General features: G+C 40.5%; 47 protein-coding genes (1 of these 47 running past the window's edge). 21 read left to right on the top strand and 26 right to left on the bottom strand.

Going from position 1 to position 57,671, the window contains the following annotated elements:
* From TOL9009_RS0118970 to TOL9009_RS0118950, 5 genes are all read right to left on the bottom strand, one after another.
* Positions 1-1,539, bottom strand: the 5' portion of a protein-coding gene (locus TOL9009_RS0118970; protein WP_029634186.1) for a hypothetical protein. Its footprint begins 975 nt before the window's first position; only the first 1,539 of its 2,514 coding nucleotides appear in the window; the start codon lies at positions 1,537-1,539; its stop codon lies beyond the left edge, outside the window.
* Positions 1,540-1,726: 187 nt separating this feature from the next.
* A complete protein-coding gene (locus TOL9009_RS0118965; protein ID WP_029634185.1) occupies positions 1,727-2,383 on the bottom strand; it encodes a hypothetical protein in 657 nt (218 codons plus the stop codon).
* 20 nt (positions 2,384-2,403) lie between these two features.
* On the bottom strand, positions 2,404-4,077 hold the full coding sequence (locus tag TOL9009_RS0118960) for a MotA/TolQ/ExbB proton channel family protein (protein WP_029634184.1): 1,674 nt from the start codon (positions 4,075-4,077) through the stop codon (positions 2,404-2,406).
* Between the two features lie 92 nt (positions 4,078-4,169).
* Positions 4,170-7,418 carry a tubulin-like doman-containing protein gene (locus TOL9009_RS0118955; protein WP_029634183.1) on the bottom strand — a complete coding sequence of 1,083 codons (3,249 nt, stop codon included), beginning with the start codon at positions 7,416-7,418 and terminating at the stop codon, positions 4,170-4,172.
* Positions 7,419-7,436: 18 nt separating this feature from the next.
* Positions 7,437-8,579, bottom strand: coding sequence for a vWA domain-containing protein (locus tag TOL9009_RS0118950; protein WP_038296436.1), 1,143 nt, complete (start codon positions 8,577-8,579; stop codon positions 7,437-7,439).
* Positions 8,580-9,150: 571 nt separating this feature from the next.
* Here TOL9009_RS0118950 and TOL9009_RS0118945 point away from each other — a divergent pair.
* Both TOL9009_RS0118945 and TOL9009_RS0118940 read left to right on the top strand, forming a co-directional pair.
* A complete protein-coding gene (locus TOL9009_RS0118945) occupies positions 9,151-11,844 on the top strand; it encodes a PAS domain S-box protein (protein WP_038296433.1) in 2,694 nt (897 codons plus the stop codon).
* 738 nt (positions 11,845-12,582) lie between these two features.
* Positions 12,583-13,194 (top strand): hypothetical protein, encoded by a 612-nt coding sequence (locus TOL9009_RS0118940; protein ID WP_029634180.1) that lies wholly within the window; start codon positions 12,583-12,585, stop codon positions 13,192-13,194.
* Positions 13,195-13,287: 93 nt separating this feature from the next.
* Here TOL9009_RS0118940 and TOL9009_RS0118935 read toward each other — a convergent pair whose 3' ends face one another.
* Entirely contained in the window at positions 13,288-13,635 is a 348-nt protein-coding gene (locus tag TOL9009_RS0118935) for a hypothetical protein (protein ID WP_029634179.1), read from the bottom strand.
* Between the two features lie 318 nt (positions 13,636-13,953).
* Here TOL9009_RS0118935 and TOL9009_RS47455 point away from each other — a divergent pair, with 318 nt between their 5' ends.
* On the top strand, positions 13,954-14,106 hold the full coding sequence (locus TOL9009_RS47455; protein WP_186227596.1) for a hypothetical protein: 153 nt from the start codon (positions 13,954-13,956) through the stop codon (positions 14,104-14,106).
* A 189-nt stretch (positions 14,107-14,295) separates the two neighbouring features.
* Complete coding sequence (locus TOL9009_RS0118930; RefSeq protein ID WP_029634178.1) at positions 14,296-14,517, top strand: hypothetical protein; 222 nt, start codon at positions 14,296-14,298, stop codon at positions 14,515-14,517.
* Positions 14,518-14,620: 103 nt separating this feature from the next.
* On the opposite strand, the gene ribD is transcribed toward TOL9009_RS0118930, so the two are convergent.
* The 4 genes from ribD to TOL9009_RS0118905 all read right to left on the bottom strand — a co-directional run bounded on the left by ribD (position 14,621) and on the right by TOL9009_RS0118905 (position 18,667).
* Positions 14,621-15,823 (bottom strand): bifunctional diaminohydroxyphosphoribosylaminopyrimidine deaminase/5-amino-6-(5-phosphoribosylamino)uracil reductase RibD, encoded by a 1,203-nt coding sequence (ribD, locus tag TOL9009_RS0118925; RefSeq protein ID WP_029634177.1) that lies wholly within the window; start codon positions 15,821-15,823, stop codon positions 14,621-14,623.
* 97 nt (positions 15,824-15,920) lie between these two features.
* On the bottom strand, positions 15,921-16,550 hold the full coding sequence (gene mreD / locus TOL9009_RS0118920) for a rod shape-determining protein MreD (protein WP_029634176.1): 630 nt from the start codon (positions 16,548-16,550) through the stop codon (positions 15,921-15,923).
* A gap of 205 nt (positions 16,551-16,755) precedes the next feature.
* Positions 16,756-17,571 carry a rod shape-determining protein MreC gene (gene mreC / locus TOL9009_RS0118910; RefSeq protein ID WP_029634175.1) on the bottom strand — a complete coding sequence of 272 codons (816 nt, stop codon included), beginning with the start codon at positions 17,569-17,571 and terminating at the stop codon, positions 16,756-16,758.
* Positions 17,572-17,659: 88 nt separating this feature from the next.
* The gene (locus TOL9009_RS0118905) at positions 17,660-18,667 is read right to left on the bottom strand and encodes a rod shape-determining protein (RefSeq protein ID WP_029634174.1); all 1,008 of its coding nucleotides are present in this window, start codon (positions 18,665-18,667) and stop codon (positions 17,660-17,662) included.
* A 369-nt stretch (positions 18,668-19,036) separates the two neighbouring features.
* On the opposite strand from TOL9009_RS0118905, the gene TOL9009_RS0118900 reads away from it, so the two are divergent.
* Positions 19,037-19,393 (top strand): single-stranded DNA-binding protein, encoded by a 357-nt coding sequence (locus tag TOL9009_RS0118900; RefSeq protein WP_029634173.1) that lies wholly within the window; start codon positions 19,037-19,039, stop codon positions 19,391-19,393.
* Positions 19,394-19,486: 93 nt separating this feature from the next.
* On the opposite strand, the gene TOL9009_RS0118895 is transcribed toward TOL9009_RS0118900, so the two are convergent.
* The 3 genes from TOL9009_RS0118895 to TOL9009_RS0118885 form a co-directional block, all read right to left on the bottom strand.
* Positions 19,487-20,230, bottom strand: a complete 744-nt coding sequence (locus TOL9009_RS0118895) for an SIMPL domain-containing protein (RefSeq protein ID WP_029634172.1) — start codon at positions 20,228-20,230, stop codon at positions 19,487-19,489.
* Positions 20,231-20,811: 581 nt separating this feature from the next.
* Entirely contained in the window at positions 20,812-21,855 is a 1,044-nt protein-coding gene (locus TOL9009_RS0118890) for a response regulator (protein ID WP_029634171.1), read from the bottom strand.
* A gap of 141 nt (positions 21,856-21,996) precedes the next feature.
* Entirely contained in the window at positions 21,997-25,275 is a 3,279-nt protein-coding gene (locus TOL9009_RS0118885) for a GAF domain-containing protein (protein ID WP_029634170.1), read from the bottom strand.
* A 1,380-nt stretch (positions 25,276-26,655) separates the two neighbouring features.
* Between TOL9009_RS0118885 and TOL9009_RS0118880 the strand changes: the two genes are divergently transcribed.
* From TOL9009_RS0118880 to TOL9009_RS0118865, 3 genes are all read left to right on the top strand, one after another.
* A complete protein-coding gene (locus TOL9009_RS0118880; protein WP_029634169.1) occupies positions 26,656-27,060 on the top strand; it encodes an EVE domain-containing protein in 405 nt (134 codons plus the stop codon).
* Between the two features lie 147 nt (positions 27,061-27,207).
* Positions 27,208-28,674, top strand: coding sequence for a cation:proton antiporter (locus TOL9009_RS0118875; protein WP_029634168.1), 1,467 nt, complete (start codon positions 27,208-27,210; stop codon positions 28,672-28,674).
* Positions 28,675-29,339: 665 nt separating this feature from the next.
* Entirely contained in the window at positions 29,340-31,235 is a 1,896-nt protein-coding gene (locus TOL9009_RS0118865) for an N-acetylmuramoyl-L-alanine amidase (protein ID WP_029634167.1), read from the top strand.
* A gap of 305 nt (positions 31,236-31,540) precedes the next feature.
* Here the strand turns inward: TOL9009_RS0118865 and TOL9009_RS0118855 are convergent, their stop codons facing one another.
* Positions 31,541-31,732 carry a hypothetical protein gene (locus tag TOL9009_RS0118855; protein WP_029634166.1) on the bottom strand — a complete coding sequence of 64 codons (192 nt, stop codon included), beginning with the start codon at positions 31,730-31,732 and terminating at the stop codon, positions 31,541-31,543.
* Between the two features lie 307 nt (positions 31,733-32,039).
* On the opposite strand from TOL9009_RS0118855, the gene TOL9009_RS0118850 reads away from it, so the two are divergent.
* Together TOL9009_RS0118850 and murI are read left to right on the top strand one after the other, a co-directional pair.
* A complete protein-coding gene (locus tag TOL9009_RS0118850; protein WP_029634165.1) occupies positions 32,040-33,971 on the top strand; it encodes an N-acetylmuramoyl-L-alanine amidase in 1,932 nt (643 codons plus the stop codon).
* 127 nt (positions 33,972-34,098) lie between these two features.
* The gene (gene murI, locus TOL9009_RS0118845; protein ID WP_029634164.1) at positions 34,099-34,971 is read left to right on the top strand and encodes a glutamate racemase; all 873 of its coding nucleotides are present in this window, start codon (positions 34,099-34,101) and stop codon (positions 34,969-34,971) included.
* Positions 34,972-35,087: 116 nt separating this feature from the next.
* Here murI and TOL9009_RS43640 read toward each other — a convergent pair whose 3' ends face one another.
* Positions 35,088-35,261, bottom strand: a complete 174-nt coding sequence (locus tag TOL9009_RS43640) for a hypothetical protein (RefSeq protein ID WP_313770066.1) — start codon at positions 35,259-35,261, stop codon at positions 35,088-35,090.
* A gap of 1,080 nt (positions 35,262-36,341) precedes the next feature.
* On the opposite strand from TOL9009_RS43640, the gene sds reads away from it, so the two are divergent.
* On the top strand, positions 36,342-37,313 hold the full coding sequence (gene sds, locus TOL9009_RS0118835; RefSeq protein ID WP_029634162.1) for a solanesyl diphosphate synthase: 972 nt from the start codon (positions 36,342-36,344) through the stop codon (positions 37,311-37,313).
* 85 nt (positions 37,314-37,398) lie between these two features.
* Here the strand turns inward: sds and TOL9009_RS0118830 are convergent, their stop codons facing one another.
* The gene (locus tag TOL9009_RS0118830; RefSeq protein WP_029634161.1) at positions 37,399-37,872 is read right to left on the bottom strand and encodes a hypothetical protein; all 474 of its coding nucleotides are present in this window, start codon (positions 37,870-37,872) and stop codon (positions 37,399-37,401) included.
* A gap of 204 nt (positions 37,873-38,076) precedes the next feature.
* On the opposite strand from TOL9009_RS0118830, the gene hetZ reads away from it, so the two are divergent.
* From hetZ to TOL9009_RS0118800, 5 genes are all read left to right on the top strand, one after another.
* Complete coding sequence (gene hetZ / locus TOL9009_RS0118825; RefSeq protein WP_029634160.1) at positions 38,077-39,267, top strand: heterocyst differentiation protein HetZ; 1,191 nt, start codon at positions 38,077-38,079, stop codon at positions 39,265-39,267.
* Positions 39,260-40,240, top strand: a complete 981-nt coding sequence (locus TOL9009_RS0118820; RefSeq protein ID WP_029634159.1) for a hypothetical protein — start codon at positions 39,260-39,262, stop codon at positions 40,238-40,240. The genes hetZ and TOL9009_RS0118820 overlap by 8 nt, the downstream gene beginning before the upstream one ends.
* 343 nt (positions 40,241-40,583) lie before the next feature.
* Positions 40,584-42,896, top strand: coding sequence for a transglutaminase TgpA family protein (locus TOL9009_RS0118815; protein ID WP_029634158.1), 2,313 nt, complete (start codon positions 40,584-40,586; stop codon positions 42,894-42,896).
* Between the two features lie 224 nt (positions 42,897-43,120).
* Positions 43,121-44,527 carry an MATE family efflux transporter gene (locus tag TOL9009_RS0118805; RefSeq protein ID WP_029634156.1) on the top strand — a complete coding sequence of 469 codons (1,407 nt, stop codon included), beginning with the start codon at positions 43,121-43,123 and terminating at the stop codon, positions 44,525-44,527.
* Between the two features lie 107 nt (positions 44,528-44,634).
* On the top strand, positions 44,635-45,168 hold the full coding sequence (locus TOL9009_RS0118800) for a hypothetical protein (protein WP_029634155.1): 534 nt from the start codon (positions 44,635-44,637) through the stop codon (positions 45,166-45,168).
* Between the two features lie 137 nt (positions 45,169-45,305).
* On the opposite strand, the gene TOL9009_RS0118795 is transcribed toward TOL9009_RS0118800, so the two are convergent.
* The 5 genes from TOL9009_RS0118795 to TOL9009_RS0118775 all read right to left on the bottom strand — a co-directional run bounded on the left by TOL9009_RS0118795 (position 45,306) and on the right by TOL9009_RS0118775 (position 50,540).
* The gene (locus TOL9009_RS0118795) at positions 45,306-46,193 is read right to left on the bottom strand and encodes a fatty acid desaturase (RefSeq protein ID WP_051502950.1); all 888 of its coding nucleotides are present in this window, start codon (positions 46,191-46,193) and stop codon (positions 45,306-45,308) included.
* 49 nt (positions 46,194-46,242) lie between these two features.
* Positions 46,243-46,974, bottom strand: a complete 732-nt coding sequence (locus TOL9009_RS0118790) for an SDR family oxidoreductase (RefSeq protein WP_029634153.1) — start codon at positions 46,972-46,974, stop codon at positions 46,243-46,245.
* A 28-nt stretch (positions 46,975-47,002) separates the two neighbouring features.
* Positions 47,003-47,533, bottom strand: a complete 531-nt coding sequence (locus tag TOL9009_RS42235) for an SET domain-containing protein-lysine N-methyltransferase (protein ID WP_051502949.1) — start codon at positions 47,531-47,533, stop codon at positions 47,003-47,005.
* 25 nt (positions 47,534-47,558) lie between these two features.
* Positions 47,559-48,905, bottom strand: a complete 1,347-nt coding sequence (locus TOL9009_RS0118780) for an aminotransferase class I/II-fold pyridoxal phosphate-dependent enzyme (RefSeq protein WP_029634152.1) — start codon at positions 48,903-48,905, stop codon at positions 47,559-47,561.
* 318 nt (positions 48,906-49,223) lie between these two features.
* On the bottom strand, positions 49,224-50,540 hold the full coding sequence (locus TOL9009_RS0118775) for a DUF3326 domain-containing protein (RefSeq protein ID WP_029634151.1): 1,317 nt from the start codon (positions 50,538-50,540) through the stop codon (positions 49,224-49,226).
* A 955-nt stretch (positions 50,541-51,495) separates the two neighbouring features.
* On the opposite strand from TOL9009_RS0118775, the gene TOL9009_RS47450 reads away from it, so the two are divergent.
* The 3 genes from TOL9009_RS47450 to gmk all read left to right on the top strand — a co-directional run bounded on the left by TOL9009_RS47450 (position 51,496) and on the right by gmk (position 52,820).
* Positions 51,496-51,660, top strand: a complete 165-nt coding sequence (locus tag TOL9009_RS47450; protein ID WP_186227595.1) for a hypothetical protein — start codon at positions 51,496-51,498, stop codon at positions 51,658-51,660.
* A gap of 132 nt (positions 51,661-51,792) precedes the next feature.
* Entirely contained in the window at positions 51,793-52,059 is a 267-nt protein-coding gene (remA, locus tag TOL9009_RS0118770; RefSeq protein ID WP_029634150.1) for an extracellular matrix/biofilm regulator RemA, read from the top strand.
* 161 nt (positions 52,060-52,220) lie between these two features.
* A complete protein-coding gene (gene gmk, locus TOL9009_RS0118765) occupies positions 52,221-52,820 on the top strand; it encodes a guanylate kinase (protein ID WP_029634149.1) in 600 nt (199 codons plus the stop codon).
* Between the two features lie 104 nt (positions 52,821-52,924).
* Here the strand turns inward: gmk and TOL9009_RS0118760 are convergent, their stop codons facing one another.
* The 3 genes from TOL9009_RS0118760 to TOL9009_RS0118755 all read right to left on the bottom strand — a co-directional run bounded on the left by TOL9009_RS0118760 (position 52,925) and on the right by TOL9009_RS0118755 (position 54,313).
* Entirely contained in the window at positions 52,925-53,446 is a 522-nt protein-coding gene (locus tag TOL9009_RS0118760) for a photosystem I reaction center subunit XI (protein WP_029634148.1), read from the bottom strand.
* A 196-nt stretch (positions 53,447-53,642) separates the two neighbouring features.
* Positions 53,643-53,777, bottom strand: coding sequence for a Photosystem I reaction center subunit IX (locus TOL9009_RS43635; protein ID WP_072022151.1), 135 nt, complete (start codon positions 53,775-53,777; stop codon positions 53,643-53,645).
* Between the two features lie 38 nt (positions 53,778-53,815).
* The gene (locus TOL9009_RS0118755; RefSeq protein ID WP_029634147.1) at positions 53,816-54,313 is read right to left on the bottom strand and encodes a photosystem I reaction center subunit III; all 498 of its coding nucleotides are present in this window, start codon (positions 54,311-54,313) and stop codon (positions 53,816-53,818) included.
* Positions 54,314-54,489: 176 nt separating this feature from the next.
* Here TOL9009_RS0118755 and tsaD point away from each other — a divergent pair, with 176 nt between their 5' ends.
* Positions 54,490-55,542: a tRNA (adenosine(37)-N6)-threonylcarbamoyltransferase complex transferase subunit TsaD gene (tsaD, locus tag TOL9009_RS0118750; protein WP_029634146.1), complete on the top strand. Its 1,053-nt coding sequence runs from the start codon at positions 54,490-54,492 to the stop codon at positions 55,540-55,542.
* A 130-nt stretch (positions 55,543-55,672) separates the two neighbouring features.
* On the opposite strand, the gene TOL9009_RS0118745 is transcribed toward tsaD, so the two are convergent.
* A complete protein-coding gene (locus TOL9009_RS0118745; protein WP_029634145.1) occupies positions 55,673-56,587 on the bottom strand; it encodes an alpha/beta fold hydrolase in 915 nt (304 codons plus the stop codon).
* A 114-nt stretch (positions 56,588-56,701) separates the two neighbouring features.
* Between TOL9009_RS0118745 and TOL9009_RS45840 the strand changes: the two genes are divergently transcribed.
* Positions 56,702-56,851 (top strand): hypothetical protein, encoded by a 150-nt coding sequence (locus tag TOL9009_RS45840; protein ID WP_186227594.1) that lies wholly within the window; start codon positions 56,702-56,704, stop codon positions 56,849-56,851.
* A gap of 21 nt (positions 56,852-56,872) precedes the next feature.
* Here TOL9009_RS45840 and TOL9009_RS0118740 read toward each other — a convergent pair whose 3' ends face one another.
* Positions 56,873-57,592 carry a hypothetical protein gene (locus TOL9009_RS0118740; RefSeq protein WP_029634144.1) on the bottom strand — a complete coding sequence of 240 codons (720 nt, stop codon included), beginning with the start codon at positions 57,590-57,592 and terminating at the stop codon, positions 56,873-56,875.
* Positions 57,593-57,671 lie beyond the last annotated feature (79 nt).

Raw genomic sequence — 57,671 nt, 5'->3', positions numbered from 1 at the left:
AAATTCCTCTGGAGTTTGATAATCCAAAGTATCTTGCCCGTTGCTTTGAACTTCTTCAAAGTCGGTAGACAAGGATTTAACCGGTGTCAAATATCTAAAAGTGGAGCCTGCACTCAGAGAAAGTCTTGCCTGTTCCTCAAATATTGGCTCTTGACCCTCGGCAATTATAGTATCTGTGTTTTCTAAATACTGCGATTTGGACGCGGCTAACATTTTAGTTTGCCCGTGAGAAAAAGTTGGTAATTGAGGCGATGTTTGGCTACAAGAAGCAGAGCTTGTACGCACTGCGACTGATTTCCTTAGCTTTTGCAGATCAATTCGCGGTGGTAAAGCTTTTTTCGTTGATGCATGAAAAACTAGATTTTGACCTGTTTTTACGCTTTTTACTAGATTAAACAGTTCTAAATCAAGGGATGATGGTAACGGTTCTTTAGAAATAGGCGGCGCTAGCTGGTAATCTAGTTCTGATGTACTATGTTTCATAGCTGTACTAATTGCCAGTAATTCTGTCACATCTGCTGTAATTGTGAAGGACTGGCTGGCTAACAGTGTTACCTCACCAATTCCAGCGAGTGCGCCATATAAACTTATATCTGCTAAAATCAGCTTGGATTCGCAATTAGCGGGAATTTCAATCTGGCTAGTGATAGTACAGGGTAAAATCTTTTCAGGTATTGGTTGCCTTAGTTGAGTTAATATTTCCGATTTTTGGGGCGATCGCATTTCAATTTGCAGGAATGCCGCACAGACGCTTTCTAAATCTGATGTTTCACTCAGCAGTTCTTGCTTTAATTCTACACGCCCATTGAGACAAAGAGTTTCTCCCCAACGAGCAACATAAGTTTCCTGCTCTAAAGTTAGCAGTAATGGTGGCGGTGCTTGCTCTGCTGGAGTCACATCAATCGCTTCATTATCAAGCAAAGATTCAGAAACGGGTAAAGCTAACTCTAATAAGTTTTGTAATATTTGCTCTGCTGTATCACCTTTAACCCAGACTGGGGTAATAGGTGCATCAATAATTGCATCTTCTTCTTTACTTGGCAAAGGCTTACTTTGTGTAATAATTACTGGCTCTGCCTTAACGGTAATAGCGTTATCTATGGTGGTAGAAGTTTGGGCTGCGGCTGTTGATAAGCTGTTGGGATGATGTTCAGAGTCGTCCAATCTCTTGACATCCGATAAAACTGCCGATTGAGGCAGAACTTGGATTTTGATGCTATATTGCCAGGATTTACCCAGGATATCAGACATCAAATCGCCAGAGCATCGTAACTCCCAAATTCCTGGCTTCAGGTGGGTAAAGGGAATTACTGCCATTAAGCCTTCATTGTTAGTGCGACGCGATCGCTTTTGAACTCGTCGCTGTATGGGAACTTCCTGAGTGGAAGAGTGAATTACGCGCACTTCTACATCTATATGAGGACGGTTAGAACGAGCCAAAACTCGATACCGACCTTCCAATATTTCTAAATTTGGCGATTCCAAGGTATGCCAAGAGCGATCGCCTTGTTTCTGTAATAGAAATTGCCAGTGTTCCATTGTGGGTGATGCCGAAACCGAAGGGAAGCACAGTAATATTTTGCATTACTTTGCTTGCCAGTGTACATCTGTTTATACAAAACAACAATTAGAGCGATCGGCAAGTACTCCACGGTTATAGCGCGATCGCCTCTACAACCATCATTTTTATCTTGACAGACTACTAGTTTAGTGCAACGCGATCGCTTTATTTTACTTCTGTCACTTCACCCAAGCGGGTAAAGCGAATTTCAATGCGTCGTCGTGTGACATCTTCCTGGTGAGCTAACGATGGTTGTGCAAACTCGCCTGATGGTAATATAAGCTGTGCCGCAGAATAGGCGCGAAATTTCAGTCCTTGTAGCCTATGTTCTTTGGTCTGGATGTAACGCAGCACTCTGACTAATGCTAGCGATCGCATTAGTCCTAAGTCAGCATTAGAACCAGCTTTCAAATTTTGTATTGGTACATCACCATTAGCTACGTTTTCTAAATTCTGGTCTAGATTACTGATTACACTGCCATTAGCCTGACCATCAGTATGACCGATAATTTCTACTGTATTTATGTTATATTCTTTTGTCTTGCGTTCAATTTCTGGAACTATTTTCGTCCAAATATAATTGTACATTGGCTGTGGTAGTTCAGCACTGCCGGAAGCAAAACGGTAAGCACCTTCATCTTTAATTAAAATAATTGGTGGTGTGCGTGTATTTTTATTAGATATTTGCGACACTGTATATTTGACGCTAACTATTAATAGTAAAAAAAGAAGTATCATGAAGGCATTAGACATTAAGTCTGTGAAAGCAGACCAAATATTCAGGTCTTCATTATAATCAGTATGTCGAGAACGCCGATTCATATTTAAATAATTATAAATGTTTAGTTAGAAAGCCGATTGTTGGCATCACCACTTCTCAGTTGAGAAATTTCCTGCTTAATCTCAGCAACTTTTTGGCTACATTCTTGAATTTTATTACCTAAAAACTGAGTACCTTTGATACTAGTTTCAACTTCTTGTGTCATAGCTGAAATCAAGCGATCGCCTACATTTTTGTATTCGGAAGTTGCTTTCACATTGTTGTCTTTGAGTAACTCCATCAAATCAAAGTTTAATGTGTCAACTTTGACGTTTAATTGATTTGCATAACCTTCTAGATTGGAGACAATAGTGTGAAATTGTTGGTTGTTAGCGTTGAGTTGCTCAGATAAGTTTAAAACAAAGCGATCGCTTAAAGACTCAATTCCCAATTTTACCCCTTCCGTATAGCTTCTGACCATACCTACCAACTCTTTCAGGGTAACTTCTACCCCATTGAAACTATCAGCTTTATTTGCAATTTTATCCTCTAAATTATCAAGTTTTTTAGTTACTTTTCCTAAATTAGTAGCACCTTGATTAAGTTGAGGAATAATTTCGCTCAGAGAGTTTTGATTAGTTTGATGCAACTCTAATACTTTGACTGAAGTTTGATTAACACTTCTTATTTCTTCTCCCAAACGCTGAATTTCACTCACTACTGTTGCAATAGATATCACAGTCTCAGCCAAACTTGCCGCAGACTGAGAAAATCTTGTTTGTGTGTTAGCCAAATCTGCTGTAGCATCTGATAATTTCTGGGCAAACTGGCTTTTTTCAAATGTTTCAGCAGCTTGTTTAAATATCTCAGATTTTGCCTTCAGTTCTTCACCAGCAATCTTAAAATTAGTAGCAGCAGCAGATATAGTTCCAGAAGAGTCTTTAAAACCCTCATAAACTTGTCTTGCTAGTTGATTGGCTTTTTTATTTTCTTCCGCAATTTCTTTAGCTACTTTTCCTAAAGATTGCTCAACGACATCGCGAACATTCTTACCAAAGTTAGTTAAAAATTCATTTTGCAGATTAGCCATTCTGTCAACAGCTTTATCAAGACGAGTATGACCATCTATTGTTGGTTGATAAATATTGTCTAAGTAATCTTCTAAAGAACTAATAAGTCGATACTTGGCTTGGCTAGTATTTTTTAACCAGTTAAATACCGTCAAGACAACACTAAATAATAGTCCTGTTAAACTAGTAATAAAGGCAATGCTCATGCCTTGTAGTGGTTTTTCTAGTTCAGCCACTAAACTAGTTACATCACTAGCAGTGGTTTGATTGATTGTTTGACTAAGTGCTAACAAACTAATTGTAATACCTAAAAAAGTACCGAATAAGCCAAATGCTAATAATAAATTAGGTAGAATGCGGCAGAAATAATCGATTTGGTCACAACCAACTTCTTTATTAAAAACTAATAAATTTACTCTAATCTTTTCTTGGCTATAAAGTTGGTCAATTAAAGCTGCCGTATTAACATTATCTAATTGAATACTAGCTTGTCTAAATCTGCTTTTTAGATTTATTACAGTCTGAGGTTCTGCTACACTTTTGTTTCCACTAATCAGCATTTTTACTTTATCAGCTTCCTGAACCAGATGTTGATAGAGAGACCAGCGTGAAAGAATAGCAGCTAGAGATGGCAAAATTACGAGTACAACAGTGAAAAGAATTAAGTTAGATGGTATCAATGGCATAAAAATACTCTTAAGATAGTGAGAGGATATTAAAAACTAATAGCTAGTTTATAATTGCGATGCACTCGCATCACAACTACAAACTAGCTATATTAGACTGGGTATTTATTGAATATTTCTTTACGCTTGCGATCGTATTCTTCTAGACTTAGAATACCATCATCTAAATCTTCTTTTAACTGCTTTATTTCTAAACGTCGTTTTGTCATATTATCGCCATCCACAGGATAATCAACAATAACTATCTCTCCAGGAATAGCTTTCTGATTTAATATATTTGTTGGCGGATTTTGTTGTTGTGCAGTTTTAAGTCGCTGCTCTAGCTTTCTACGGAAACGATTAATAATTCCTTCTTTAACTGTGGGGTCATTGTTTGCAGAAGTTCCTAATACTGTAGCTTTGTAGGGGTAATTAGGACTATCTTCAGGTAATTTATCAAGGAAGTTGATAAACTGCCGCAGTTTAGGAAAATATTCATTGTCCCAAAGTTCAGGTTGTCTTTCTATTTGGGCAATTTCATCATCTAAAAGCTTCTGCAAAGCTTCACTCATATTCTTGCGGTTAGCAAGTTCCTCTAAAGCTTGACTCCACTCAGAATTCAGAGATGCAGTATTATAACTATAACGAGATTCATCATAATATTGAAATTCTAATTTATGATTTTCCTGGTTTTTCTCTAATAACCCAAACGCTAGACAAGGATAAAAAATATCCTCCAATTCCTCGATTCTTCTCGCATCAGGAGGAATGATATCAGGAAATGTTGCACGAGAGTCATTATGTAGAAAAGATGTAGGAGAATTCTGTTCCCTGATGTAGGGGTTTCTCATCCTTTCTAGATTGCCAATTAATCTCAGAGGAAAACCAGCGTACTCATTCACAATTAAAATTTCGTCGTCAGCTTGAGTCGCTTTGAAGACACTTGTAGCAATTCCCAAATCCTGTTCTAGCAAATCTTTAAACTGTTTTACTTCTAACTCATCTCTGTCCTTAAACCCGATTAATTTACTACTTTTAGCAAGGTCATCATGGAAGTAAGGATCAGTCAAATTCAAGCGTAGGAGAGGTTCAGCTTCTTGCATAATTTGTGCGAAACGAGTTGAACGCGCTGCAAGTGAGTACTTTTCCATAAAGCGTTTAATTACATTAACTATATTGTCACCGCGATTCGTGAATATGTTGTCAACTTTGAGATTAACTTCTTTTTGCAGTTGGTATGGAGTCGTGCGATCTCGATCTATAAAACTTGCTAAAGATTGTCCCCGTCCTGTTGGTTCTGTAATTGCTGAACTGACAAATACTAACAGCTGGCGAACATCATCTTCTGGTAACATATTTTGGTAACAGCAATCAATATCTTCACTATCAAATATTGCTTCACCGCTCATTTCATCAAAGTTCAGTTGTTTCAATTCTCGCTCTTGTTTCTCATAAGCGCTTTGCAAATTTTCTACGCTTGCATTAAAAGCAGCTAGTTGAGTTGCTCTTTCTTGAACATGTCTTTGCAACTCACTCACAATTCGTAGCGCTTCCTGAAAGACTTCCAATTCAAAGTTATGCTTAATCAGTTCATAGACTTCCCGTACCACCCTTTTAGCTTCAGCTTGTACTTGGCTATTTTTATTATTGAGTAAACGAATCCCACCTTTTTGTTCAATGTCTTCAATTATTTGTTCAGTATCACGCCATTTTATATCTACATCTTCCAAGCGTTTCATACTACCAATGTTGGTGATTTCTTCCTGAATATTATGTTGATAGTTATGCAATTCATGTTGTAAAGCATCTAGCCAGTTGCGCGTGCTTTTAATCGAAAATTTAGGTTCTCCGGGAGTAAGTAATTGATTGATAAAGTCGTCAATATTTGTTTTCAATTCTTTACTGATTGTCGGACGAATTTGTTGCACTTTTGTTAGCCAAATTCCCCTACTACTTTCAGTTTCACCTGGTTGAATTTTCCTAAATTGTTCGCGAAACTCTCTTGACAACTGTTGGCGAATACCATTCCGGTCATCTTTATTTTGGCAATCAGAGATTGACCGTTCTAATTTATTTCTCCAAGCGTTGATTATATTAGTAAAATTTTTATTAGATTCTTGGACAGATTCAGTTAGTCTGGTAGTTATACCATCCTTTTTCCCTTCGTCGCTGTGCCAACGATACTGAATTAAAAATTGTTCCAGTAAACTTGAGGTATCTGGACTTTGACCTTCGCCATTTAACCAGAATTTTACTAGCTCTAAACGGACACTATTTAAAGCGACTTGAACAATGGTATCGCGAGGGAAATAAATAGCCGCTAGCCCAAATGTTAAAAAGCGCTGGACATTCTGACGCGGGTGTTTATCCCCCTGAATCATGTGTTGCAGAAAGTTGTCTCTGTTGCCTTTAACTACTGGTGCTAATTCACCAGAAAAGTCTAAAGCAATCTTATGAGCAATGACGTTGCACAACTTACCCTGTCCTAAGATTTGATACTCGCCACTTGTTTGACTGGAAACTAAATAAGTGTAGTCAAAAGGTGGTCGTTGCTCCTGCACATACACCAAATTTTGAATATCATAATAAGCTTCAAACTTTGTGCCGGGAGTGCTGTAATAATTTAATTCTTTGAGAGCAGCATAAGTATTGGCACTCATATTAGGAGTGTTACCATACAATTCTGGACTAATCACTAAATAGCCGACAATTTGACCTCCTTGACCGCCATAAAGATGCCTAAGACTATAAGCAACATCTAAAAACATCCCGCTTCCTGTACCCCCACAAAGAGAACCCACGACAAAAATATTGAGTCCTGGTTCCACTCTTAAACCTTCTCTTAGTAATAGAGAATCATGTCCTCTTGTACGTTTTTCTGCTGTTTCAATTGCTGTTTTAATCTTTTGATAATTGTGGAAAAAAGCCAGTCTTCCAACAGGTCTAATACCTTTTGCACCTTCTTCCACTGCTTTAATATTTCGCAGTAATTGCGGGGGAAACCAGATACCAATATGGTCATAGGGACCGTGACGAGTGTATTCTGAACGCCGCTCCAATCCTTCCACAAACATAGTAACCTCGGCAGAGGACATAGTAGCACTGACTTTTTCCGCTTCCCGAAAGCTGAGATCAACACCATGATAAGTACTTCCTGTACGAATACCAGTTACTTGGGTTGCGGCTTTATCTGTATCGATGTGGACAAAACTAACAATTGGTAAGTTGCTTAAATCGTCATAGCGGTCTACAATTAATCGCCGAATTCGCATCAAAACATCCCGTCCAGTACCGCCTAATCCGATACAAATTGTGCGATTAATTCCGCGATATTGAAGTTGATTTCCAGTGTTGTTAATCATGTTTTCATTCCTCAGTTACTATTTTTTAACTTTAATTACTATTTTGTAATCACGTCTGTTATATGGACAATTTATCCTGAACGTAGAACTAGAGATGAAAGTGCGCGACGTAATTTCTTTATTGTTGTAATAAATTGGTGTTGAATTAGTTGGTACTAAATATAAACTCTCGCCTTTCCTCTCTAAATATGCTCTAACTTCTGAACCTGGACAATCAATAGAATCTATACAAGAAGCATCATATTCACCAATTGCAATGCGTTTGTTGTTTGGTAATCTGCATTTTTGGTCTTCGGGGTTTTCTGTTGCTTCAAAATCAACTTTCAATTCCCACTTCTTTTGTAGACGCAAGAATCTAATTAACCCAAAAACCAAACCCGCAAATATTAATAGAGAAATTAAACTTGGTAGCCACAACTGCTTAATTAAATAAGGAGTGACTAAACAAGTTTCTTCACCCCCTGGTGCTGGTGTACAAATTTCCTGGACAGTAGGTGCAATATCAACGACAGTGAGTTTATACTCTTTATTATTATTGGTTGTAATTGAGCGCGATCGCTCTTTTATTGGCAAAGCTTTAATCCAACTTTGTCGCTGTTGACTTTCTGGGGAATTTGCTATCCTAAAAGGACTAATAGCTGGTGTTTCCACCCACACTTGTGAGTTAATTCCTGGTTGGGTAAATAAAGGTGCGTCTGTAACCCAAACAACTGACTGTGGCTTGATTGGTTGACTTTTATGGAGACGATTTTGATTGATTTGAGCGAGACCTTGATAAATACTTAATTCAGCTCGCTGAATATCTGTGCCGTAGCGGTTTGGATCAGGGACAAAAGGTATTTTTGCTAATACTTTTTCAATGTTTTCTTTACTTTTAATTTTAAATTGTATGGGTGTTACGAATGAATTTACACCCGGTGTAACTTCTTTTAAAGCTACATTTTTATCAAAAGGAACAACGTAAACTGAATCTCCCGGTTTTAGGCTATCTTCAACAATCTGACGTAAGCGAATACGACCCTCATCATTCAATCCGACGCTTTCCGTCAAATCAATAGCCAAGACAACATCCCGTCCACTATGCAAAACTGAGACTAAATTTAAACCGATTTTTTGTACAGAACTAAGTGGCTGTCCAGGGATAACTTGTGTAAATATCACAAATAATATATTTACTAATCAGTATATTAGACTTATTACATAAAATACTCGGCAAATGCAACTCGCGGCACTCTCTTTTATCTGGGTTAGTTAAACAAGAGAATTTTACTTATGTGCTTACTTGCTGTGCATTACTCCTCACTAAGATAACTCACGCGAACTTCAATCCATAGTGATTTTGGTCACAGTGGAATGTCGAAAAATGGTGAGATAAGGGGTGATACCCCACCAATCGCAATAGCTGTATCCTTGGAGAAGTCGGGGAGCTTGTTTCGTTTACTTAACATTTCTTATCTTAAATCAAAAATATAAATGTTTACTTCACAGCTTTTTTAGGGAAACCTTTATTTAAGTCCAGAATTAAGTTAATAAGTAGTTAGTTTACTCAGTACATTATTATTTTACTTATGAAGAAAAATAATCACGTGTTTTTACATAAATAGAATAGTCTCATTGTAACTGATATTATGCAGTTTTTAGCTCAACAATATCCCATTGAGATGGTTATTGAATTTACGAAAAACGGACTTATTTAACCTATACTAAAAAAAGCTTTATACCTAAATAACTGATGAACCTATTGAAATCTGAGTACAAAGAATCTGAAGAAAAATACTCTCTATTTTTCTCGCTTTCCATAGATTTATTGTGTATTGCTAATTTTGATGGTTATTTTAAGTATTTAAATCCAGTATGGACAAAAACCCTAGGTTGGTCAACTCAGGAACTCATTGCTAAACCCTTTATCGAATTTGTTCACCTCGAAGACCGTGAATCTACTATTTTAGCAGCCCAAAAACTTACAGAATCTGTAGATTCAATCTGCTTTGAAAACCGCTATCTTTGTCGAGACGGTTCCTACAAATGGCTGTCATGGAATGCAACTGGTTTGAGTGAAGAAAAGTTGATTTATGCAGTAGCTCGTGACATCACTCTTAATAAAGAGAGTGAGATAGTACTACAACAGTCTATCCGAGAACTAGAAGCTTTTAAATTTGCCTTAAACGCCCATTCACTGGTAGCTATTACTGATAAAACGGGCAGAATAACCTATGTTAATGACCAATTTTGTGAAATTTCTAAATATTCTAGAGAAGAACTTTTAGGGCAAGATCATCGTATTATCAATTCTGGTTATCATACAAAGGAATTTTTTGCAAATTTATGGAAAACTATTGCCCAAGGAGAAATATGGAAAGGAGAAATTAAAAATAAAGCCAAGGATGGTACTTTTTATTGGGTGGATACTTTGATCGCCCCAATATTGAACTCAGATGGAAAATACTATCAATATGTAGCAATTCGTACAGATATTACACAGCGCAAGCTTTCAGAGTTAGCTTTATTGGAGCGATCGCGCTTGTCACTTTTGAGCGCAGAAGTCAGCTTAGGCTTATCTCAAAGTGGCACACTTACAGAAATTTTGCAAAACTGTACAAATACTATTTCCCAATACCTTGATATCGGCTTTATTTGTATCTGGACTTTTGAACAACAGACAAACCACCTGCAATTGCAAGCTGGCGTTCATTGTACAGACGTTACTTGTAGTGCTTTGAGCGATACCAGAGATTACCCAAATCACATGGTTTTAGTTAATAATATTATTGGCTTAATGATTCAAAACCATCAAGCCGTTTTTAACGAAGAACTATCAATTAATAATTCAGATAAACTTTTGGATTCTGCATTCTCAATTTTTCGATTTTCTGCTTATCCCCTGATAGTAGAGCAGCAATTAATCGGTATAATGGCTTTATTTAGCAAGCAATTATTTACCGAACCAACTCATAACCTATTAAATTGGATTGCTAATAATATAGCTGTAGCTATCGACCGAATCTGGGCGCGAGAAGAACTCCTAAGCCGTCGGGAAGCCTTATTACTGCGTCTAGCTAGTCAAATCCGTAGTTCTCTTAACCTAGATATAATCCTAGAAACTGCGGTTAATGAAATTCGGAGCTTATTACAAATTGATCGTTGCTACTTTCTTTGTTACTTACCGCACCCATCCCAGCCAAGCCTGACTGTCACCTATGAAGCACGAAACCCTAACTTACCAACCATGTTAGGTAGTATTCCGGTGCAAAAAAGTACTTTTTTAACAAAAATACTTCTCTCTCAAGAGCTAAGTTGTATCGACGATATTAATAGCAAGTCATATCTCGATTATGATATGCAAGAACTTTTAACTGATTTTGGCATCACATCTCAACTACTGTTACCAGTTAAGAGTAATTCTGGGGAGATTGCAGCAATTGTTTGCAGTCATTGCAGTGGCGATCGCATTTGGAGTAACAGTGAAATTAAGCTCTTACAAGCTGTTTGTGATCAACTAGCGATCGCCATCGATCACGCACAACTTTATACCCAAAGTCGCTCTGATACTTTAGTAGCTCAAACTCAAGCTGAAAAACTCACCGAAACCTTGCACAAATTGCAGCAAACTCAATCTCAATTGATCCAGAATGAAAAAATGTCTAGCTTAGGACAATTAGTGGCTGGAGTTGCCCATGAAATCAACAATCCAGTTAACTTTATTCACGGCAATTTAACCTATGCTAAAGAATACTTTCAAGAAATGTTAACTCTATTGCACCTTTATCAGCAATACTATCCCCAGCCCCAAGCAGAAATTGAAGATTTCGCTGAAAGAATTGATTTAGAATTTATTACTGATGACCTTTATCAACTCCTAAATTCGATGAATATGGGTACTAATCGTATCCGTGAAATTGTTTTGGGATTGCGAAACTTTTCTCGTCATGATGAAGCAGATAAAAAACAAGTAGACATTCATGAAGGAATTGAAAATACACTATTAATTTTGCATCATCGCTGGAAAAATAATGGGATTGGGCTGGATATATCTATTGTTAAAGAATATGGTGATTTGCCCTTAGTTGATTGCTATCCTGGGCAGCTTAATCAAGTGTTTATGAATATTTTGACTAATGCGATCGATGCTTTAGAAGAGTCAATTGTCAATATCAAAACAACTAATCAACCGCAAATTTCAATTAGTACTAAAGTTTTAGATAGTAAATTTGTTGTCATCCGAATTGCCGACAACGGATTAGGAATGACAGAAGACGTTAGAAAGCGGTTATTTGATCCATTTTTCACCACAAAACCGGTAGGCAAGGGAACAGGTCTAGGACTGTCAATTAGCTACCAAATTGTAGTTGAAAGACATGGTGGAATTTTGAATTGTCTATCAGAACCAGGAAAAGGCACAGAATTCTGGATTAAAATTCCAATTTAAGCATCAGATTGTGGTGTAGAAACATTCTGCAGTACTGTCGTGTAAATCATAACTACAAAGGAACCGAGATTGAGATCGCTCCAGATGTATTATTTTATATTGCGACTAAATTTATGAAAGGCGATCGCTTCCAGTACATGGAAGAAGATAAACAACATTCACAGAATCATCCTTGTGCCTCAGAAAAACGCCTATGAAATCAATCGCACAAAGAATTGGTATTTTGGTGAGTGCGCTAACGGCTGAGGAGATTAGGAACCAATTATTATATGCCTGAATCGTTTGCTGGAATGGTAGTACAGTGGTGTCTGGGAATTCTTAATTGGTGCTAAGTTTAACGTGAGTTCATCGCCTGCCCTAATATGAGACTTGACAGACCACTAGTACCGCTTCGCGGAAGTCACTCATTCAAAAGTCAAAAGTCAAAAGTAATATGGAATAAGCTTTTTAGCGATTGAGAATGGTCTGTTGATTTTCGCGCCCGCTGTACTAGTGTATTCCTCCTGTCAACCCCCACAACCACTTTCAGTCCCAGGATTCTTGTCCTGCCTATCTTTCACCAATGTTAAGAAAGATCCCGGTAATGCATAGCCTTGTAGGAGAGAGGAATGGAAGCGAGGTTTCACTGCAAGAGAGGGGATTTCTCTGCTGAAGTCAGCATTAATTTTTGCAAAAAAGGGAAAACTATGATTACACCCTCTATGGAGGGAATCGTAATGTAAATCCCCAAAAGAAAAAATGCTAAAAAAACCTTTACTGAATTTTCTGATTGTACCGTGTTCTGTAGTTTCCTTAATTTGTCTGGGAATGCTTTCTGATTCCAAAGTTAATGCTTTACCAGGACAAAGTACAGAGGAAGTCGGCACCTGGATTAAAGCTAATTCTACACTTCGTCCCACCGGAAATGAGCGCTTTTTGATTCAAAAGACTGATACAGCAGCACAGCGATTTAGTTTTCAAGCATCGGTGTTACCACCTGGTAGAGTCGCTTTTACCAAAGACCGCAGCAGAATACGCACCGAACGGATTGCGATGTATGATGCAATTAACGGGATTACATCTGAACGTTTGCAAGAATCGTTGCGCGTCATTTATGGGTTAGATATTTATCAAGATTTCGATCGCGCTCAGGTAATATATGAGTATCCGAACCAAAGTGCGATAAATAGTGCGCGTTTCGCGAAAACCCCCATTAGAGAAGCTTTGCAGGGAGAATTGCGAGTAGGCGATCGCTATGCATATTGGGTAGAAGTTGCTCAACCCAAAGAAGGTAAAGCCTTTGTCGGTCAGATGACAGTTTTGCTCAAAACCGATTTAGATAAGCTAGAAGCCGAATTGCGAAATCGTTAATAGATATAAGCGTATAAATTAAATATGCGTTATCCAGAACCCTTGTAGAGACGGCGATTTATCGCGTCTCTACATTCTTTTTTACGTTTATATCTAATGTAGAGTTTGCCAATCGCCAGAAAAAATACTTTCAACAGCGATCGTAATTCGCAGCAAGTCTTCTTGTAGCAGCGGGGGCCATTCTATCCCAACTTTACGCCCCGCAGCAAACAACTGTTGACTTTTGATACTTAACTGATACAGCGAGTTAGCTAGTTCCCTATCTATAATTGTAACATCCTTGAGTTCTTCAAAAACTACTTTCAACGCCAATAAAATAGAAGTAACGTGACCAGGGATAGGTGGTTTTCCCTGTTGCATCCGCATTAACAGAGCATCTGGGTTTTCCTCGGTTATCATTGCCTGGTCAATAAGCAATTTGCGAGCAGTTCCGTAATTCATGTTTACAGAGTACCATTGAAGCGCCCATAGAAGGCGATCGCGTTGCAAGCCGCTACAGTCAACTTGATTTTTTTCCCATGTCTCAAATAGGAACGCTTGGAACAGAGCTTTATATGCCTGCAAGCGAAAACGGAATTCATCTCGGCTACTTAATATATTGCCATATTGTAATTAAGTTAAGTTCTTTCATAGCGAAAGCCTTGAAACAAATATTTTTATTCTTTTTTAAGTTTTTAACTTTATGAAAAGAGTGATTATCTAATTAAGTAAGCGATCGTCAAGAAATTTAACTTACTTTTCTTTTCTGCCCCATGCCCCATGACGGCAGATGCTTCTCGATTCGGGGAGACGCTGCGCGAACAAGTCGGCAAAGCCGGACGCCAGGTGCCTCAAGTCGGGAAACCCGCCCACGGCACTGGCTCCCCAACGCACTGCCTCCCCCATGCCCCATGCCCAATGAGTGATGTTTAATTTTTCTTAATCTACCTAGTTACCATTAAGTTGAAGTCAGCGCGTTGCGGATTCTTAATCTTCATCAAGTTATAAATCCGATTATGAAGTTTTTGATAATACTTGTGTCGGCTTGTACGCTCATGCCCAACTTGTTGCTGCAATTGTGTACGCTGAAAATAACTAAGCTAATGATTAGATTGAGGTCTGATGACTCCTACGATTATGCGTCAGCTTTGGACTGTGGTTGAAACAGCCCATTCCAAGACCCTCTTGCAACTAGACGATGCTAGCTTGGTGCAATGGTTAGTCAAACAAACCAAAACACAAGCATTGTTAGATTGTAACGAAACCGATTTTCTCTGTGACTACATTCAAGCCAGGTTAAGCCTGATTCGTGACATCGCCCATGACCGTCAATGTTACGGCTAAGACAATTTTGATTGGTTGGTTGTTAGTGGATAGTGGATAACTCTTAACCATCAACCATCAAGCATCAACTAACAACTAACAACTAACAACTAACAACTAACCACTATTTTTGTGATAAATAACCTTCCACTAAGCAGTCGGAACCTACTACGCGCCAAGTAACACGTTCTAAAGGCAAAGCCTCAGTCATAGTGGTGAAGCCTAAATCACCCACAGGTGTGGGTGCATTGTTACCACCAATGATTTTCGGAGCGATAAAGGCAAGAATTTTTTGTACAGCACCTTGAGCGATCGCACTAGCGGCTAATATCCCGCCACACTCCCATAATACGTTGCAAAAACCCCGCTCATACAAGTAAGCCATTACCCGATCTGGCGTGAGTGGAGTTAGTTCCAGCACCTCTACTCCCTGACGAAGCAACAATTCTTTAACATCAGGGTTAGCATCTACTTCTGTTAACACTAAAGTGGGAGCCTCAGAAGTTTGCCACAAGTGGGCATTTTCTGGCAATCTCAGACTGCGACTCATCACCACCCGCAACGGATTATTTGCCCCTTCTTGATGGCTGGTTAAATAAGGATTATCCTGTCGCACTGTATTCCCACCGACAATTACAGCATCACAAGCAGCCCGCAGTTGATGTACTTCAGTGCGGGCATCTCGGTTTGTTACCCAAGCACTGTGACCGGCACTAGTAGCAATTTTGCCGTCTAAAGTCATGGCATATTTCAAAATGCCCAAAGGTCGTTTGTAGAGAATACGATGAACAAAACCTTCATTAATTTTCTGGCAAGCAACTTCTTCCACCCCTGCCACAACTTCTATCCCAGCGGCGCGTAAACGCGCAATGCCACCCCCCGCAACCAGGGGATTAGGGTCAACCATACCTACTACCACTTTTGCCACTCCAGCGGCGATTAATGCTTCCGAACAAGGCGGAGTGCGTCCGTAGTGATTGCAAGGTTCTAAGCTGACATAAATTGTCGCTCCACGAGCGTCAGCACCAGCCGCTTTGAGGGCAAAAACTTCCGCATGAGGTTCCCCAGCACGAGGATGAAACCCCTCCCCAATAATCTTGCCATCTTTGACAATTACCGCTCCCACTAAAGGATTTGGCGAAGTGCGTCCGCTAGCGCGTTTTGCGAGTTCCAAACACCGCTGCATCATGCTAGAGTCAAAGTCATTTCCCACCATTTTCTGTAAGTGTGAATCCAAACCGACTGCCGACTTTACTAAAAGTGCATTTTCTTCACTGTAATTATTGTTTGATGCATTTGGTTGAGCAATCACTGGGAAATTATCCATAACTTTGGGCAATACAATGATTAAATAGTAGGGAGTAGGGGGGAGTTAAAATTAACAATGCCCAATGCCCCATGCCCCATGCCCAATGCCCATTTCCTCATGACTGTGCCAATTTTATCTGCTGCCACCACTTATTTAAGGGATAATAAATCACAGGTGCCCAGAGACTACTGAGAATAGCAGAGGCAAGGGCGACTTTCTGGTAATACGTCCAGATATCTTGGATATTGCGATCGCCCATCCAAGTTAATAACAACGCAAAAATAGTTTCTTCTAAAACTGTCATTCCGAAGACAATTAAGGCGATAGAAATAAAGTCTTCTTGGATAAAACGCTGTTTCTGCATAAAGCCAGTAATCATTCCCACTATCCCCAAACTAATAGCATGACTGGGGTTGGGCGATGTCATGGCATCTTGAAGCAGCCCCAAAACTATACCTGCTAATGCTCCTTGAAAAACTGTGCGCTTTACGCTCCAAGATACTACCCAAATCAATAACCAGTTAGGTGCAATTCCCAATAATTCCATCCCTGGAAGACGGGTAGGCAACATCATCAAACATAACAGTACAGACCCAGCCGTCACGGTCAAATCCAGCACTTGACGCAAGCGGGGATGCCATTGAGAAAGAGGCTTAATTTTCAGTTTCGCTGGTAGTTTCGATGGCGATTTTGATGGCGATTTTGGCTTTTGCTGCCTGCTGCGACCAAATGCAGGAATCTTCATTATTTTTAATATATTTGCTTGCGAAAATTTAATTTGACTATTACCAAAGAAGGGAAAAGGGTAAGGGGTAATGGGATAAGAGGGGTAAAGGGCAAAGGAAAAAAGGGGAAAGGGAGATGGAGTCATTTAAAATCAGTCGAAGAGAAAAGAAAATAATTCTTCCTTTTCCCTTTTCCCTTTTCCCTTTTCCCTTTCCCCCTCTTCATCATGGTTTTTTATCTGTCGATTCAGGTTTTGCTTCCTGTTGCATTTCCGGCATTTGGTTTTCTGGCTTGGGGTATACAGTTACCCAATCTAAAGACCGAATTGCCGGGAAAAGTTCAATTGTTGCCACTGATGCTGGAAGCTTCTTCAAATTCAGAGATTTCACTCGTCCTACTGCCCAGCCAGAAGGAAACTTCTGACTGTAATTAGATGTAGAAACTACATCTCCGGGTTTGACGCTAGGAACTTTTTCATAAAATTCCAACACCCCATCAGCAGAAGCATCTCCACGCAAAACGCCCTTAGCTCCAGTGCGGCTAATTGTTACACCTACTTGGCTCTTGAGATCGCTAATTAACAACACGCGGCTAGAATTATCAGTAACTTTTTCTACCAAACCTACCAATCCACCCTCAGCCTTGACAATGTAACCTTCTTGAATCCCAGCGCTTGCTCCGCGATTAAGGGTTACTTGTTGCCACCAATGGTCGGCACCGCGTCCTACTACCCGCGCCGGAATTGGGCGGGCTGAGAGCGGTTCTTTTTCAATGTAACCCAGTAAGTCTTTTAGCTTTTGATTTTGCCTTTCCAAATCTTCTATGCGCGCATTCAACGAATCCAACACCCGCGTATCCTTAACACGTTCTTCTTGAGTCGAACCGGTGTGCAACATTTGCAACGGACGGGTCATTTCTTGATACATATCAAGCAGAACACCGCCTTGAGTTTGTCGAAGCATCCAAGCGCTACCAACTACTAAACTTACCAGCCCGATTTGTAATCCTTTCCGCTCCCACCAACGACGCGAAGTAAACATATATACCTGGTTTATTTTATAATAATATTTTTACAGAAGATATTGGATTCTGTGATGTAGAACCCAATATCGAAAATTGTTATCAGTGTTACATATTGCGAGAACGTCCGCTGAACACCCGTTCCAGCTGCTTGAAGTTCTCTAATACACGCCCTGTTCCCAGCACAACACAGCTCAAAGGATCAGCCGCTACGTGGGTAACAATCCCTGTTTCATGACTAATTAGTGTATCCAAACCTCTCAGCAAAGCGCCACCACCGGCTAACATGATCCCCCGGTCAATAATGTCTGACGCCAGTTCTGGAGGTGTCCGTTCTAATGTACGCTTCACAGCCTCAATAATTACTGAAAGCGGTTCCGCCATACTTTCACGAATTTCTGGACCTTTGATGGTGACAGTGCGCGGTAGTCCAGAGAGCAGGTGTAAACCTCTGACTTCCATCATCGCTTCTTCGTCTTCATGAGTGGGATAAGCTGAACCAATCCGAATTTTGATGTCTTCAGCGGTTCGTTCCCCAATTACCAAGTTATGAACTTTTTTCATGTAATGCATGATGGCTTCGGTCAGTTCATCACCAGCGATGCGTACTGATTCGGAGATCACCGTACCTTGAAGACTCAACACAGCAACTTCTGTGGTGCCACCTCCAATATCGATAATCATGTTTCCAGTCGGTTCAGCAACGGGTAGCCCTGCACCAATTGCCGCTGCTACTGGCTCATCGATTAAGAAAACTTCTCTTGCACCTGCTTGGGTGGCTGCATCCATTACGGCTCGTCGTTCTACACCTGTGACTCCACTGGGAATGCCAATGACAATCCGTGGTAAAACCAGAGACCTGCCTTCATTGACACGCTGAATAAAGCTTTTTAGCATTAACTCAGCTGTATCGAAGTCAGCGATTACACCGTCGCGCAAGGGGCGCAGCGCAATCACATTTCCCGGTGTCCGACCAAGCATTTTTTTGGCTTCTTCTCCAACTGCCAGTGCTACCTTTTCGTTTTGATCGATGGCAACTACTGAAGGCTCTTGGAGTACAATGCCTTTTCCAGATACATAAACTAGGGTGTTGGCGGTACCGAGGTCGATACCCATATCCCGCGATAAGGAAAATTTACTGAAAAGACCCACGCCTCTCTACGCCCCCTAATATTTTATACTTTTGACAACTACCATAAGAGCGATTTATGCAGGATTCTATTACGTTTTTTATCCATAGTCTAGTAAAATAGACCATTTTCTCAGTAATATTTGGGAATCTTTACTAATCTAGTGACTATTATTTTTTGATATTCTCCCTCTATATCAACAGATCCGTATAAAATTTTCCCTAAAATAGAAAAAATCTTATCATGTGTTAAGTAATTATAATTGTTAATTATTTAACATACCATCAATTCCTTTACAATTCGCTATTATAAGAGTCACGAGTGATAAGTACGCCTGTACTGAAAGGTGAAAGATATGAGTATCAATGTTGTGACTTTGGTTGGTCGTGTTGGCACTGAGCCAGATATGAAGTATTTTGATTCGGGTAAAGTTAAGTGTCGGTTAACACTGGCGGTAAATCGACGATCGCGCAACAGCGATGAACCCGATTGGTTTACCCTAGAATTATGGGGAAAAACGGCAGAAGTAGCAGGTAACTACGTAAAAAAAGGCAAGCAAATCGCTGTTAAAGGTTCCTTAAAGTTCGACTCATGGAGCGATCGCAATACAGGCATCACTCGCTCATCACCAATTATCCAAGTAGACGAACTGGAATTATTAGGTTCCAAACGGGATGCAGATAGCGATATGGGGGATGAAAATTTCTCATGAGTGAGTGGTTAGTGGATGGTGGTTAGTGGATAGTGGATAATTCTTAAGCATCAACCAACAACCAACAACAACCAACCAACAACTAACAACTAACTAATAACTAATTTGCAACGTTACTGATGCGTCTACTTCTTGTTCACCACCAACAACGGGGGTAGAAGCATCTTGTGCTGTTACCTTGGCGCTACGATAGGCAATAGGCGGTGGGGTGGGCGCATTTGCATTATTAACTTGAATACTGACTATTTCTTTGGATTTAAAACCTAAAGAAGCAAAAACGGCATCAGCTTGTTGTTGAGCTTCTTGAGTAGCTTTTGTGAGTGCTTGTTTTTGGGCGATCGCGATCGCTTCATCACTAGCGACAAAACTAACACCATTAATCTGCGTCGCTCCCACTTTCACAGCTTCGTCTAACAATGTACCAGCTTTCTCGGTAGCAATCCGAAAACTCACAGTATTCGTAGCCGCATATCCTGTAATTCGCTGTACATTATTGTTGTAGCTATAAACTGGGTTAAGTCTAATACCCGTGGTTTCTAATTTATCTACATTCCGGCTCTTGAGCAACGCTACCACGGCTGATGATTTCCGGGCAGCCTCTTGTTGTACATCCTGTGCAGTTTTACCTTGAACTTCTACACCTAAACTTACTAGAGAAAGAGTTGTAGCAATTGATTGCATCCCACGACCAGTAACGGTGAGGGTTCGCAACATTTTTTCTTTTTCTTCTGCCAAACCAGGTTGGATAAAACTTATACAGGCAATCAAGACGAAAGGTAATGTTTTCCACAAACTGCCAGTATTAAACCGAGAACCAGCTAAAACGGTTGTATTCATACTTTGATTCCACTCCTCAAACTATTTTTTGTAGACGCTTCAACTATGGCGTCACCAGTAATATGTTCCTACTTTCGCATTGCAATAGTCAAAGGTGAGAGCGGTTACATTTTTTGCAACTGAAAGCTGGGTAATTGTCAATAGTTAGAAGTCAATACCGTTCAGTTAAGCTTGAAATACGAGTGTAGAGACGCGTTAGCGAAGCGGAACGAAGTTCAATTTCGCGTCTCTACAAGTATAAAATCAGTACCAAAAATCCTTAACACCAAGCGTATTGATACCAATTATTTGTGAAGCTGCATAGAATTTGACCCCACCCCGATCAGTGCCTCGCCGAAGAGTTCTTAGGGGAAAATCCGGTTCCCTCCACGAAGAGCGGGGAGGGTTAGGGTGGGGTTCTTTCTATGCGTCTTCATATTAAATTGGTATGAGTTATAAGTTAGTAGAAGAACATTGTGTATTTTGTTAGCTAATTCTCATAAACAAGAGTGAGCGATCGCTCAAAGCAAGGATTTTAACGGCTAAAGCCGTTACTACCTTAAGGAGCATTTATACTCATCTACTTATTCCAAAATTTAGTGTTAACCAATATTTTGAAATACTATTTTCAATAACTCAGCTTTTGTAAAAGGCTTGGTCAAATAGCCTGAAGACCTAACAATTTTTGCCTTTGCTCTATCTTGAAAACCTGTTCTTCCTGTCACCATAATTATAGGTATCTTTTTGAAAGATGAATGTTTACGTAATAAACGACATAATTCATAACCACCTATATTCGGCATTTCAACATCTAGTAAAATTAAATCTGGTTTGCTGCGGATGATTTGTGTTAAAGCTTTCAATGGATCGTTAATTCCGATAACCGAAAATATTTGATCATCTAAAAAGAATTTCATCACATTCAACACACTTAAACTATCATCGATACAGACGATTGTGTAAATTTTATCGTTTATATATTGTTCCTGTATTTGGGGAACTTTATTATCATCTCTAATAATGCTTTGTTCTGACAATTCTTGTCCAATTTTTGTTTCATTTGGTGGTTCAAATTGGTTTAAAGCTTGAAAATAGGACTGTTTAGAAACTGCTGACTCAATATTTTTCGGATTTCGTGATTTTTTTTGACACTCTTCAAGTAATAAAGGCACATCTAGATAACAGAACTTTGGCATATCGTTCAAGAAGCTTTCAGGAGTAATTTCATAATTCCCCTCGTTTAAAGTCAGAAATGACTTCAAGACTTCTAATGCCAATTCCTTAATGAGGATACTTGCTTGTTCGGAGCTAATATATTTCTGCTCGACTAACCAGCAAATAGCCATATAATCTGGACGTGGTGTTATTTGGTTTTCAACACCAGTTTCAAATATCCCACGCAACTGCTGATTAATTTTACTATTTAAAGTAATAATTTGCTGCAACTTTCTTTCAATAGCATCAAACATATTATTTAAATAGCAGGCATAAACTAGTTTTCCCTTATCTACATAGATTAACCAAGATTCAGAAGTACTAAATACTTGTAAACAACAAGTAGAAGAATTACTGGTTATTTGACTTAATAGAGATAATGGTTCTAGTTTCTGTGAGATTCTGTATCTAATGATCGGAAAGGTATTCATTGTCAACACTCTTTACTCAAATTAATATTTGTCTAAACCTGAGACTAAGAGGGAGTGTTTAAAACATTATTAAAATTGATTACACTCCCTTTTTACAGTGGTAAATTTTTCACCCAAAATATTAATGTATATTTGTGGAATTTAATCGACTTTGAAAGTACCAACACTAGCTTGTAATTTATGAGAAATATCTACTGTTGTTTGCAGAGAAAGGGAAACTTGGTGAGATGAGTTGCTCGTCATTTCCGATGCTTTGACCATTTCTTTCATGAGATTAGTAACTTCTGTAGACGTTTGCACTTGAGATATTGTTGCAGCAGAAATCGACTGCACCAGGTCATCAATTTGTTGACATACATTAAGAATTTGACTCAAACTTTGCTTGGTATGCTCAACAAGATGGGTGCCTTCAACCACCTGTGCGGTTCCTAATTCCATAGCCTTAATTACTTCAGTGGTTTCAAATTGAATATTTGCAACAATTCCTTCAATTTCAGTAGTTGCTGTGGTAGACTGACTTGCTAAATGGGCGACTTCTTGGGCAATTAGACTAAAACCTTGACCTGCTTCACCAGCACGTACCGCTTCAATGCCAGTGTTAATGGCTAATAAGTTGGTTTGCTGGGCAATTTGATGAATCAATGACACCACGCGAGAAATTTGCTGCGAAGATTCTCCAAGACGCTTGACTTTTTTAGAAGTTTCCCCTAAAGTTTGTCGCAGACTCAAGATATTTTCTACTGTGAGATCCATTGTCGTGCCGCCAGTTTTAGCGGTGTGAGAGGCATTACGGGCAACTTCTGCGGCAATATTTGCACTTTTAGCCACTTCTTTAATCGAAAGCCTCATTTGCTCAACGGAATCTAAAGTTTGGCTGATTTCTTCTGATTGTTTAAGTGCTTCAGTTGCAAGTTGATCAATTGCTCCAGAATTTCCGGCGATCGCTTGATTGACCTGAGTCGCGGTAACTTTTACTTGGGTGACAATAAGACGCAAACTTTCCACAATAGAATTGAAAAAGTCAGCGACAGTGCCTATTTCCCCTGAAGTAACTTCAGCACGCACTGTCAAGTCTCCTCTGGATGCTCCTTCAATCTGAACTAATAGTTCTTGTAGTTGCAGTTGCAGTTCTTCTTTTTCTTGATGTTCTTGTTCGGAAAATATTTCTGCGACTTCGCGTCCTCTTTTTGTTTGCTCTAAAAGATCAGCTCGCTCTAAACTTAAACCAACAATTCTGGCAAACTGCTCAAACAAATCGATTTCTGACTGTTGCCACACACGGGGTTGAGAACACTGATGAGCAATTAGCAACCCTAGCACTTTATCACCCAGGAGAATTGGTGCTACCAAATTAGCTTTGACTGCGAATGGTTGAAGCTGTTGAATGTGACATTGAGTTAAATTTGCTTGGTAAATATTGTTGATTGCCACAACACGACCTTGCCGATACTTTTGAATGTATTTTGGAAAACAAGGGTCATGAATTTCTGCCCCTAGAGCTTTAGGAAAACCAGCAACTACTGATTCAGCAATTATTTTTCCGTGTAAATAAGCATCGAATTTATAAATAACTGCTCGGTCTACTTTTAAGGCTTGCCGGATATCTTGAACCGCTAAATTATAAACATCTTCTAAGTTGAGAGTTTCAGACAAATGGATGGCAAGGTCTTTTTGTGCCTGTGTTGTTTCTAGTAAACTCACATTTTCTAAAGTAAGTCCGACTTGAGATGCTAATAGGGTTAAAAAATTAATTTCATAAGGTTGCCAAATTTGAGGTTCCTGACAGTGATGAGCAATTAAAAAGCCAAATAATTGGTTGTTTTTGATAATTGGCGTTACCAAATTTGCTTTGACTTGCAAACGTTCCATTAACGTTAGATGTGCAGGAGCAAAGTTGGCTTCCAAGACATTATTGACAGCCAAAACCCGACCATTTTTGTATGCTTCTATTAGTTCCGGACTAATACAGTCATCTTCAATTGCCTCTCCTAAAGCTTGAGGTAAATCAGGAGCAACGGATTCGGCTATGATTTGTCCACTTCCTTTGTCACTAAAGTGATAGATGACTACTCGATCTGCTTTTAATGCTTGGCGAGCTTGTATTACTGTTATGTTGAATAAGTCTTCAGAATTAAGAGACTGGCGAATTGAGATTAAAGTGTTGGTAAACAACTTTAATTGTTCAGCCTCTGCTGTTTGTTGACTTAGCAAGTTTTGCAATTGCTGTGCCATCTGGTTAATGTTAGAAGCCAAGGTAGCAAATTCGTCTTTGCCTTTGACCCGGATACGGGTATCCAAATCGCCCTCACCCAATTTTATCACTGCTGTAGCAGCAATGCGAATTGGTAATGTTAGACGGTGAGCGCTAATTGTGGCGATCGCACCAGCTAGTAATGTTACGGTGACTGTACTAATCTCCAGTATACGCAATAATATTTTCGATGGCTCAAAGGCGATCGCTGTATTGCTACTCAGAGCTAAGTTCCATTTTAAAGGAGGTAAACCTTCCCTTGTTTGCCAAGGCACGTAAGTTACTAATTCCTCAATTTTCTCTTTTTTGTTCAACAATATGCGAGCATTTGCTTGATTTTTTGCTTGCATTTGTTTCCACTCAAGAATCACCTCTTCAATCTTTTTACCTACATCTAAATTTTCTTTACACAAGAAAATTTTTCCCGAAGCATCTATTAGGTCATAATCATCCTGATTAATTAAACCTGTATTTAATACCTTTTCTAAAGACTTCACAGGTATGACTGTACGGATGATATAGATAGTTTGATTTGTCTCGCTATCTTTCACCGGAGCAGCTGTGTAAATTTGCAGCTTATCTCCACTTTTTGTGCTTGAGGGTTGACTAATATAAGGTGTGTTGGTTTTGATTACCGTTTGAAAATAGTCCTCGTTTTTTTGGTTAAGAATCAATTGTCCTTTTGATTCGGCAATTACATTACCATTAAGATCCAACACAGCAATGCTTTCATAACTATTTTCAATACTTAAATAGTTATTCAGTCGTGCTTGCATCTGTTCAGGAGTTATAGTTTCTCTTAATTTGCGATTTTGTAAAAATGTCAGATGAGAAAGTATTTGAATATCTCCATATCGTCTTTCCATAAAACCGTTGACATTATCTATCAAAAGATTGGCTTTATCTTCTTTAAAAGAGATAATTTGCTTTGTTTGTGATTGGTTAACTAAGTAATAAGCAAGTGTTCCTATTCCTAATACTGGTAGCGTCCCAAAAACTACGGTAAAAATAATTGCTTTTCGATATAAACTTATTTGCTTGAAAGCGGAAATTACAGCATTGATTGGGGAAATAACATAACCGCTTCTGGGATGATCTAAATTTTCTTTTGCGGAATAGGCAACCATTTGAGAATTACCATTTTTAACTAGACCATTTTTGTTGCTCATCGTTTAATTACTGTAATTATTGAATTAGCTTTTAGTAGATGCTATTTAAACGAAATAACCTTTATTTTGCCCAAAATTTCATACAACTTTTGTGCAAGTTAAAAGCGCCAAAGTTTACAATAAATATTGTGAATGCCTTTTTTATGATTTACAGACATTTACAAAGTATTGCTGTACATTGGCAAATAACCCAAATTTTTGCTTCTAAAAAGGTATTCTAAAACTCAGATGATGCTGAGATAAACCTTTTAATGTAAACACACGCAGAAGCTGATGCAATATCTGACTTTTCACGTTATGTGGAAAAACAAACGCGAAACCTAACCCCCCAGTCCCCTTCCCTATAAGGGAAGGGGGAGAATTCAAAGCCTCTCTCCTTGCAGGAGAGAGGTTTTCCAGATCCCGTGAAAAGTCAGATGCAAGATAAGCATATTTTTCAATTTGAACACCCTAAATAGTAGCTGAAAATTAATGATGCGACTTAAGATAAAAGCAAAGTTTGAAAATGTTTAATTCTTAGTCTTTCATGCAGTCGAGAGAGGTATTCGACTATGTTAATTTTTATTCTAGCTAACATATAAACGTACATAGCTGATGCAAAGTTTTTTGAACCCACATATTAGATTGTTGAGAATAAGACTTAGGCTACATTGTTTTCTTCAGATGACAAACAATTGAGCTAAAATAATTAATAATTCTTTCATGTGTTGAGTTAGGTAATAATTTTAGGAGTAATAGTCTGTACTTAAATTCAGCACCATCTGACTGAAAAAAAAAGGTGATGTCTTCATAATTTTTGATAGATAATTTAGTATTTTTTATACTAAATAACTATGAGTGCTGACATCACTACTTATTACAAATAGTAAAGTATTCTAGTATTTAGCTGAATAATCGCAATTTTCAGGTAAATACCAGATATTAAGTATATTACTACAAATTTACGAAAATATTCGCATAAAACAAAAGTATAAGGTATAAAGTTTTAGACATTTAAGTATACAATATTACATGCTAATTTAACATTAATCAATTTTTAGATAATTTACTTGTAAAGGTATATTATCTACTTATGTCTAATGCCCAATGCTCTATAACTTAACCCGAAAGTTAAGATAAAAGCCTTATTACTAGTACAGGGTGGCGGAAATAAAGCGATCATTCAAAAAAACCAAAAATCTTGTATTTCCAGCTTTTTCAATGAGCGAATTCCGCGATCGCAAGTGCGTCTCCAACAATGGACCTGGTTTAAAAACGTCAGAAAACTAATAAAGCAAAAAATTGATTTAAGTAGTAGCTTAATAAGCAGATATTAAATTGATTTATAATCATTAAAAATATTAATTCTTATAACACAACAAATAATTTACTATTTGTCATATGGCGTATTGGCTCTTGAAAACCGAACCGAATAATTATTCCTACTTTAATTTAGAAAAAGACGGCAGTACAGTTTGGGATGGTGTGAACAATCCCCTTGCCCTTAAGCATATGCGAACAATGGAGATTGGGGACTTAGCATTGATTTATCACACAGGCAAAGAACGACAAATCGTCGGTGTAGCGGAAATAATCAGTAAACCTTATGCCGATCCAGCATTGGATGACATTAAACGGGTGGTTGTGGATGTGCAGGCAATCACAAAAGTACCCCAACCCGTAACGCTAGCTAAAATCAAGCAAGATGCTAATTGGGAAAACTTTGACTTGCTACGTCTTCCTCGATTGTCTGTAGTTGCGGTGTCTGAGTCGCATTGGCAGCGTTTGTTAGAATTAGCAAATTGACGTACTCCCCGGCATAAATGACAGAAATACCTAGTTTTTGGCTAAATCCGACAAAAGTTACTAATTAATTTAAAGAAGCTGATTGTAGCGAATCTGTAATTGTTCGTTTAAATAAAAGAGTAAAAAAGAACGATTTTCACAGAATCAATGCAGTTTTTAGGTGCAATTAATTTTCCCTTGCCTCTGCTGGCAAGCGCAACAGAAACAGCAGACAGTTCAATGGTACTAGCAGCCGTGCTGCTAAGTTTAGTAGTGATTTACTTCGCCAGCAAAGTTGGTGGGGAGTTATCCAACCGATTTGGTTTACCACCTGTGTTGGGTGAACTCGTCAGCGGTGTAGTAGTGGGTGTGTCTGTTCTACATCTGTTGGTGTTTGCCAAAGGTGGTGCAGACAGTTCTAATTTGATTATCACCTTTCTCCAAAGCACTGCCGGTTTAAAACCTGAGGCTGCTGCTGGGGTATTTGCAGCGCAGTCTGAGGTGGTTTCGGTTTTGGCAGAACTGGGTGTGATCATTCTGCTGTTTGAAATTGGCTTGGAGTCGAATTTAAAAGACTTGATGGCAGTAGGTATTCAAGCCAGTGTTGTGGCAGTAGTGGGGGTTGTAGTACCCTTTACTGCTGGCACTGTCGGATTGATGACTTTGTTCGGTATCGATGCCTTACCAGCAATTTTTGCTGGGGCGGCTTTAACTGCAACGAGTATTGGTATTACTTCTAAGGTATTGTCAGAATTGGGGCGGCTCAATTCTAGAGAAGGGCAGATTATTCTCGGTGCTGCGGTGATTGACGACGTGCTGGGAATTATCGTTTTAGCGGTAGTTGCTAGTCTGGCGAAAAATGGTGCGGTGGATGTCAGCCAAGTTGTTTATTTAATTATCAGCGCTACTGGTTTTCTGTTGGGCGCGATCGCTTTGGGTAATTTTTTCAATAAATCTTTTGTGGCGATCGCTGATAAACTCAAGACACGCGGCGAATTAGTCATACCTGCTTTTATCTTCGCCTTTCTCATGTCATATCTTGCCGCAGCCATTCAACTAGAAGCGATTTTGGGAGCTTTTGCAGCTGGTTTAGTCTTGGAAGAGACTGATAAACGCAAAGAACTGCAAAAGCTAATCTGTCCCATTGCTGATATGCTAGTACCAATTTTCTTTGTTACTGTTGGCGCAAAAACCGATTTAGGAGTCTTAAACCCAGCAATCCCCAGCAACCGCGAAGGTTTAATTATTGCAACTTTCCTGATTTTAGTCGCTATTTTCGGTAAACTAATTACAGGCTTTGTAGTGTTTGGTCAACCGGGAATCAACCGCTTGGCAATTGGTGTGGGAATGATTCCTAGAGGCGAGGTAGGCTTAGTGTTTCTTGGTATTGGCTCTTCTATTGGTATTCTCTCCAAACCACTGGAAGCAGCAATTATCATGATGGTTATTCTTACCACCTTTTTAGCTCCTCCTCTGTTACGAATTGTATTTCCCGATCCAGAAGCGGTGGGTGTTGCGAACGAAACACTAATTTTAGAGACTTCTGGCACACCGTTGGCAATGGAATCACCAGCTGCTGCCGCTCAAAAGTCAAATGACGCCACAAATGCGGAAGCAACCCCAGATGGTAATTAATCAAACGTCTTGGTTGAAGACGTATTTTTAACACAGTTATAAGTGAGTAGTTCTTAATTAACTACTCGCTCATAACTCAGTACTGCGTGATGGGTAAAAGCGATCGAAGAAAGGAAACTTTCCATCTTTAACATCCGTCGCCTAAAAATGTAAAATATTAGCAGTTTTTTTTGTAATTACTCCTAACATAATGTTACTTGTTTGCAGTCTTTCCCGATTTCAAGCACTCCAATAATCGATGCGATGTTTTACTAAAGAAGTATGAAGTTTGAAAGATAAAGGATGAAAAAATATCGTTACATATCTTGTGTAAGCGTAGGCAAAACAAAAACTTTCACCTTATTCAACCCTCATCCCTGCCTTGAAAAGTTCTCTGAGGGGAGTATCCCCCCGGCAGACTTTTCGCTTTATGGTTGGGGTAATTTCATACTTGACCTTTTATTTCTTTGTTAGTGCAATCGGATACTTGAACGATGCAATGAGCGATATGCTAACAACATGAAAAATTAAAAGCAAAGTGCAAAAAAATGACATCATTAAATGTATTTTGAGCTTCAGCGCAAAATTTACCAAAAGCACGCAATCAGACAGTTTGGGAGCTTGGATTGTGAAGATTTGCCAATATTTTGACAGATGAGAGCAAATGCGAATCAGGAGAAAGAACTGTGAGACTACACTGGTTACTACCTGGGACTTTTGGAACTATCTTCATGCTATCGTCACCGACTTTGGCTGCAAGATTGGAATCCTGGCGTTTTGATGTTAATCAAAATCGGTTGGAAATTAACACTACGGGTGATGTTCAACCCCAAGCGCAATTACTCTTCAACCCCACGCGTTTGGTAATTGACTTGCCAAAAACAACATTTGGGCGATTCTCCGCAGGAGAGGCTACGCCAACGCCAAAGGAACAGCAGTTAACTGGCGGATTTCGCTCTATCAGTGTTAAGCAACTAAATGAAAAATCATCTCGCATAGTCGTTGAACTTAGCCCTGGTTATACCCTAGACCCCAAACAGGTGACATTTGTCGGCATAACTGCCAGTCGCTGGACAGTACAATTACCAAAACCAGTCGCACAGCAAGTCGTTTCCTCCCCCAGAAAACTTTACAATAATGTGGTGATAGGAACTACCAAACCAGATGCCAAAATTGCCAATACCACAAACGCAAAGACGCAAATCGAAAATTTACTTGTTACCGGAGACGGCTTTTTTATCCGCACAAATGGCGTCCGTCCTCAAGTTGAGGTAAATCGCAGCGACGACAGAAAGTCAATTAATATCGATATTGCTGGTGCATCTTTATCGCCTAATTTGCAACGTGAACGCGCAATTAATCGCTATGGTGTCAAGCGCATTAAATTTAGCCAGCGGGAAACAAAATCACCTGTTGTTCGCATAACTATGCAGGTAGATAAAAATAGTTCAGATTGGCAGGTAAATCTGAACAGTCCCCGTGGTTTGGTACTTCTGCCCAGTACTGTTGTCAGATTGCCTGGTAGTAGTAATCTGAATAATACAAATAGCGATCGCTCCTTACCTTCTTCATCACCAAATACTTCCACAGACAATAAACTCTCTACAATTAGGTCTGTAGAACTTGCCGATGGTGGTACCCAATTGCTCCTCAAAGGTGATGACACTTTATCTGCTATTGGAGGCTGGGATAAAGCTTCTGGCTTATTCCGTATCACCATCAATAATGCTAGATTAGCACCTTCACTCAAAGGTCCGGTTTTAAATAGCAATAGCCCAATCGCTAGAATCCGTCTGCAATCGTCAGGCTCAAATACTGTGCTTGTTTTTGTCCAACCAAATCCGGGAGTACAAATTGGGGAACTAAACCAAAGCAATAGCCAGACTATATCTTTAGAATTAAAACGTTCTGTGCAACGCTCTGGGCGAATCATACCCCCGATTAGTGGTTTACCTCCCTTACCACTACCAAGTCAAGTGCCATTCCCAGATCCAAACGCTCGATATCCCGCACCATCACGGAGTCGTCCCCGCATTCCGTCGGGACGAGTGGTGGTTATGATTGATCCTGGACACGGTGGTAAAGACTCTGGTGCGGTTGGCATTGGGGGACTGCAAGAGAAAAATATCATCTTGCCGATTAGTCAAAAGTTGGCGCGGATTTTGCAGCAAAATGGGGTGCAAGTGATACTGACAAGAAATTCTGATTATTTTGTCAGTCTTCAGGGAAGAGTAGATTTAGCAGAGAGAGCTAATGCTGATGTATTTGTCAGTATTCACACTAATTCTGCCGGTTTACAACGTCCGGATGTCAGCGGATTGGAAACGTATTACTACGACAGTGGTTTAAGCTTGGCTCGTATAGTCCATAGCAACATTCTCCGAAGTGTGAATGTTAGAGATCGAGGAGTGCGACGAGCGCGATTTTACGTTTTGAGAAAAAGTTCTATGCCTTCTATTCTCATAGAAGCTGGTTACATGACTGGTCGGGAGGATATTGCCAAACTAAGAAATCCCCAATATCAAGAGCAAATGGCGGAGGCGATCGCTCGCGGTGTCCTCCAGTATCTAAAACAAAGATAACTGATTTGACAAAATCTGAGTAAATACACAATCATGAATTTTCTGTTAATTTTCTCGACTGAGCAATTGTAATGTCTAACTCAGGGATAAGTGATTACGCAAAATTATTTATGTCATTGCGAGCGAAATGAAATGTAGCGTTCAAAGGAGCGTGTCGCAGACAAGCAATCTCCAAACCGCAAGCGAATTGCTTCTCCTGTCGGAGACGCTCCTTTGAACATTCCGCTTCTCTTCTCCTGTTGGAGACGCTCCTTTGAACGCGACCTTCGCTTCGGACAAATATATATTTAATTTTGCACAACTACTTAGCGATCGCGTCTACGCTCACAAAACTCATGATAAAAATAGATTTTCCCTAACCCAAGCGCCCAAGCGCCTTTATTTAGACTCTTGACTGTTAATTTTAGACTGTTGACTATTGACCAGCTTTGCCTCATTAACTGACAGCCGTTGACATTTTTCGGATTTTGTGCATCTAACATCAAAAATCCATTCATACATCAATTATTGGCTGATTCAAGTGTAATTAACCCGAAGATCGCTAAGTATTAATTATCCCGATCAGCTCTTTTTTGGTGTAATCTGATGCTTTAAAGACAGAACTTTTATGCTTTAACATCATGGCAAATTGACTATTACGTGCTAGAATCTTACGCCATTAGCTGTGTCTTTAATACAAACGCACGCGCCATGAGCGGAGCATCAAAGCGTCATATTGGGCGGTGACGGTGTGAGGATTTATCAATATTTAATTTATTTTGACGGATTGACGGCTCCCATGAATGCGAATCAGGAGAAAGGACTGTGAAATTACACTGGTTACTACCCGGTACTTTTGGAAGTATTTTGATGCTATCGTCGCCAACTTTGGCGGCGCAATTGGACTCTTGGCGTTTTGATGCCAACCAAAACCGACTAGAAATTAATACTACAGGCGCTGTTCAACCCCAAGCGCAATTAATATTTAACCCCACTCGTTTAGTAATTGACTTGCCAGGAACAACCTTTGGGCGTCCACAGCTAAGGCAACAGGTAGGTGGGGCAATTACCTCAATTCGTGTCGGGCAGTTTGATCAACAAACAACTCGTATCGTCGTCGAATTGACTCCTGGTTATACCCTAGACCCCAACCAGGTCAAATTTGTCGGCACAACTGCTAGCCGCTGGACTGTACAAATACCAACGCCAGTAGCAGAGGGAGTAGCAACTCAGCCCACAGAAATTGCTGTGAGGCAACCAACAGCTACCAGCGCCTTACCGCCTAGAAATATTTACAATGTGGTGACAACCCAACCGAGCACTTTAGCCCAAGCTACTAAGCCAACGGCTATCAGCGCTACACAAGGGACGACTCAAATTGAAAATTTCCGGATTACAGGGGATGGATTTTTTGTCCGCACCAGTGGGGGTAATCCTCAGATTCAAGTAAATCGCAGCGACGATAGAAGGGCAATTAATATTGATATCGCCGGCGCATCTTTATCACCAAGTTTGTCGCAACGGGATGTGTCGATTAATCGGTATGGTGTTAACCGCATCCAATTTTCCCAACTGCAAACCAGCCCACCTGTTGTTCGCATGACTATGCAGGTGGACAAAAATGGTTCTGACTGGCGAGCAAGTACCAGTAGTGTTGGTGGTTTTATAGTTCTACCGAATACTGGTGTAGTCAGATTACCGGGAAGTAGTAATATTCAACTTCCCGGAAGCAGCAACCCACGTCCCATCCCACCACCAGTTGTCGCCAACTTGCCAGCCACAATTCAATCTGTGGAACTGGCAGCTACTGGCACGCAATTGATCGTTAGAGGCGATCGCAATTTATCTGCAAACGGCTCTTGGGATAGATCCACTGGATTTTACCGCATCACCATTCCCAATGCTCGCTTGGCTCCCTCTGTCAGAGGTCCGGTATTTGGTTCTAATAGCCCCATTCTGAAAGTACGCTTGCAACAGCAAGACTCAAATACTGTTGCCATCTTTGTTCAACCGACACCGGGAGCACAAATTGGCGAACTCAACCAAGTTGGCGATCAGTTTATCGCTTTACAAATACAACCCTCTCGGCGGGTACCAACATCATCCAGCATTTCTGGACTTCCTTTACCTCCCTTACCATCACCAGACAGAGGTCCCTTCCCAGATCCACTTACTAACGACCGACCGACATCACCCCTACCGTCACGTCGAGTTCCTAGAGGACGAACGCTCGTAGTTATTGACCCAGGACATGGTGGTAAAGACTCCGGCGCCCCTGGTTTGGGAGGACTTTTAGAAAAGGATGTAGTCTTGCCTATTAGTAAAAGAGTCGCCGCTATTTTAGAGCAAAATGGCGTACAAACAGTTCTAACGCGAGATTCTGACTATTTTGTCGAACTTCAGGGACGGGTAGATATAGCAGCCAGAGCTAATGCTAGTTTGTTTGTCAGTATTCACGGTAACTCAGTTGATAGGCGCCCAGATGTGAATGGGTTAGAAGTTTATTATTACGACAGCGGTTATAATTTGGCGGAAGTAGTTCGCAAAACTATTTTACAAAACATCAGTACTATCAAAGACCGGGGAACGCGCAAAGCTAGATTTTATGTTCTGAGGAAAAGTTCTATGCCCTCAATTCTTGTAGAAGTAGGCTACATGAGCGGTCGTGAGGATAATCCCAGGCTAGCAACTACAGAATACCAAAATCGCATGGCAGAAGCGATCGCTCGTGGTGTCCTTAGGTATCTACAACGCTAGAAATGGATAGTGGTTAGTGGTTAGTGGTTAGTGGATAAGAGTAATTTTTTTTACAACCAACAACCATCAACCATCAACCATCAACAATCCTGTATCTTAAATCCAAAACCTAACTAAAAATCTGCCTGTGCTTCCATCTTCCATTTTTGAAGGCAATCAAAATCATTTTTCCGATCTTGAACCCCAACGTGCCCCCATTGGCATCTTTGATAGTGGTGTCGGTGGTTTGACAGTATTGCGACAACTCTATCGGCAACTCCCCAATGAATCAATCATTTACTTTGGGGATACAGCTCGACTTCCTTACGGTATTCGTTCCCAAGCAGAAATTTTGCAGTTCGTGCGCGAAATTCTCACCTGGATGCAGCAGCAACAAGTGAAAATGGTAATTATGGCATGTAACACCAGTTCTGCTTTAGCTTTAGAGACGGTGCGTGAAGAATTTGACCTGCCCATTCTCGGAGTCATTCTCCCAGGAGCGAGAGCAGCTGTGCAACAAGGAAAGCGGATTGGGGTAATTGCGACCCCAGCAACTGCCAAAAGTAATGCTTATCGGCAAGCTATTCTCGAAATTGATCCAGATGTTCAAGTTTGGCAAGTCGGTTGTCCGGAGTTTGTGCCACTAATTGAACAAAACCGAATTCAAGACCCTTACACTACTGATGTTGCCCGGTCTTATCTGGAACCTTTAATACAGCAGCAAATTGATACTTTAGTTTACGGCTGTACCCATTATCCTCACCTTGAACCGATACTGCGATCGCTTCTACCTTCTGAGGTCAAGTTAGTTGATCCAGCGGTTCATGTCGTTACCGCTTGTACCCAAGAGTTAGACCTTCTGGGCTTAAAAAATACCCACCCACCACAGCCAACTCGCTTTGCTGTCAGTGGTTGTCCACAACAGTTTGCTCAGTCCTCCCTACCGTGGTTAGGCTGTACCCCAATGGTTGAAGTTGTGCGCTTGGGCGATGCCGCAATTTCTTACATCCAGAAAGACTAGTTAGTCCATAGTCAAAAAGTCAATAGTCAAAAAGTCAATACTCCATAGTATAAAGATACTTTGACCATTGACTCTTAACTATTGACTATTGACTATTGACTCTTGACCCTTGACCCTTAACTATTGACTACTTTGGTCACATTTGGAGTTAGAGATATCTCCCGCTTATGTTTCTCGCTAGAAGCTGAAGTGATACTTTTAGGTACAGGCTTTTGTCCTGTTCGCTTCGCCAAAGCTAATAATAAATAAACGGTGAATAAATAACCCGCAGCTAAAATAAAAATCATCATAGGGATGTTTCTGTAAATCATTCTTCTACCTGCACCTTTCTCAAAGGAATATAAAATTGCATAAAATTAGTAGAACCCCAGCCAACAAAGTAAATCTTTGATGGCTGTAGTTTGCTATAGTAAATTTTTCATAGAGTTTTTATTCTCTACGGTTAACCAATTAATTATTAAATTAGTTTTTTCACAGACAATACCTATCACACCAGTTGTAATTGCTATATAGCAATTACAACTGCTGCATTAGCAGTCTACCCAGTCTGCGTTCTTAAAAAGCGCACATCATGGCACGAGCAACACTTATGCTCAACCTATGCTGAAATCGTGTAAGGGTTTCCCATAAGGGCAACCCTTAGCTCCGAACAGACAATCAGTTGCGGCGAAAACTGCCCTCACCAAATGCCTTCCCGTCTAGCCTTCGACATCGCAGGAAAAATCAAAAGAATAATTTCTTTGATTCAACCTACGATAAGTTATTTATACTCACCAAAATTTTTGAGTAAAATCACCTATTGATGATTTATCTTTATTAGGGTGAATATCCGTAAAATTTTAAATCCCTTAATTTTAGCGTAACACAATAGTCTAGACTTTTAAGCCAACTTTAGTACTCAATTTAAAAATTTCTAGGGCAGTCACAGAAAAGGTGAAAGAATTTAGTCTGAAGTTACAAATAAATAATGGATCTAGCAGAAGATATACTTTCAGGTGTTGTTGCGAACCTTACTTACAGATTATCTTCGCAAAAAGAAATTTCTGACTAAGTTGTATAGTTACATCTATCGTATGGAGGTTATTTTGAAGCTTAATAAAACTTTTTAATAAGTTTACTTAAGTATATGTAAGTCAACGTTTCATCACGCTTGAGCCTCACCTAACTTTAGAGGTCATCATAGCTAATTCAATTATACCATTTTTGACGGCTAATAAATTAGGCTGATCATGCTTTCTCCTTGAGATCAAGCTCAAGGAGGAAGCATTGCGGAAGGATTTTAGACGAAAACTTCGCGACGGCACAGGCTTATCTTAAAATGAGTATAGGATATGTAAACTTTCTTAACTTAAGCCAGAGTCCGCCCATCCATGACCCCAGCTACCTCCTTTTTTTCCCCTGTGGAAGCAGACCTGCGAATACTAGCAGACAATCTGAAACAGCTAGTTGGAAATCGCCACCCCATACTCTATGCAGCGGCAGAGCACTTATTTGGAGCTGGGGGCAAGCGCATAAGACCGGCAATTGTTCTATTAGTATCGCGCTCAACAATGCTAGACCAAGAAATCACGCCGCGACACCGACGCCTAGCTGAAATTACAGAAATGATTCACACTGCAAGCTTAGTGCATGACGACGTGGTGGATGAATCAGATATGCGGCGTTCTGTTCCCACAGTTCATAGTTTGTTTGGCAACCGCATTGCTGTATTAGCCGGAGATTTTCTATTTGCCCAATCTTCCTGGTATTTAGCTAACCTAGACAACTTAGAGGTAGTGAAACTGCTGTCTGAGGTGATTATGGATTTGGCTTCAGGAGAGATCCAGCAGGGACTAAATCGCTTTGATACTAACACCTCCATTGAAACTTACTTAAAAAAGAGCTATTACAAAACTGCATCGTTAATTGCCAACAGTTCTAAAGCAGCTGGGTTATTGAGCGACGTTTCCCAAGAAACCGCCGAAAATTTGTATGGCTACGGTAGTAATCTTGGTTTGGCGTTTCAGATTGTGGATGATATTTTAGATTTCACAAGTTCGACGGATACCTTAGGTAAACCAGCCGGATCGGATCTCATCAGTGGGAATCTGACTGCACCAGTTTTATTTGCTTTGGAAGAAAAACCATACTTAGAAGTGCTGATTTCACGAGAGTTTGCCCATGCTGGTGATTTAGAACAAGCGCTGGCGCTGATTGAAGATAGTCAGGGTATAGTGCGATCGCGCGAGTTAGCAGCCAAACATGCCAAAAGTGCGATCGAACATCTTGCGGTTCTCCCAGCCTCAGAATGCCGGCAAGCCCTGACTAATATGGCTGATTATGTACTGAGTCGGCTCTATTAAAAACTGGAGATTGGGGATTGTGCAAGAAGTGATTTGGAATACTTGCTTAGTCCTCAGTCTAAGCGTCCAAGCGTACCCAGCCACTTTAAGCAATATCAGGTGGAATAACAGTGCGAGAATGTTTTTGTTGAAGCTTTTCTTGAATTAAGTGCTGTAACTCAGTTCGCTTAATTTCCACAGCGTTGGTACTCATGCCAGGAGTATCAAAAAAAACTATACTATCTACGGGTTCTAATGCCACAAGTTGAAACAAAATGTCAGCAATCGGAATGGGTGCAGCTATTACTTGAGGGTCAAGCCCAGCATTGAAGCTGAGTGGAACATCCTGTAAGGTAGGATAAGCGTAGATCGCACGCTTTTCCAAGCCTGGATTTGCACGGTTGCTCAATGTAGTTAAAATCCAGTCTTTTTCCAAATTTTGGAGAATATAATACTGGGGGTGACGTAACCTTTGAGCGATCGCGCTAATAACTGGGGCGATTGCTGTGACAAGTTGTGGTGTTACACCATCGTTGGGTGCATTGTCAATCAGCAATTGAATTTGTTTTTTTAAGTCCATAACGACCTGCAAATAACTTTTGGGTAATGGCTATAAAATATTTACGTGTGAATAATCTCACTATAAGTTGGGAATAATAGATGAGAAGCAAATTATAAACACAGGATCTGCCTGCGTTTAGCTTATACGCAAAACCCAAAAAGCCAATATCTACGTTCATACAGGTTGTAACCAAGTATGTTAGGGTTTTTTTAAACTGAGACTATGAATTTAGCCGCAACCGCAACTATTCAGGGAGAAAATTCTATCGGAGTGGAGGGGATATTTCAACTCCTGTTCAAGGAGTTCAGCCAATTAACCAAAGCTTCGGAGCAGAATTGCCACGACGTGGCTACACGAATTAACGCCGAAGTTTACCGTATTTGCCATGAAAGTAAACGTATCCAAGCTTCCGGTGCAGTGGAAAGCTCGGCGCTCACCTTAGCCAAACATAGGCTACAACAGTGTCTCAGATACTACCAGTTAGGTTCAAATCGGGGTAGGGTCGAATTACATAGCACTTTGAGTGCGATTATCTACCGTTACATTAATCCTCCTCAGAGGCAGTTGAGCTATCAAGGGCGGCTGACGATCATTGAAGATTTCTTACAAAGTTTTTATTTGGAGGCATTAAATGCTTTCCGACGCGAAAATCAACTTACCTCTAGCTATCGCCCCCAGAGTCTTCTGGAATTAGCAGAGTACATGGCATTTACCGAGCGCTATGGCAAGCGCCGGATTCCCCTACCAGGACGACAGCAGCAGCTGATTATTTTGCGGGCGCAAACTTTCTCTCAACAACAGCCCCCCGAAAGCTCTGTAGACATCGAACAAGCCGCAGAAGGTAGCGCTAATGATGGCGATGGTTCTTGGGAAGATCCAGCCGTGCAGCAATTGCGAAGTGCGATGGCGATGCAACCCGAACCCGAACCCGAAGAAGACACGTTGCGTTCTGTTGTGGTTACGGAGTTAATGAACTATCTCGAACAACGCCAACAAACTGACTGCGCTGATTACTTCGCCCTTCGCCTTCAAGATTTATCCGCCCAAGAAATTGAGTCAATTTTAGGTTTAACTCCTCGCCAGCGCGATTACTTGCAGCAACGCTTTAAATATCATCTGATTCGTTTTGCCTTGTTGCATCGCTGGGAATTGGTTCACGAGTGGCTAGAAGCTTCTTTGCCCACTAATTTGGGCTTGACTCCCCAACAGTGGGAAATTTACACCGCACAGCTAGAGGAGAAACAACGGTCTTTATTGGAGTTGAAGCAACAAGGACAACCCGATGAAAAAATCGCCAAAACTTTAGGTTTGTCAATGGCACAACTGCAAAAACGGTGGTTTAAAATTCTGGAGCAAGCTTGGGAAATTCGTAACTCGTTAGTATCCGGATCAGGTGCATCTACTCATGAATAGTGACTCAGAATCCTTACAACACCAGTTACTCGCTTGGCTTTTGTCATCAGATGTCGAACCAAGCTTGCATCCCTCGGCTGAGTGTGAGGAAATTGACGGGGTAGAAAATCCGCTCTTTGAAACCACCACTTCCACAAGTGGTGATTTTGAGTCGGAAGGCATACCCCAAACCTTTCAACTGGGAGAAATTCCTACTGTGCAAGAACGTTTCCAAGCCGTCATTAAACGTCGGCTACAAGTCCAAATTCAAAGCCACCCGCCTTTATTCCCTTGGGAATCCCAATTAAGAGATTACCCCGACTACGTAGACAGTCCTTCGATTGCATTAGTTCCAGCATACGGGTGGATGGCACAGCAATCGAAATTGAATATACCAGTATCTTTACCTGAAAAAGTTTTTCAGCAATTGCTAGAAAAATGTCAGGCTATGCTGATATCTTCTCTGCCTTTGGGGGCAAAATTAGTTCAGGTAGTCGAGAGCTTGTTTCCTAACGATGCCCAAGCACTCAACGACTTAGCCGGAATGGTGCTCAGAAGTCCCTATCGCTCTGTGGATGCCCTAGAGAAAATGCCGATCCAAGAAAGCGATTACTCCGATTTAGGAGAACGCCAACAGATGGCTTTATCTTTGCTAGCAGCTAAACAATTACTGGAAAATTTGACTTTACCAATTTCAAATAGCAATCCAGTGGTCGAAAGACAATGGCTAACTAGTGTGGGCGCTATCAACCTCAAAGTAGAATATCAGTCTCACGGTAGAGTGACAAAACTCTGCGTCATGGGGGATCTACCCACGGCGGGGATTTTGACACTCCAAGGAAATGGCACTCAAGCAAAGGCGATGTCTTCTACTTCCGGTTGCCTAAGTGTTGAGTTATACGGGCAGCCACTTAACCAGACTTATACTTTGGAGGTTGAGTTCCCTGAATTAGAGCAACAATCACTTTTGTTTGTCATTCCGCCGATGATGTAGCCCATATTACCACTGCTAGCAAGCACTTGTTGATAAACGCCGATTGATAAGATAATTATTCTGGTTTTGAGGCTCATCCTTTTTTAAAAAAAGCGGTGGTTAGGGCGTCTGCGGGAAGCGGCTATGAAGAAGACACGCTCCGAGGTAATATCAATTCTCTGTAAGGATGCGCGGAATATCGCCCTTAGGCTGGAAGCATAGGGCTATAACGAAGCCTGCCAACCCAGGCTAGTTTGAGGTTCTTACGGTCAAATGGTATAAGTTCGGTGCTTTCTCGCAGTAGTGTTCGTTGCGTCTCCATCATCGCACCTGCTTGTACACCCTTAGCTGCTTTGCAATCACAATGTTTAATTTGTCCAGGATAAGTTGGCGTTTACCTGTTAATCGTTATTGGCGGCATTTGCGCTCTTCACCTTTAATCGAAGTGGAAGATTCAATTACCTTACGGGTGCTGGTGCTAGCTTTGGTAATTGTGGGAATTTTGGCGACGGATATTGCAGCTCAAACGGGATTTAGTTTTTGGGCAATTCCTCTAAGCGTGGTGGGTGCGATTTGGAGTTATTACCGTCGTCGAGATGCTAATGTATCAGTTAAGTTTTGTATCGCCATTGGAATGTTAGTAGCGCTCGGTGCTTTCTTAGGGCGATTGCTAGGCGAATTGAATGATACACGGCTGGGTTTAGCTGAGTTACTAATTCAATTACAAGTCCTTCACAGTTTTGATATGCCTCGCCGCAAGGACTTAGGGTATTCAATTGTGATTGGGCTGATTTTGCTGGGTGTGGCAGCGACGCTAAGTCAAACTTTTGAGTTTGCGCCAATGTTGATGTTATTTTTAGCGATCGCTCTGCCAACTCTAGTTATAGATTACCGTTCTCGCCTCGGCTTAAAAAACGAAAAAGGTAAAAGGGTAAAAATAAACTCCAGAAAATTATCTTCTGTTTTACCTTTTTACTTTTTACTTTTTACTTTAATTGTCGGACTAGGATTGGTAATTTTTGCTGTGATGCCGCGTTTTCCTGGCTATCAACTGCGGACTTTCCCCGTAAGTTCCCCTATCGAAGTTAAAGGCGGTTTTACAGGACGGAGTATCATCAATCCCGGTTATGTGCGCCAAGGTAATGCCAATAATCAAGGTAATAATAGCAACGGACCCGACGAAAATAAAAACGGTAAACCGGGGGGATTGGATAATACGTATTATTACGGTTTTAATAGCCAGATTAACCAAAACCTGCGGGGAGAAATGAAACCCAAAGTGGTAATGCGGGTGCGATCGCAAGTCGAAGGTTTTTGGCGAGTTTTGGCATTCGATCGCTACACCGGTAAGGGATGGGAGATTTCCCGCAATGAACAAGTTCTTACCGTTAAGCGATCGCCTTGGTCTTACCAAATTTATCTCAACCCCCCAGCAATAAATACGCCAACTAAAGAAATAGTCCAAACATACACTGTGGTGTCGGATTTACCTAACTTGATTCCGGCGATGAGTTATCCCAAGGAAGTATACTTTCCCACACCGATGATCGCTGTTGATAAAGAAGGTTCTTTGCGATCGCCTGTGGGATTATCAGAAGACCTGACTTATACGATAATTTCCGATGTCCCTTACCGCGATCGCACTTCTTTAGGAAACGCTTCAACTAACTATCCCCAAAATATTAAAAATTACTATCTGCAAATTCCCCCAGAAATTGCCGAAAAAGTCCGGCAACGCACCGAACAAATTTTAACTAATTACAATCGGGAACGAGTCGGAAAGTCAGAAAAATCCCTTGATTCAGCTTACGAAAAGGCACTTTATTTAGCTCAATATCTCAAGCAAAATTATTTTATTCCCGAAAATCCCTTAGGATTGCCTTACTTAGGTGAGAAAGAGGACTTGGTAGAAACCTTTTTGTTTAAGCAAAAAGGAGGCTATCCAGACCATTTTTCCACAGTTTTGACAGTGATGCTGCGTTCTATTGGCATTCCAGCGCGGTTGGTGGCAGGATTTAGTTCTGGAGAGTTTAACCCATTCACGGGGATGTACATTGTTCGCAACACCGATGCTTATGCAATGACGGAGGTGTATTTCCCCAAACATGGTTGGTTTACCTTTGATCCAATTCCCAATCATCCGCTGATTCCACCTTCAATAGAAGAGACTGAGACTTTTAGCGTGTTACGTCAATTTTGGAATTGGGTTGCAGGCTGGTTGCCCTCGCCGGTGACAAGTTTATTAAATAATGTATTTGGGACAATATTTAGTTGGATAGGTAGAGCGATCGCTCTATTTTTTGCTTTATTTTATCAAGGTTGGCTAGGTGTATTGACAGGCTTAATTTTGGCAACTGCAACGGCTTTTTTGGGTTGGTTGGGTTGGGTACAGTGGCGAAAATGGTTGAAGGGGCGTACTTTGAGAAAATTGCCACCAATGGAAAGCCTTTATCAACAAATGCTGCAAACTTTAGCTGAAAAAGGTTTTAGCAAGCACCCAGCACAAACGCCTTTAGAGTATGCCAGCGTATCATACCAGCATCATTCAGAAGCAACGGCTGAGGTAATAGATGAAATTTGCCAATCATATAATAGCTGGCGTTATGGCGGTCATGCGCCGAATTTGAAGCAATTGCGACAAAGATGGCAAGAAATGAAAAAGGCTAATAAAAGTTGATTAGTTAGAGTGATTTATAACTTTTTAATTAAGCATAAAACCTAAAACCCTGTAGAGACGTTCCGGCGGAACGTCTCTACGTGTATTCAATAAAAACGCAATCTGCTGTAACAACCAACCCAAGAGACTCTCTACATATAGCTGTTTGAGTGTAAAGATTAATTTGATACACTTAGAGGATAAATCATTTACTTGACTCCTATAACCCAGGAGCAGTTTACTTAATGCGATCGCCATCAACATTCCTCTCAGAAATCCGTGCCACTTTGCAATTAGCAGTGCCTTTGGGGGGCATTCAACTAGCAGAAGCATCCGTGGGTTTTATCAATACCGTCATGATGGGATTCTTAGGCATTGAATCCCTTGCGGCTGGTGCTCTGGGTGCGATCGCTTTCCAAACTCTAGTTTTCTTGTGTATGGGGGTTTTAGAAGGAGCCACTCCCCTAGCCGCTGAAGCCTTTGGTGCTGGAGACACAGATCGCATTCGCCAACTTTTTGCTCAAGGATTCTGGCTGGTGGTGATGCTATCTTTACCCATGATGTTGCTCACTTGGCATCTAGACTCAATTTTGCTCCTATTGGGTCAACAAAAAGACACAGTAGCCCTAACTAGCACTTATTTAAAAGCCATTGTTTGGAGTTTTCCAGCAGCGGTAGGTTTCTTAGTCCTCAAGGAGATTGCCACAGCCCTCAATCGTCCCCAATTAATTAGTGCGATCGCCCTGACTAGGATTCCTATCAATATTATTGCTAACTACGTTTTAATATTCGGGAATTTAGGCTTACCAGCTTTAGGATTAGCGGGAATTGGTTGGGCTGGTACATTTGTCTTCTGGGTAAATTTTCTTGCTGCTGCTGCCGTACTTGCCTTCCATCCTGCGTTTAAAGAATACAAACTATTTGCTTCTCTACAGTTCAATAAAGATGTGTTTGGCGAACTTTGGCAAAATGGCTGGCCCCTTGGATTAGAATATGCCTCTACATTATTCTTGTTTACCTTGATTGCCTTATTAAGTGGCTATATGGGAACAACCCTATTAGCTGCAAATGAAATTGTCGTGCAAAGTATAGAATTATCATTGATTGTGCCGATAGCAATCTCTTACGCTGCCATGACGCAAGTTGGACAAAGGATGGGTGAGAATGACCCCTCTGCTGCAAAGATGGCAGGATTTGCCACAATTGCCATTGGTATAGCAACAACTAGCCTCATTGCCGTTGGTTTATTTCTATTTCCAGAGCAGATTGCCACCATCTTTTTAGATACAAGTGAGCCAGATCACCTTCTAGCAATCACATCTGCAATCCCCTTGTTAAGAATTTCAGCACTTTTTCTCATAGCTTTTGGACTTAACTTGATTGCTTTAGGGACATTGATGGGTATCCAAGATGCTCGCTTACCTTTAGTGATTAATATACTGTTTCAGTGGGGTATTGGGATGACAAGCGGTTACCTGCTTTGCTTCCATCTCAATTGGGGTTCTATCGGCTTATGGTCAGGATTAACTATAGGAATCTCACTATCTACAGTGTTTTTAATCTATCGTTTTTACCTTTTGATGTCTGAGCTTATTCAAAAAGTTGAAGATGAGGAAGAGTTAGATAGTGCGATTATTCTCAGGAATGTTTGATATTCTCGATATGGTAAAGTACCTATAATGTTTGATATTCTCGATATGGTAAAGTACCTATATTGTGCCTTGACTTCTCTATAAATCCTGACAAACTTTTAAAATTTATGAACCAACACAATAGCAATAATGATGATGACGTGATTATTCCCATGATAGATCACATAGAAAAATTTATAGAAAAGCCAAATTCTGTTTTTGACAATATGCCCATTTGCCCTTTTGTAAATAAATTCCGTCAAGAGAATAAAATTTTATATAAAGTTTATAATTTTTACTACTCTGAAAAATTGGGTTTAGATGCAAAAGTTATAGATTTAATCAATGAATTTAAAAAAGATGAATATCACGAAGTAATGATAGTTATTCATTCAGATAAACAAGCTTTGTCATTAGAGGAGATGAAGCAGTTTACCACAAATTTAAATAATCTCATATCTCCTCTCGATTTAATTGCTTTCAGTGGTCATCCACTTGATGACTTTAATATAGATGGTGTTTACACAAGACAAGATCCATTTATAAATTTTACAGTTCAAAATATACAAGCGATTAATATGTATGCACAAAAATTAAAATCTACTGGCTATTATGAAAGATGGACATTAGAAAATCTTAATTATATAAATCATGTCATTTAAAAATAGAATCTATAGCAAAGGCTAATACAAACACAAAGTCTAACGATGTAGACTAAGGAAAAATTTAAGGTGTCTGTCAATGAAGCCGGAAGCCTACACTGACTGGGTACAGTACAGTGTAGGTAGTTCACTCCCTCTTAGCTGGAAAGAGATTGTGCCTCAGTGCGTGTTAATTTCCTATAGACATCGAATAAGCCATAGGACACATCTGGACTGTCTGCACATAAAGCCTGATGTGCCTGTGGCAGATTGTACCAAGGAATAGCAGGACAGAGGTGGTGAAGATAGTGATATCCGTTGTTATGGGTTAAAAGATTAGCTAGAAAATTCAGGTTTGATCTCGTACCGGAGACAGTATTTAAATGATCGTGTACCTCAGACCAATACATATAACAAGGAAAACACCAAACCAGAGGGACTAACCAATATAGCAACAAGATATCTATATGTCCCGATAGATAGAAGCTAAGAACAACAACCAACCAGAAAACAAATACCTGAAAGCCAGTTTTAAACGGACGGTAGTCCAACCCCTTGAGATGATAGTATGCGTCTATTAAAAAGTGGTATAAAGCAAATCCCATCACAGGTTTAACAAACAAGAGCCAGAACAGATTTTTATCCTCCTTGTATAACCCCAACATTTCATAATACTCAGGGATATAGTCTTCCTCACCTCCCAAACCCTTATGATGAGGAAAATGATGTTCCCGATAGGAGGATATTGTTCTCAACACGGGAAATCCATAAAGAAACTCTAGCTGTTCATTCGACAATTGTTTTTGAAATAAATTATTGTGTGATGCTTCGTGTAACAATGCCTCTCCAATGGCAAATTGAAAGATACCGATCGCCCATACTGAAACCAGATAAATAAATATATTGTTTGCCCAAATACTAAATGCAGCAATCAAGAAAATTGCCATCCAGTCTCTCAGCAATGCTAGGAAACCTTTTAGATCGTTCCGTTCAACAAAGTCAATTGGTTTACTTGGTAAATTTTCTGTAAAATTAGCATCAGTCATTTTCTTGATTCCGTTGTTTTTTTGATATTCAATCTAGGTTTATATTGGACTATTTGTCTTCGATGTAGTCACTCAGGCAATCTATCACTACTTCCTTAATTGCTGCTTTTGGAGACATTTTTAGTAACCATCGGATCGTATTTAAAATGTCTTCTTTTTGAATCATTTCGCAGGATTGATAGGGTGTAGCTGCTTGTTGAGCCATATTTGTATCAACCCAACTCGGACAGATAGCCGTGACTTTGATTCCATGCTTGATTAGATCAAAGTGAATAGCTTCAGTTAAGCCGAAAAAGGCATATTTAGAAGCACTGTATACACCCCAATCCGGTTCAGCACCTTTAGCAGTGATGCACACTAAATTTACTATTTGACCAAACCCTTGTCGTTTCATGATGGGAACAACAGCTTGGAGAAAATAAAAACCTGCTTTTAAGTTAACTGAGAAGATTCTGTCAAATTCGTCAATTGATACATCAAGGGTTCCCTCTGTCCACGCTCCTGCGTTATTGAAAAATAAATTGATACGTCCCCATACCTTGTCAATTTCCGCAACAACTTTATGGACAGAATCGCGCTCTGTAATATCAATGGGAAACAGCAGTGGTTGTGAGTCAGGATGCAAATTAAGTGCAGCAATCTCTGAAGCAATAGATTGCAAACTTTCAAGCGATCGCGCAACAAGAGCGAGACGAAAGCCGTCTTCAATCAACCCAAGTGCTACTGTTCTCCCAATTCCTCGACTAGCACCCGTTACCAATGCAACTTTTTGCTCAATCATTTATCCTTTCCAGCCATAGCTATACTTTTTATCCTTCTTCTGTCAACTTCTGAATAGGCAAATCAAAACAATATATATCGTCAACTTCATTTAAAAGACTGATTAGTTTTTTAGCTGACTGTAATAAGGCTTCTTTGCCGGATAAACAAACAATTTCTTCTTGGTTATCAGTTATTATTGGTATCTCTTCTGCAAATCCTATATACCTATAATCTAAGGTTAATTCATCTCCACAATTGATATCTTGCAAAGCAAAAAAGAAGCCAAGACATGGCAAAAGATTAGGATTGTTTGCATGATTAATGTAATCTGCATTGTGAGCTATTTTACTACAGTAAAGAAAATAATCCCCACCCCATCTCATCCCAGCATTCATCGGAAAATAGTTTTCTGTTTTCAACTCTTCTTGATACTGTTTTTCTAAAACAATATTATCGATAGGAAAACCAGTTATGGGAATAAAAACTATACTTCCTTTAGGTACAAATTCTAAGCTAAATAATCCCTTACCCGCATTAGGTATGTTAGATTCTCTGATTTCTGTTTTGATGCACAGCATAGATTATTTCTCTTGATCAATCTGTCTAAATCATTACTTCAACTAAAGTATCGGGCTTGATTCTCTGAAGATGCCAATCGGTAATTTCTTCACCTGGTATCAGAATGGGAATACCTGGAGGAACTTGTTTGATACAACTACAACTGATCATGCCTTTAGCTTGCTCAAGTAAAAGCTTTTTCTTCTTGCCAAAAAAAGCTTCCCTTGGTGAACAGCCTATCACCGGAGTGCGAATTAACTGATTTTGCTCAAACACCTTTGCTTGTTCTTTACCAGCAATAATTTGATAAATTTCCTCAAGGACTTTGGCAACATAGGCAAAATCCTCATCAATATTTTGAAATGAGAAAATTAACAATGCTCCTCTCTGATTTGAATATTCATAATCAATGCCACGTTCAGCAATTAAGTCACCAATTTCATCACCTGTTGCGCGATCGCTATACAGAAACAACTTCAATGGATCGCTAACTTGGGAATCATAAGTTAAAATATTTCCCCAATTATCCAGCAGACATCGTAATTCCTGACAATTTCGGGCAGCCTTTTGGAACAAGGAGTTTCTTTCATCTCCAAAAGCCAGCCTAATAGCTTCTTCTATACTTAATAAAAGTAGGTTACTCCGTGATGTTGTGTCAAACAGTGACAGCGCTGTGAGTACTTCTTCTTCTGTAATCCTTGAGGCTTCAGGTAAATGAAGTAACGCTGTTTGTACCAGACTACCAACAAATTTGTGCAAGCTGTGAACAACCAAATCACATTCTACAGACAGCGCTGATAAATTATCTTCTCCTAAAAAAGGAAAATGAGTTCCATGCGCTTCATCAACGATGAATTCAATATTTTTATCACGGCAATATTTGGCAATTTTTCCCAGATCAGTTGTGATGCCATCATAGCTGGGATGTGTTAAAAACAGTGCAGTAACTTCTCCTGCTGTTGTTTCTAATGCTTGAATAATTTCTTCATCCGTTGGGATTAACGAACGCGAGGGAATAAAAAATGGCTCTAATCCGGCGAGGATAAAGCCATGAATTACTGAAATATGAATATTCAAACCAATAGCAATTTTTCGGTGCTTTCTTGCTAGTATTGTACAGGCAATTAAAATTCCTTGAGTGGCTCCTCCTGTGAGACAAAAGGTACGTTTAGTTTGATATAATTCAGAAATATACTTTTCCACACTATCAAACTTGTTACGCTCAAAGAAAGGCAGATCATAAGCGTAGATGCGATCGTCAAAATATTCAGATGCCCCTCGATATCCTTGATGAGCAGGAGTGAGGAGCCGAAGTTTGATTTCTGGGGAATGAGAAGCAATCATCTCATAAGTAGACAATTTGCCATTTGTGTAGCTTGCTTTGGGTTCCATAAGTCTCCTGTTTGACCTTGAACGTAATAGGTTCGAGAACATTCCAAATTAACAAAAATCCCGTTTATAAACGTGGCTTTATTAATCTGTAACTCAAATATGTAGGGTGCGTTCCTAACGCACCATTTGTCATCAGATATTGGAGCATTAGAAACGCACCCTACAAGATTGAATTTTTGCATTTTATTGAATTCACATTCCTTAGCCAAGCCAGTCTGACTATGCTACTTTTGCTAGTATAAATTTACCAAAGTGGGATGCTCCCTTTGGTTCCAAGTTTTGCTGACAAGTGTTAGCAGTGACTGAAAAGATTCGATATTACAGGAAAATTGGTTTTATTTGATGTATGGGACGTGTTGTAGCTTCAGGAGCAATTCCATGCCGTAAAGCAAGGAGTAAACCAGCAGCTTCCATATAACTATTCACGTAATAAATTTTCCTTTGGCTGTGGTCAATTCCCAGAATTGAGGGAGTTATTTCATACTGAGTGTGATTGTCCCGAACCAAAATAACTGGAATATTTTGCTCAAGAGAAGCAAAGAAGGGAATATTGCCTACAGTACTCTCTGGCATTACAACTGCTGAAACGTTTTCTACAGAAATTCCCTGACATCCTGATGGTAAAGGAGCATCGAATTTGGCAAGACGTGGAGAGTGGGTTAATCCTTTTAAAGTTGAACAGAGAAATGACATAGAGATTAACTCTGCTCCATCCCTTGGGTCACCTAAAGTATACAATAGTTGTAATTCTTCTTCTGAGAAGTCTAAACATAATGGTGAATGAGCAGCAGTAAAAGGATAAAAATTCGTCGTCATGTGAGTGAGAATTGCCTCTGCTCCTCCCCAAGGATTTGGCATAATTTCCCCGTTGAAATACTGCTTTTTCACTTCATCTTCAACTGAGAGACTTGTGGATAAAGCAACGGCAGTAGTATCTGTTTGAGTAACAACATCTAATGCTTTCATCAGATCATCAATGCCTTCAAATCTTCCAGAGGCATGACCATAGGGAGAAAAAATACATTCAGTGCTCACTGGCCCACCTGTAACTATTACAGGTTCAATATTGATGCCTCCCACAGTTCTAAGAGAATTGATGGCATTGAAGACGACATTCAAATATTTTTCTTCGGCTTTCTCAATAACTACGCCAATTTTGGCGCGAGTTTCTGGAATCAGAGTAGTATGCCCCAACAATAAATGGCAAATTAGATTTCCTTCTAGGTAAAGAACATTGTCACTAGCATAATAGAGGTCAGAAGCTGTAACTGAGTTGGGATTAACAACTAGATAATCACAAGCTTTGGCTAAAATATTAACACTTGGGGTAGCATCACCAGCAAAACCTCCTATTTCCGCACGGACTCCTGTTGGGATAATACTTACAGCGACAAAAGGTTTAGCCGATGAAATTTGACGAGGACGAATATTTAATAAGGAAGGCCAGACAGGTTTTCTGTCTGTTTCCAAAAAACTGCTTTCAAATACCAACTTATTTTCCCGGCTAGCAGTTAAAATCAACCGGATAGGTGTTCCTGGTAGTCCCATCTCTCCAATTCGATGAGCAATTTCACTCCAAATTAGTTGCTTAGGAGAATATTCGATTTCAAAATCTTTGGTAATAACTTGTGACACAATTCAACTCGGTAAGTAACGCCAAGTATCTTTATACCTTAAATCAGCAATAATGATGATGTAAAATTTAAAAGAATTACCTAGATTTTATTTCACCGGGAAAGGCAGAGGGCAGAAGGCAGGAGGCAGAAGGAATGTATAAGTGTCCTCTGCCCACGACTGAAAGGAGTAAGGGTCTGAAGCCCCTCCCAAATGCAACGATATTGGGAGCCTCCAATTGGGAGGGGATTGTGACCCCTCCCAATTGGTTCCTTCTGCCCTCTGCCCTCTGCCTTCTGCCTTCTTGAACTCAACTTCAATCCAGATTTATTTAAGTATTTATACGGAGAAATATTTCCTACTAGCTATACGAAAAAAGTATAAATTAATTACAACAATTCACTAATAAGTAAGTAGGTAAGTACAAATAAACCTAACTATGTAACGAAATGTAAAACACTCAAAACCCTTGCGATTGCTTGTCTGCGACACGCTGCGCGAAGGTCGTGCCTCCTCTCTACGAGACGCTCCGCGAACGCAATGACAAAGTATAGTTATGTTTTTTAACGCCCACCTACTTAAATTAAAACAAAAATATTATGTAAACAAATGTAAAAAGCGTGCTTTCTTCCATTTCCTATAGGACTCTAGGACTAGCCCTTTCAAGGTGAGCATATGTACTATCCAATTTTTAACCGTATTTCAGGCATTGACTGCAATTGAAGAAATAAATTATGGATAAACTCCAAATTTTTGGACTGTAAATTAAGCGATCGCAATCGCCAAAATACCGAAATTGGGTGAAAAATATTATTTATTTCATAGTACAAACGTTCACCTTGAAAGGGCTGGTCCTAGACTCATATTTGATTGCGTGAACAAAACTCAGTACACTTTTATTCCTTCTTCCCAGTAAAGAGTCCCTTACCTCTACGAGTGATTCTCCAAATCAAATCGGATTGCTATATGACACCAAATGTCTCAACAAAGGGCATCTTTGCACGAAACTAGCGCTCCCCCATGCCCTATGCCTGACCGATCGCCAGTGATGTTTAATTTAACGACCTACTCAATAGCTTGTGTTAGCATTACTTTGCCTATGTCTTTAGAAGTATTTTGGGTAAAATTAGGGCATAAATAGCTAAAAAAAGGAGTGAGAATTAAAAAACGCTTATTGGCTTGAATTTAATCGTTGTAACTCCCATTTTTTATAGATAACATGTAAAGAAGTTACTAATAAGCTTCTCACACTGTATTTGGCATAAGTTTTTTTATGGAGATTCAGTTAATCAACATCGGTTTTGGCAATATCGTGTCTGCCAACCGAGTAGTTGCTATTGTCAGCCCAGAATCTGCCCCCATTAAGCGAATTATTACTGACGCAAGGGACAGAGGTCAACTGATTGACGCGACTTATGGTCGCAGGACTAGAGCTGTAATTATCACAGATTCCAGCCATGTGATTCTCTCGGCGATTCAACCGGAAACGGTAGCAAATCGCTTTGTAGTCTCCCGCGAGCATCAAGTTGTAGATAATTGATTGGGGGTGGGTTGAAAGCCCCACCCCTATTTGCGCCATATCAGCAGTAATATGTGAATTAGACAAATTTTCTGTCAGCCATGCTACCAGTTCTTTAGTCTATACTCGTTTTGAGAATGACTAATGAATAATGTCTATCGATTAATTCACAAGTTGAGCGGATGATGCAAGTTTTATCCATCCAGAATGGTGCTACTACCCAAGAATGTCCTCCTCTGGGCAGGCTAATTGTTTTAACAGGTCCGAGTGGTGTCGGCAAAGGCACACTCATGCGATCGCTTCTACAACGTTATCCGGAGCTATACTACTCAGTATCCGTGACCACTCGTTCTCCCCGGACTGGAGAAATCGAGGGCAAAAATTATTACTTTATTAGCCGTAACAAATTTGAACAATTGGTTGCTCAAGGTGAATTCCTAGAGTGGGCGGAATTTGCGGGTAACTATTACGGCACTCCTCGTGAAGGGGTACTTAAGCAAATTCGCGCCGGGAAGACGGTTGTGCTAGAAATTGAGTTGGAAGGGGCACGACAAATCCGCGCTTCTTTCCCTAGCGCCCTCAGCATCTTTATTTTACCACCTTCATTTGAAGAGTTAGAGCAACGGATACGCAATCGCGGACAAGACTCATCTGAAGCGATCGCTCGTCGTCTGCAATGCGCTCAAGAAGAAATTAAAGCCGCACCAGAATTTGATATTCAAATCGTGAATGACGATTTTGAGACTGCTGTAAATGCGATCGCATCTGCTTTATTTGGTTAAACCACAGCTGATTGTTTATCACCCCAACAAATAAAGGACACAAAGAAAAAGTTAAGCTTTTCTTTGTGTCCTTATCTTAATTAGTCAAATGACTAATGACTAAATTAACCGCCGAATAAACCTTGAATTAATTCGAGATTGGAAGCCACAAAGTAGGCAACTACTGCACCACCAAGACCACCAATTAAGAAAGCACTGCCAAAGTTACTCCAGCCTTCTTTCGTTTTAAAAGAATCTGGAGGATTTGGTACAGTGACGGTGGGAACTGGTGGGAGAGGATTGCTATTACCATACAAGGAGAGGGTGGCGGTAAGAATAACAATTAAGCCAATGGTTGCTAGTAACCCAGCTAAGTTGGCATTATCTGTATTCCGCAGGGGACCTAATTTGGCAAAAGGACCAAATATCCAGTAACCATGAGCCATACCGATTTCTAACCCTCGTCTGAAGGTAGTTATACCTGGGCGATAGGCGGGTAAATTATTAATAAACCACTTGACCAATGGAGAAGAATTAACCGGGGTTTCTAGATTTCCCCGCTGCGAATCACGCCATTCTGGAAAGACAACCTCGCGATTTCTAACATCACTAGGATTATTCTTTGATGCGTCTATTGCTTGCGCCATATTTTGTCTTTGCCTCTAAATAAGATGCTTAATTATTTATTATTAGTAATAATTGTGTCTAAATATGATTTTTAACTCTTAAGTTTAGAAAAGTTAATTAACCATACATAGTTATATGAAACTGTTAGCAATTAACAGTTAGTAGTCAACTAACTACTAACTATTAACTGCTAACAAAACTCCTTAATTCCGTCGTTTATGGCAACGGATGGAAAAGTAGGTCGGGGAACCAGTTGTTAAACAAAATCAGCAAAATCGCGGTCAAAGATAAATTGACGAAAAGTAAAACTGGTGCTAGGGAAAGATATTTAACGAAATAATTCTGCTGCATGAATCATTCTCCAAAATAGATGAAATTGCCAATCATGATTAGCGAGGCGAAATCGGGATTTCGGTATCTTTAGCTGTCAATTCGCCTGAAAGCAGTTCTTTCACGGCTGATAGGGGCCAAGTAAAGCCTGACAGCATCAGAGGTAATGCTTTTGACAGGTCGATTGTGATTTCCTTTTTCTCCACGTCGCCACCTTCTTTTTTGATGGCTTGTAGATAGGAGCGACCGACCCAGCCAATCCATCCGGTGATATACAGGAAAAGGATGCTGGGAATTAGAAAGTCACCAGCGTGATCAAGACTACCATCGACTATCAGATGAGGTAGACCTTCTGGACCACACAAAGCTTGGGCATAACGCTCAAATCGCTTTTCCCCGGAGGCAGGGTCAGATGTAGTGTTACGCGCTTCTGCTGCCCGTTCTTGAAAAGCAGGAGAGTCCTTGCAGGGTACAAGGTCAGCCCCTAAAGCTTTTGCTGGCGGCGCAAAACTGAACATTAGGCAAATCGCCAAAACCAAAGTAAACAATCGTCTCATTGGGTTGTTTCCTTTTATTACGAAACAAAAAGTTTTTTGTACAAAACGAAGCGGCTTGTACAGTGTTTATCAACATAACTAGGAAGTCATCATACTCTTGCCTGGGAACCGAGTAAAGTTTAAGTAAATAAAAGTTAAAGCTTCGACATCAAGTCTCAATTCAGCATAATCCTGTCATGGCAACCGTTTTAGCGATAGAAACCAGCTGCGATGAAACCGCCGTAGCAATTGTAAACAATCGTCAAGTTTGTAGTAGTATTGTTGCTTCGCAAATTCTGGTTCATCAGCAGTATGGCGGGGTAGTACCAGAGGTAGCATCCCGCCAGCATTTAGAAACGATAAATCAGGCGATCGCCCAAGCCCTCGAAGAAGCAAAACTAGATTGGACAAAAATCGACGGAATTGCCGCAACTTGTGCGCCTGGACTCGTGGGAGCGCTCTTAGTAGGGTTAACTGCCGCCAAAACCCTGGCAATGGTACACAATAAGCCATTTTTAGGAGTTCACCACCTTGAAGGTCATATTTACGCGACTTACTTGAGCGAGCCAACTATTAAGCCTCCTTTTCTTAGCTTACTGGTTTCCGGCGGACACACAAGCTTGATTTATGTGAAAGATTGTGGTGAATACGAAATTTTAGGACAAACTCGCGATGATGCGGCAGGTGAAGCCTTTGATAAAGTAGCGCGGTTGTTAAAGTTGGGCTATCCCGGTGGACCGATGATTGATAAACTGGCGCAGTCAGGCAATCCCCAAGCCTTTGTTTTGCCAGAAGGAAAAGTTTCCTTACCAGGTGGGGGGTATCATCGCTATGATTCGAGTTTTAGTGGGTTAAAAACGGCAGTACAGCGACTAGTGCAACAATTCGAGAAAAATGGCGAGGAAGTGCCTGTAGCGGATATTGCAGCGAGTTTTCAGTCAACCGTAGCGCGATCGCTGACCAAAAGAGCGATCGCCTGTGCTCTTGACTATGATTTGAAAACTATCGCCGTCGGTGGAGGGGTAGCCGCCAACAGCGGTTTGAGGAAACATTTACAAGCAGCCGCCTGTGAGCGTAACCTGCGCGTGTTATTTCCCCCAATGAAATATTGCACCGATAACGCCGCCATGATAGGCTGTACAGCCTCAGAGCATCTAGCCCTTGGTCATACATCGCCACTTACCCTCAGCGTTCAATCAAGACTTTCGCTTACCCAGGTCATGGATTTATATCAAGTAGGGGAAGGGTAAAGGGGAAAGGGGAAAGGGGAAAGGGGGAAGGGGAAAGGGAAGGGGAGGGAGGGAAGGGGGAAAGGGGAAGGGGGAAGGGGGAAGAGATTTTCATGATTTATTGTGCGATGCCTTTCCCTTTGACCATTGACTATTGACTATTGACTATTGACCGGATGTGATTGGCAACCGCATCCGGCTGCTCTAACATTGCCAAATGTCCGCAATCAGGAATTTCAATCACATTGTCACCAGAATATTGGAACAAAGCATGAAAGCTAGCTAAATGGCGAACATACTTCGGTTCCATCATTTTATCTTCCGCACCAGCTAAGAAATAAACTGGTTGTTTAATTTTGGATACCAACTGGGGTAAGCGGTTAATTTCTTCCTCAGTTGTTGAGTCTAGCAAGGTTCCTAGAGCAGCTTCCGGGTCAGCCACAACAAAATCAATCATCCTTTGACGTGCCCAAAAGCGATCTAAAGGACGTGCCACAGTATCTCTGGTAAACAGTAAATCAATCAAAGGAACTTGACACAGCCACCTCGGACGGATTTGCAAAAGCCGCTGACCTGTTAAGCGAAACTGCTCAAAAGCTTCTTTGAGATAAATTCCACCACCTGCGTTAATACAGATGACACCCTTAACGCGATCGGGCATTTGTGCCGCACCCCAAAGAGCGATCGTGCCTCCTAAAGAATGACCAACTAGCCAAGCACTGTTAATATTCATCTGTTGCAGAAGAACAGCTAAATCCTGAGCATAGGCAGCTGGAGTATAAACAGAATCGAACGGATAGCCAACTCCACCACGGTCATTGTCAGTTAGGCTCAAACTAGATGTGTCTTCGCGACTAAAATCGCTTTTTGCCTCAGGCTGGGACTCACCAAAGCCACGCAAATCATAAGACAGGCACTGGAAATCAACTGATAAGTGAGAAATCACAGGTTGCCAGTATCCACGGCTATTGAGCCAACCGTGGATAAAAACTAAAGCATGGGGGTAGGTCGTGGGAGCCGTTAGCTCGTATGCGTGTGGAACGCCCAATATTTCAATCCTTGCCATAATTCCATCGTACCCTTAAGGGCGGGCGCGATTAAATACTCAGAGTCAGTGGTTAGTTGTTGGTGGATAGGGGTTAGTGGATAGTGGCTAGTAGGTAGTGGTTAGTAGATAGTGGTGACTAAAAGAACCAACAACTATCCACCAACAACTATCCACCAACAACTATCCACCAACAACTATCCACCAACAACTATCCACCAACAACTATCCACCAACAACTATCCACCAACAACTATCCACCAACAACTAACAACCAACAACTAACAACCAACAACCTAACTTTTTTCATTTTCCCATTAATCTCTGTCGCACTCCTTCGGCAATTTTGTGACCTAGATATTCAGGAATCAGGCTTTCATTGGGTCCTAACAAGTAAAGAATAAGGCGTGTACGTCCGCGCCAAACCAGTAAATTAGCATTTACCACCAGCAAATCTTCCTGCCAAATGGCGTACATCACTTTGTAGAATAATCCCGGTTGGTTATCAGCTTCAATAACTAAGGCGGGCAGATGAAAGACCGGATCGACATAGAATTCGGTTTGTATTTGTTCTAAGCCGGCATCGAGGTTGAATTCTACTGCCAGCATTTCTTCTACCTCAAACCGACCTCCTAAAGCCTCGCGAACAGCACGGCAGACGTTTTCGGCGGTTTTCTCGGTCAGGGCTTTACTGCCACGAGACACCAAGAGTTTCATAAAAACCAACATCGGCGGTCGGATCTGACCGTATAGACTTAAACCGTGGATAGTCAGCCCATAAGCTGCCAGCACACCAAAAATATCGCTGAGTAGAAAAGACTGGTTGCGGTAGGCAAAATGCAGGGCACTTTTGCTACCTTCGGGTTTCAACTCAATAACGGCGCGTCTGGTTTTATAAAGACGGTAGGCTAGCCGCAAATTTTGTAATTGAATTTCACTGCTAACAAATTGCTCATAAAACTGGGGAAACGCTCGGTTAAAGCGTTTTAGGAGTTCCAGTGTCGAAGATTTTAAACCAGAAGCCATTTTGGGGTTAAGACTCGCTCTTATTCATCGCCGGGGGACTGGGGAGAGGGGAGGAGGGGGGGATGGGGAGATGGGGAGA

Source organism: [Scytonema hofmanni] UTEX 2349, from assembly GCF_000582685.1.
In the GTDB taxonomy this organism is placed as follows: Bacteria; Cyanobacteriota; Cyanobacteriia; order Cyanobacteriales; family Nostocaceae; genus Hassallia; species Hassallia hofmanni.
The sequence above is the reverse complement of the archived record's forward strand: the minus strand, read 5'-3'. Positions and strand labels throughout refer to the sequence as shown.

Bases quoted from the DNA above. Each gene is read 5' to 3' on its own strand.
- TOL9009_RS0118875 (WP_029634168.1), top strand. From the start codon at position 27,208: ATGCAGTTTTTAGGTGCAATTAATTTTCCCTTGCCTCTGCTGGCAAGC.
- TOL9009_RS0118820 (WP_029634159.1), top strand. From the start codon at position 39,260: ATGAATAGTGACTCAGAATCCTTACAACACCAGTTACTCGCTTGGCTT.
- TOL9009_RS0118780 (WP_029634152.1), bottom strand. From the start codon at position 48,905: ATGGAACCCAAAGCAAGCTACACAAATGGCAAATTGTCTACTTATGAG.
- TOL9009_RS0118890 (WP_029634171.1), bottom strand. From the start codon at position 21,855: ATGAATACCTTTCCGATCATTAGATACAGAATCTCACAGAAACTAGAA.
- TOL9009_RS0118895 (WP_029634172.1), bottom strand. From the start codon at position 20,230: ATGAATACAACCGTTTTAGCTGGTTCTCGGTTTAATACTGGCAGTTTG.
- TOL9009_RS0118815 (WP_029634158.1), top strand. From the start codon at position 40,584: ATGTTTAATTTGTCCAGGATAAGTTGGCGTTTACCTGTTAATCGTTAT.
- mreD (WP_029634176.1), bottom strand. From the start codon at position 16,550: ATGAAGATTCCTGCATTTGGTCGCAGCAGGCAGCAAAAGCCAAAATCG.
- TOL9009_RS0118740 (WP_029634144.1), bottom strand. From the start codon at position 57,592: ATGGCTTCTGGTTTAAAATCTTCGACACTGGAACTCCTAAAACGCTTT.
- TOL9009_RS0118795 (WP_051502950.1), bottom strand. From the start codon at position 46,193: ATGACTGATGCTAATTTTACAGAAAATTTACCAAGTAAACCAATTGAC.
- TOL9009_RS0118960 (WP_029634184.1), bottom strand. From the start codon at position 4,077: ATGCCATTGATACCATCTAACTTAATTCTTTTCACTGTTGTACTCGTA.
- TOL9009_RS0118805 (WP_029634156.1), top strand. From the start codon at position 43,121: ATGCGATCGCCATCAACATTCCTCTCAGAAATCCGTGCCACTTTGCAA.
- TOL9009_RS0118855 (WP_029634166.1), bottom strand. From the start codon at position 31,732: ATGAATGGATTTTTGATGTTAGATGCACAAAATCCGAAAAATGTCAAC.
- TOL9009_RS0118885 (WP_029634170.1), bottom strand. From the start codon at position 25,275: ATGAGCAACAAAAATGGTCTAGTTAAAAATGGTAATTCTCAAATGGTT.
- TOL9009_RS0118905 (WP_029634174.1), bottom strand. From the start codon at position 18,667: ATGGGTATCGACCTCGGTACCGCCAACACCCTAGTTTATGTATCTGGA.
- TOL9009_RS0118945 (WP_038296433.1), top strand. From the start codon at position 9,151: ATGAACCTATTGAAATCTGAGTACAAAGAATCTGAAGAAAAATACTCT.
- TOL9009_RS47450 (WP_186227595.1), top strand. From the start codon at position 51,496: ATGTCTCAACAAAGGGCATCTTTGCACGAAACTAGCGCTCCCCCATGC.
- sds (WP_029634162.1), top strand. From the start codon at position 36,342: ATGACCCCAGCTACCTCCTTTTTTTCCCCTGTGGAAGCAGACCTGCGA.
- TOL9009_RS42235 (WP_051502949.1), bottom strand. From the start codon at position 47,533: ATGCTGTGCATCAAAACAGAAATCAGAGAATCTAACATACCTAATGCG.
- gmk (WP_029634149.1), top strand. From the start codon at position 52,221: ATGATGCAAGTTTTATCCATCCAGAATGGTGCTACTACCCAAGAATGT.
- TOL9009_RS0118955 (WP_029634183.1), bottom strand. From the start codon at position 7,418: ATGATTAACAACACTGGAAATCAACTTCAATATCGCGGAATTAATCGC.
- remA (WP_029634150.1), top strand. From the start codon at position 51,793: ATGGAGATTCAGTTAATCAACATCGGTTTTGGCAATATCGTGTCTGCC.
- TOL9009_RS0118965 (WP_029634185.1), bottom strand. From the start codon at position 2,383: ATGAATCGGCGTTCTCGACATACTGATTATAATGAAGACCTGAATATT.
- TOL9009_RS0118935 (WP_029634179.1), bottom strand. From the start codon at position 13,635: ATGAATTACGGAACTGCTCGCAAATTGCTTATTGACCAGGCAATGATA.
- TOL9009_RS0118830 (WP_029634161.1), bottom strand. From the start codon at position 37,872: ATGGACTTAAAAAAACAAATTCAATTGCTGATTGACAATGCACCCAAC.
- TOL9009_RS0118745 (WP_029634145.1), bottom strand. From the start codon at position 56,587: ATGGCAAGGATTGAAATATTGGGCGTTCCACACGCATACGAGCTAACG.
- TOL9009_RS0118880 (WP_029634169.1), top strand. From the start codon at position 26,656: ATGGCGTATTGGCTCTTGAAAACCGAACCGAATAATTATTCCTACTTT.
- TOL9009_RS0118790 (WP_029634153.1), bottom strand. From the start codon at position 46,974: ATGATTGAGCAAAAAGTTGCATTGGTAACGGGTGCTAGTCGAGGAATT.
- ribD (WP_029634177.1), bottom strand. From the start codon at position 15,823: ATGGATAATTTCCCAGTGATTGCTCAACCAAATGCATCAAACAATAAT.
- TOL9009_RS0118800 (WP_029634155.1), top strand. From the start codon at position 44,635: ATGAACCAACACAATAGCAATAATGATGATGACGTGATTATTCCCATG.
- TOL9009_RS0118930 (WP_029634178.1), top strand. From the start codon at position 14,296: ATGACTCCTACGATTATGCGTCAGCTTTGGACTGTGGTTGAAACAGCC.
- TOL9009_RS0118755 (WP_029634147.1), bottom strand. From the start codon at position 54,313: ATGAGACGATTGTTTACTTTGGTTTTGGCGATTTGCCTAATGTTCAGT.
- TOL9009_RS0118940 (WP_029634180.1), top strand. From the start codon at position 12,583: ATGCTAAAAAAACCTTTACTGAATTTTCTGATTGTACCGTGTTCTGTA.
- TOL9009_RS0118760 (WP_029634148.1), bottom strand. From the start codon at position 53,446: ATGGCGCAAGCAATAGACGCATCAAAGAATAATCCTAGTGATGTTAGA.
- TOL9009_RS0118900 (WP_029634173.1), top strand. From the start codon at position 19,037: ATGAGTATCAATGTTGTGACTTTGGTTGGTCGTGTTGGCACTGAGCCA.
- mreC (WP_029634175.1), bottom strand. From the start codon at position 17,571: ATGTTTACTTCGCGTCGTTGGTGGGAGCGGAAAGGATTACAAATCGGG.
- tsaD (WP_029634146.1), top strand. From the start codon at position 54,490: ATGGCAACCGTTTTAGCGATAGAAACCAGCTGCGATGAAACCGCCGTA.
- TOL9009_RS43635 (WP_072022151.1), bottom strand. From the start codon at position 53,777: ATGCAGCAGAATTATTTCGTTAAATATCTTTCCCTAGCACCAGTTTTA.
- TOL9009_RS47455 (WP_186227596.1), top strand. From the start codon at position 13,954: ATGACGGCAGATGCTTCTCGATTCGGGGAGACGCTGCGCGAACAAGTC.
- TOL9009_RS43640 (WP_313770066.1), bottom strand. From the start codon at position 35,261: ATGATGATTTTTATTTTAGCTGCGGGTTATTTATTCACCGTTTATTTA.
- hetZ (WP_029634160.1), top strand. From the start codon at position 38,077: ATGAATTTAGCCGCAACCGCAACTATTCAGGGAGAAAATTCTATCGGA.